General features: G+C 71.7%; 55 protein-coding genes and 2 tRNA genes (2 of these 57 running past the window's edge). 18 read left to right on the forward strand and 39 right to left on the reverse strand.

Annotated features, from left to right (window positions below; all coding sequences use genetic code 11):
• A protein-coding gene (locus H958_RS0101150; protein WP_028057314.1) for an adenylosuccinate synthase crosses the window boundary here: on the forward strand, window positions 1–1,053 show its 3' portion. It extends 288 nt beyond the left edge of the window; the window shows 1,053 of its 1,341 coding nt (coding positions 289–1,341); the start codon falls outside the window, past its left edge; the stop codon is at window positions 1,051–1,053.
• Here H958_RS0101150 and H958_RS0101155 read toward each other — a convergent pair.
• Genes H958_RS0101155 through wecB form a run of 4 tightly spaced genes read right to left on the reverse strand, consistent with a single transcriptional unit; the run spans window position 997 to window position 3,932 of the window.
• A complete protein-coding gene (locus tag H958_RS0101155) occupies window positions 997–1,308 on the reverse strand; it encodes a putative quinol monooxygenase (protein ID WP_028057315.1) in 312 nt (103 codons plus the stop codon). The genes H958_RS0101150 and H958_RS0101155 overlap by 57 nt on opposite strands.
• Entirely contained in the window at window positions 1,305–1,889 is a 585-nt protein-coding gene (locus tag H958_RS47260; protein ID WP_028057316.1) for an RDD family protein, read from the reverse strand. Before H958_RS47260 ends, H958_RS0101155 begins: the two co-directional genes overlap by 4 nt.
• Before the next feature lie 10 nt (window positions 1,890–1,899).
• Complete coding sequence (locus tag H958_RS34110; protein WP_037408798.1) at window positions 1,900–2,886, reverse strand: Gfo/Idh/MocA family protein; 987 nt, start codon at window positions 2,884–2,886, stop codon at window positions 1,900–1,902.
• On the reverse strand, window positions 2,883–3,932 hold the full coding sequence (gene wecB, locus H958_RS0101170) for a non-hydrolyzing UDP-N-acetylglucosamine 2-epimerase (RefSeq protein WP_028057317.1): 1,050 nt from the start codon (window positions 3,930–3,932) through the stop codon (window positions 2,883–2,885). The genes H958_RS34110 and wecB overlap by 4 nt, the downstream gene beginning before the upstream one ends.
• Before the next feature lie 186 nt (window positions 3,933–4,118).
• Here wecB and H958_RS48640 point away from each other — a divergent pair, with 186 nt between their 5' ends.
• A complete protein-coding gene (locus tag H958_RS48640) occupies window positions 4,119–4,241 on the forward strand; it encodes a hypothetical protein (RefSeq protein WP_255325372.1) in 123 nt (40 codons plus the stop codon).
• Here the strand turns inward: H958_RS48640 and H958_RS0101185 are convergent.
• Together H958_RS0101185 and H958_RS42545 are read right to left on the reverse strand one after the other, a co-directional pair.
• Window positions 4,225–5,343, reverse strand: coding sequence for a low temperature requirement protein A (locus H958_RS0101185; RefSeq protein ID WP_028057318.1), 1,119 nt, complete (start codon window positions 5,341–5,343; stop codon window positions 4,225–4,227). The two genes, H958_RS48640 and H958_RS0101185, sit on opposite strands and share 17 nt — an antisense overlap.
• A 40-nt stretch (window positions 5,344–5,383) precedes the next feature.
• Entirely contained in the window at window positions 5,384–10,591 is a 5,208-nt protein-coding gene (locus H958_RS42545) for a N,N-dimethylformamidase beta subunit family domain-containing protein (RefSeq protein WP_196807153.1), read from the reverse strand.
• Between the two features lie 331 nt (window positions 10,592–10,922).
• Between H958_RS42545 and H958_RS34120 the strand changes: the two genes are divergently transcribed.
• Window positions 10,923–12,257: a hypothetical protein gene (locus H958_RS34120; RefSeq protein ID WP_051323664.1), complete on the forward strand. Its 1,335-nt coding sequence runs from the start codon at window positions 10,923–10,925 to the stop codon at window positions 12,255–12,257.
• 376 nt (window positions 12,258–12,633) lie between these two features.
• Here H958_RS34120 and H958_RS0101205 read toward each other — a convergent pair whose 3' ends face one another.
• The 5 genes from H958_RS0101205 to H958_RS48850 form a co-directional block, all read right to left on the reverse strand.
• Window positions 12,634–13,518, reverse strand: coding sequence for a tyrosine-type recombinase/integrase (locus tag H958_RS0101205; RefSeq protein WP_156027584.1), 885 nt, complete (start codon window positions 13,516–13,518; stop codon window positions 12,634–12,636).
• A 76-nt stretch (window positions 13,519–13,594) separates the two neighbouring features.
• Window positions 13,595–13,667, reverse strand: a tRNA-Lys gene (locus H958_RS0101210).
• Window positions 13,668–13,698: 31 nt separating this feature from the next.
• On the reverse strand, window positions 13,699–14,406 hold the full coding sequence (locus tag H958_RS0101215) for a tetratricopeptide repeat protein (protein WP_028057320.1): 708 nt from the start codon (window positions 14,404–14,406) through the stop codon (window positions 13,699–13,701).
• 12 nt (window positions 14,407–14,418) lie between these two features.
• A complete protein-coding gene (gene tatC, locus H958_RS42550; protein WP_028057321.1) occupies window positions 14,419–15,438 on the reverse strand; it encodes a twin-arginine translocase subunit TatC in 1,020 nt (339 codons plus the stop codon).
• Window positions 15,439–15,447: 9 nt separating this feature from the next.
• Complete coding sequence (locus H958_RS48850) at window positions 15,448–15,732, reverse strand: Sec-independent protein translocase subunit TatA/TatB (RefSeq protein WP_081685564.1); 285 nt, start codon at window positions 15,730–15,732, stop codon at window positions 15,448–15,450.
• 134 nt (window positions 15,733–15,866) lie between these two features.
• Here H958_RS48850 and H958_RS0101230 point away from each other — a divergent pair, with 134 nt between their 5' ends.
• Entirely contained in the window at window positions 15,867–16,283 is a 417-nt protein-coding gene (locus tag H958_RS0101230; protein WP_028057322.1) for a hypothetical protein, read from the forward strand.
• A gap of 21 nt (window positions 16,284–16,304) precedes the next feature.
• Here the strand turns inward: H958_RS0101230 and H958_RS0101235 are convergent, their stop codons facing one another.
• From H958_RS0101235 to H958_RS0101290, 12 genes are all read right to left on the reverse strand, one after another.
• Window positions 16,305–17,270 carry a polyprenyl synthetase family protein gene (locus tag H958_RS0101235; RefSeq protein WP_051323665.1) on the reverse strand — a complete coding sequence of 322 codons (966 nt, stop codon included), beginning with the start codon at window positions 17,268–17,270 and terminating at the stop codon, window positions 16,305–16,307.
• 27 nt (window positions 17,271–17,297) lie between these two features.
• On the reverse strand, window positions 17,298–18,008 hold the full coding sequence (locus tag H958_RS34135; protein WP_051323666.1) for a ubiquinone/menaquinone biosynthesis methyltransferase: 711 nt from the start codon (window positions 18,006–18,008) through the stop codon (window positions 17,298–17,300).
• A 6-nt stretch (window positions 18,009–18,014) separates the two neighbouring features.
• On the reverse strand, window positions 18,015–18,776 hold the full coding sequence (locus H958_RS34140) for a c-type cytochrome (protein WP_051323667.1): 762 nt from the start codon (window positions 18,774–18,776) through the stop codon (window positions 18,015–18,017).
• Window positions 18,777–19,577, reverse strand: a complete 801-nt coding sequence (locus tag H958_RS0101250) for a cytochrome b (RefSeq protein ID WP_028057324.1) — start codon at window positions 19,575–19,577, stop codon at window positions 18,777–18,779. It lies immediately after the preceding gene.
• A 5-nt stretch (window positions 19,578–19,582) separates the two neighbouring features.
• Window positions 19,583–20,254, reverse strand: a complete 672-nt coding sequence (locus tag H958_RS0101255; protein WP_028057325.1) for a Rieske 2Fe-2S domain-containing protein — start codon at window positions 20,252–20,254, stop codon at window positions 19,583–19,585.
• A 34-nt stretch (window positions 20,255–20,288) separates the two neighbouring features.
• Complete coding sequence (locus tag H958_RS0101260) at window positions 20,289–20,678, reverse strand: hypothetical protein (protein WP_028057326.1); 390 nt, start codon at window positions 20,676–20,678, stop codon at window positions 20,289–20,291.
• A 118-nt stretch (window positions 20,679–20,796) separates the two neighbouring features.
• Window positions 20,797–22,083, reverse strand: coding sequence for a glutamate-1-semialdehyde 2,1-aminomutase (hemL, locus tag H958_RS0101265; protein WP_028057327.1), 1,287 nt, complete (start codon window positions 22,081–22,083; stop codon window positions 20,797–20,799).
• A gap of 76 nt (window positions 22,084–22,159) precedes the next feature.
• On the reverse strand, window positions 22,160–23,272 hold the full coding sequence (gene ahbA / locus H958_RS0101270; RefSeq protein ID WP_081685487.1) for a siroheme decarboxylase subunit alpha: 1,113 nt from the start codon (window positions 23,270–23,272) through the stop codon (window positions 22,160–22,162).
• The gene (gene hemB, locus H958_RS0101275; protein WP_028057329.1) at window positions 23,269–24,246 is read right to left on the reverse strand and encodes a porphobilinogen synthase; all 978 of its coding nucleotides are present in this window, start codon (window positions 24,244–24,246) and stop codon (window positions 23,269–23,271) included. Before hemB ends, ahbA begins: the two co-directional genes overlap by 4 nt.
• A 59-nt stretch (window positions 24,247–24,305) precedes the next feature.
• Window positions 24,306–25,655, reverse strand: a complete 1,350-nt coding sequence (locus tag H958_RS0101280) for an ABC transporter permease (RefSeq protein WP_028057330.1) — start codon at window positions 25,653–25,655, stop codon at window positions 24,306–24,308.
• On the reverse strand, window positions 25,655–26,317 hold the full coding sequence (locus H958_RS0101285) for an ABC transporter ATP-binding protein (RefSeq protein WP_028057331.1): 663 nt from the start codon (window positions 26,315–26,317) through the stop codon (window positions 25,655–25,657). Before H958_RS0101285 ends, H958_RS0101280 begins: the two co-directional genes overlap by 1 nt.
• Window positions 26,318–26,381: 64 nt before the next feature.
• Complete coding sequence (locus H958_RS0101290; RefSeq protein ID WP_028057332.1) at window positions 26,382–27,719, reverse strand: AI-2E family transporter; 1,338 nt, start codon at window positions 27,717–27,719, stop codon at window positions 26,382–26,384.
• 99 nt (window positions 27,720–27,818) lie between these two features.
• Between H958_RS0101290 and H958_RS0101295 the strand changes: the two genes are divergently transcribed.
• Window positions 27,819–28,616: a TIGR00282 family metallophosphoesterase gene (locus tag H958_RS0101295; protein WP_028057333.1), complete on the forward strand. Its 798-nt coding sequence runs from the start codon at window positions 27,819–27,821 to the stop codon at window positions 28,614–28,616.
• Here the strand turns inward: H958_RS0101295 and H958_RS0101300 are convergent.
• Entirely contained in the window at window positions 28,576–30,051 is a 1,476-nt protein-coding gene (locus H958_RS0101300) for an alkaline phosphatase family protein (RefSeq protein WP_028057334.1), read from the reverse strand. The two genes, H958_RS0101295 and H958_RS0101300, sit on opposite strands and share 41 nt — an antisense overlap.
• Window positions 30,052–30,180: 129 nt before the next feature.
• The gene (locus tag H958_RS0101305; RefSeq protein ID WP_028057335.1) at window positions 30,181–30,765 is read right to left on the reverse strand and encodes a DUF4126 family protein; all 585 of its coding nucleotides are present in this window, start codon (window positions 30,763–30,765) and stop codon (window positions 30,181–30,183) included.
• 30 nt (window positions 30,766–30,795) lie between these two features.
• Between H958_RS0101305 and H958_RS0101310 the strand changes: the two genes are divergently transcribed.
• The 5 genes from H958_RS0101310 to H958_RS0101330 all read left to right on the forward strand — a co-directional run bounded on the left by H958_RS0101310 (window position 30,796) and on the right by H958_RS0101330 (window position 34,601).
• Entirely contained in the window at window positions 30,796–32,127 is a 1,332-nt protein-coding gene (locus H958_RS0101310; RefSeq protein WP_028057336.1) for an aminotransferase-like domain-containing protein, read from the forward strand.
• Window positions 32,128–32,248: 121 nt separating this feature from the next.
• Window positions 32,249–33,190 (forward strand): D-alanine--D-alanine ligase family protein, encoded by a 942-nt coding sequence (locus tag H958_RS34145; protein WP_037408802.1) that lies wholly within the window; start codon window positions 32,249–32,251, stop codon window positions 33,188–33,190.
• Window positions 33,191–33,237: 47 nt separating this feature from the next.
• The gene (locus tag H958_RS0101320) at window positions 33,238–33,609 is read left to right on the forward strand and encodes a helix-turn-helix transcriptional regulator (protein WP_051323772.1); all 372 of its coding nucleotides are present in this window, start codon (window positions 33,238–33,240) and stop codon (window positions 33,607–33,609) included.
• A gap of 9 nt (window positions 33,610–33,618) precedes the next feature.
• On the forward strand, window positions 33,619–34,044 hold the full coding sequence (locus tag H958_RS0101325) for a VOC family protein (protein ID WP_028057338.1): 426 nt from the start codon (window positions 33,619–33,621) through the stop codon (window positions 34,042–34,044).
• Window positions 34,041–34,601, forward strand: coding sequence for a dihydrofolate reductase family protein (locus H958_RS0101330; RefSeq protein ID WP_196807154.1), 561 nt, complete (start codon window positions 34,041–34,043; stop codon window positions 34,599–34,601). Before H958_RS0101325 ends, H958_RS0101330 begins: the two co-directional genes overlap by 4 nt.
• Before the next feature lie 123 nt (window positions 34,602–34,724).
• Here H958_RS0101330 and H958_RS0101335 read toward each other — a convergent pair whose 3' ends face one another.
• On the reverse strand, window positions 34,725–35,207 hold the full coding sequence (locus H958_RS0101335) for a bifunctional nuclease family protein (RefSeq protein WP_231379163.1): 483 nt from the start codon (window positions 35,205–35,207) through the stop codon (window positions 34,725–34,727).
• 216 nt (window positions 35,208–35,423) lie between these two features.
• Here H958_RS0101335 and H958_RS34150 point away from each other — a divergent pair, with 216 nt between their 5' ends.
• Window positions 35,424–36,884, forward strand: coding sequence for a sensor histidine kinase (locus H958_RS34150; protein ID WP_037408995.1), 1,461 nt, complete (start codon window positions 35,424–35,426; stop codon window positions 36,882–36,884).
• Window positions 36,885–36,924: 40 nt separating this feature from the next.
• On the opposite strand, the gene H958_RS0101345 is transcribed toward H958_RS34150, so the two are convergent.
• The 9 genes from H958_RS0101345 to rpmH form a co-directional block, all read right to left on the reverse strand.
• A tRNA-Ile gene (locus tag H958_RS0101345) sits at window positions 36,925–36,998 on the reverse strand.
• 21 nt (window positions 36,999–37,019) lie between these two features.
• Window positions 37,020–37,904 (reverse strand): ParB/RepB/Spo0J family partition protein, encoded by an 885-nt coding sequence (locus H958_RS0101350; RefSeq protein WP_028057341.1) that lies wholly within the window; start codon window positions 37,902–37,904, stop codon window positions 37,020–37,022.
• The gene (locus H958_RS0101355; protein WP_028057342.1) at window positions 37,897–38,652 is read right to left on the reverse strand and encodes a ParA family protein; all 756 of its coding nucleotides are present in this window, start codon (window positions 38,650–38,652) and stop codon (window positions 37,897–37,899) included. Before H958_RS0101355 ends, H958_RS0101350 begins: the two co-directional genes overlap by 8 nt.
• Before the next feature lie 266 nt (window positions 38,653–38,918).
• Window positions 38,919–39,581, reverse strand: a complete 663-nt coding sequence (locus tag H958_RS42555) for a 16S rRNA (guanine(527)-N(7))-methyltransferase RsmG (RefSeq protein ID WP_196807155.1) — start codon at window positions 39,579–39,581, stop codon at window positions 38,919–38,921.
• Between the two features lie 40 nt (window positions 39,582–39,621).
• Window positions 39,622–40,083 (reverse strand): Jag family protein, encoded by a 462-nt coding sequence (locus H958_RS34160; protein ID WP_081685491.1) that lies wholly within the window; start codon window positions 40,081–40,083, stop codon window positions 39,622–39,624.
• On the reverse strand, window positions 40,080–41,018 hold the full coding sequence (locus H958_RS0101370) for a YidC/Oxa1 family membrane protein insertase (RefSeq protein ID WP_028057343.1): 939 nt from the start codon (window positions 41,016–41,018) through the stop codon (window positions 40,080–40,082). The genes H958_RS34160 and H958_RS0101370 overlap by 4 nt, the downstream gene beginning before the upstream one ends.
• A 4-nt stretch (window positions 41,019–41,022) precedes the next feature.
• Window positions 41,023–41,268, reverse strand: coding sequence for a membrane protein insertion efficiency factor YidD (gene yidD, locus H958_RS0101375; protein WP_028057344.1), 246 nt, complete (start codon window positions 41,266–41,268; stop codon window positions 41,023–41,025).
• Window positions 41,265–41,666 (reverse strand): ribonuclease P protein component, encoded by a 402-nt coding sequence (rnpA, locus tag H958_RS0101380; protein ID WP_037408803.1) that lies wholly within the window; start codon window positions 41,664–41,666, stop codon window positions 41,265–41,267. Before rnpA ends, yidD begins: the two co-directional genes overlap by 4 nt.
• 74 nt (window positions 41,667–41,740) lie before the next feature.
• Entirely contained in the window at window positions 41,741–41,875 is a 135-nt protein-coding gene (rpmH, locus tag H958_RS44720) for a 50S ribosomal protein L34 (protein WP_081685567.1), read from the reverse strand.
• 287 nt (window positions 41,876–42,162) lie between these two features.
• Here rpmH and dnaA point away from each other — a divergent pair, with 287 nt between their 5' ends.
• The 6 genes from dnaA (at window position 42,163) to gyrA (ending at window position 51,507) form a co-directional block, all read left to right on the forward strand.
• Window positions 42,163–43,476 carry a chromosomal replication initiator protein DnaA gene (gene dnaA, locus H958_RS0101385; protein WP_028057346.1) on the forward strand — a complete coding sequence of 438 codons (1,314 nt, stop codon included), beginning with the start codon at window positions 42,163–42,165 and terminating at the stop codon, window positions 43,474–43,476.
• A gap of 166 nt (window positions 43,477–43,642) precedes the next feature.
• Entirely contained in the window at window positions 43,643–44,752 is a 1,110-nt protein-coding gene (gene dnaN, locus H958_RS0101390) for a DNA polymerase III subunit beta (RefSeq protein WP_028057347.1), read from the forward strand.
• Window positions 44,753–44,778: 26 nt separating this feature from the next.
• Window positions 44,779–45,969, forward strand: coding sequence for a DNA replication/repair protein RecF (gene recF / locus H958_RS42560; RefSeq protein WP_051323671.1), 1,191 nt, complete (start codon window positions 44,779–44,781; stop codon window positions 45,967–45,969).
• Window positions 45,966–46,262: a DUF721 domain-containing protein gene (locus H958_RS0101400; RefSeq protein WP_028057348.1), complete on the forward strand. Its 297-nt coding sequence runs from the start codon at window positions 45,966–45,968 to the stop codon at window positions 46,260–46,262. Before recF ends, H958_RS0101400 begins: the two co-directional genes overlap by 4 nt.
• 162 nt (window positions 46,263–46,424) lie before the next feature.
• The gene (gene gyrB / locus H958_RS0101405; protein ID WP_028057349.1) at window positions 46,425–48,842 is read left to right on the forward strand and encodes a DNA topoisomerase (ATP-hydrolyzing) subunit B; all 2,418 of its coding nucleotides are present in this window, start codon (window positions 46,425–46,427) and stop codon (window positions 48,840–48,842) included.
• An 82-nt stretch (window positions 48,843–48,924) separates the two neighbouring features.
• Window positions 48,925–51,507: a DNA gyrase subunit A gene (gene gyrA, locus H958_RS34170; RefSeq protein WP_051323672.1), complete on the forward strand. Its 2,583-nt coding sequence runs from the start codon at window positions 48,925–48,927 to the stop codon at window positions 51,505–51,507.
• Window positions 51,508–51,954: 447 nt separating this feature from the next.
• Here the strand turns inward: gyrA and H958_RS0101415 are convergent, their stop codons facing one another.
• The 4 genes from H958_RS0101415 to H958_RS0101430 form a co-directional block, all read right to left on the reverse strand.
• Window positions 51,955–52,449, reverse strand: coding sequence for an HNH endonuclease (locus H958_RS0101415; protein WP_028057350.1), 495 nt, complete (start codon window positions 52,447–52,449; stop codon window positions 51,955–51,957).
• Between the two features lie 143 nt (window positions 52,450–52,592).
• A complete protein-coding gene (gene pheA, locus H958_RS0101420) occupies window positions 52,593–53,432 on the reverse strand; it encodes a prephenate dehydratase (protein WP_028057351.1) in 840 nt (279 codons plus the stop codon).
• The gene (locus H958_RS0101425; RefSeq protein ID WP_231379149.1) at window positions 53,432–53,944 is read right to left on the reverse strand and encodes a DUF4446 family protein; all 513 of its coding nucleotides are present in this window, start codon (window positions 53,942–53,944) and stop codon (window positions 53,432–53,434) included. Before H958_RS0101425 ends, pheA begins: the two co-directional genes overlap by 1 nt.
• A 58-nt stretch (window positions 53,945–54,002) precedes the next feature.
• The gene (locus tag H958_RS0101430; RefSeq protein WP_028057353.1) at window positions 54,003–55,133 is read right to left on the reverse strand and encodes a hypothetical protein; all 1,131 of its coding nucleotides are present in this window, start codon (window positions 55,131–55,133) and stop codon (window positions 54,003–54,005) included.
• Window positions 55,134–55,253: 120 nt separating this feature from the next.
• Between H958_RS0101430 and H958_RS42565 the strand changes: the two genes are divergently transcribed.
• On the forward strand, window positions 55,254–56,787 hold the 5' portion of the coding sequence (locus H958_RS42565) for a serine/threonine-protein kinase (protein WP_051323673.1). 116 nt of this gene lie beyond the right edge of the window; the window shows 1,534 of its 1,650 coding nt (coding positions 1–1,534); its start codon is at window positions 55,254–55,256; its stop codon lies beyond the right edge, outside the window.

Genomic DNA, 56,787 nt, shown 5'->3' on the forward strand with positions numbered 1-56,787 from the left:
CGCATCAGCGCCAACGCGCACCTGATCATGCCGTACCACATGCTGCTCGACCACGCGGGCGAGGCGAAGCTCGGCCGCCTGCAGATCGGCACCACGCGGCGCGGCATCGGCCCCTGCTACGCCGACAAGGCGGCCCGGCTCGGCATCCGCGTGCAGGACCTGCTGGACGAGAAGATCCTCAAGAAGAAGATCGTCGCCGCGATGGAGCCCAAGCGGCTCTCGCTGCGCCCGTACGCGAAGTCCCCGGAGCTCGACCTGCAGTCGATGACCGAGGACTACCTGACCTACGGGCACCGCATCGCCCAGTACGTCGCCGACACCGCGCGGCTCACCTGGGACGTGCTCGACCACGACGGCACCGTCGTGTTCGAGGGCGCGCAGGGGACGCTGCTGGACATCGACCACGGCACGTATCCGTTCGTCACCAGCTCCAACCCGGTCTCCGCGAGCGCCTGCACCGGCACCGGCGTCGGCCCCAAGGACATCGACGAGATCTGGGGCATCGCCAAGGCCTACGCCACGCGCGTCGGCGCCGGCCCGTTCCCCACCGAGCTCGACGACGACCTCGGCGTCACGCTGCGCGAGGCCGGCGGCGAGTACGGCACGACCACCGGCCGCGCCCGCCGCGTCGGCTGGATCGACCTGGTGGCGCTGCGCTACGCGACCCGCATCAACTCGCTCACGCACCTCGCGATCACGAAGCTCGACGTGCTGACCGGCCTCGGCTCGCTGAACGTCTGCACGCACTACCGTGGGGCCGAAGAGGCGCGCTTCGACCACTATCCGTACCACCAGACCGTGATGCACCAGGCGGTCGGCGAGTACGAGCAGCTCCCGGGCTGGGACGAGGACATCAGCGGCGTCCGCGACGAGCGCGACCTGCCGCAGGCCGCGCGCGACTACCTCGCGTTCATCAGCGACTTCATCGGCGTGCCGATCGCGCTGATCGGCGTCGGCCCTGCCCGCGACCAGATCATCTGGACCGACGCGGGCCGCTCAAGCCTCGCGGGGCAGGCCCTGCCCACCGACGGGCAGCAGCTCGACCCGGTCTGAGAAGCCCGCGATCAGCGGCATCGCGAGCTGGATCGTGTCCCGTACGGGCTCCAGCTCGAGCGATGCCGCGTGCGCCTCGCGGCTCGTCCAGACCTCGTAGACCCAGATCGCGTCCGGGTCCTCCGGCGAGCGGTTGATCACGTACAGCTCGCAGCCCGGCATCGCCGAGCCGCCGGAGCCGAGCAGCAGGCCCGCCAGCGCGTCGCCCTGGCCGGGGTGCGCCTGGAGCTTGCCGAACAGCCCGTAGCGGTTCATGCGAGCACCGTGCGCGTGTTGACCACGTAGTCGTGCAGCGCGCGGTTCTCCTCGTCCCACAGCGGCCACAGGTAGTCGACCAGCGCCGCGATCCCGAACGTGACCGAGCCGCCGACGGCGTTGAACAGCAGCCACTTGACCGCGACCTCGCGCAGCATCGCGAAGCCGAACGTGAACGGCTCGCCGCTCGCGCGCACGACGCGGATGCCGGTCGCCATCCGGCCGAGCGTGCGGCCGTTGGTGCGGGCCATCATCGCGGGCGCGTAGACGAGCGCGGCGATGAAGACGCACAGGCAGGCGAACACCAGCCCGACGATCACGGCGCCGACGCCGACGGTGTCGTTGACGAAGAACCCGATGCTGAACGGCGCCGTGATCGCGACGAGCAGGACGAGCGCCAGCACGCAGATGATCAGGCCGTCGATGACGTGCGCGCCGACCCGGCGCCACCAGCCGGCGAGCGTGTACCGCCCCGCCACGGGGCCGCCGACGTGCACCGCCGGCGGCGGCCCTCCCGCGCCCGGCGGGGGCGTGGTCCGGTAGCCGGAAAGCGGGTCGCCGGGTGTGAAGCGGTCGCTCATGAGAGCGAGACTACACGCGGCGTGACGTGTCCAGGCTGTCCTGCAGCGCCTCGAGCACCCGCACCACGCGCAGCCCAGCCTCGCCGTCGGATCGCGGCGTGCGCCCGTCGCGGATGCACTCCACGAAGTGCTCGCACTCGATCCGCAGCGGCTCGCGGTTGCCGATCGCGGGGCTGTGGATGTCGCCCGCTCGGGTGATGTACTCGCCGTAGGAGCGCACGTCCTGATCGAAGCCCTTGTCGTAGACCGTGACCTTGCGCTCGAGCTCCATGTCGTCGAAGGTCGCCATCTTGCGGGAGCCGACCAGCGTGAAGCTGCGCGACTTGTGCGGGTCCAGCCAGGACAGGTGCAGGTGCGCTGCCAGCCCGCTCGGGAACCGCAGGAAGCAGAACACGACGTCCTCGACGGGCTTGCGCATGTAGGACTCGCCACGCGCCTCGACCAGCTCCGGCTCCTCCCCGGCGAGGTGCAGGACGACCGACACATCGTGCGCGCCGAGCGACCACAGCGCGTTCTCGTCCGCCCGCAGCTTCCCCAGGTTCAGGCGATTGGAGTAGATGTAGTGGATGTCGCCGAGATCGCCGGCGGCGGAGATCTCCTCGAGCTTGCTGACACCGGGGTGGTAGACGAGCAGGTGGCCGACCATCAGGATGCGCCCGGCGCGCTCGGCCGCGGCGACGGCGGCCTGCGCCTCGGCGACCGAGTACGCCAGCGGCTTCTCGACGAAGCAGTGCTTGCCGGCGCCCAGCACGCGCTCGGCCAGCGGGCCGTGGGTGGGGACCGGGGTGGCGAGCACGACGGCGTCCAGCTCCGGGTCGTCCAGCAGGTCCTGCAGGTCCGCGGTGAAGCGGGCGCCCGGGAACGCCGGCGCCCAGCGAGCGCGCTGCTGCTCGGAGGCGTCGCAGCACCAGGCCAGCTCGCACCCGGGGATGGCGGCGAAGTTGCGCGCGAGGTTCGGGCCCCAGTAGCCGAGGCCGGCGACGCCGATGCGGATCACGCGACCATCCTTAGCAGGGCATCCACGACGCGCTCCCCGGCGCGGCCGTCGCCGTAGAGCGGCGGGCGGTCCGGCGGCGGCTCGCGCGTGAGCGCGGCGAGCGCGGCCGGCGCGTCGAGGTCCACGAGCGTGTTCCAGCCGGCCTGGACGGTCTCGCGCCACTCGGTCGTGGCGCGCAGGGTGATGCACGGCACGCCGGCGAGGTAGGCCTCCTTCTGCACGCCGCCCGAGTCGGTCAGCACGCGCCGCGCGCCGAGCAGCAGGGCCGCGAACTCGAGGTAGCCGAGCGGCGGCGCCACGATCACGCCGTCGAGCGAGAGGGCGGCCTCCCGCACGCGCGCGCGTGTGCGCGGGTGCAGCGGGAGGACGACCGGCCCCGGCAGCGCGTGCAGGAGCTCGACGAGCGCGGCCAGGCGCTTCGGATCGTCGACGTTGCCGGCGCGGTGGGCGGTGGCGAGCAGGTAGCCGCCGGGCTCCACGCCGAGCCGCGCGAGCGTGGCCTGGTCGGCGCGCGGCGCGAGCAGCTCGAACACGTCGACCATCACGTCGCCCACGACGGCGACCTCGCCGGCGACGCGCTCCGCGCGCAGCGTCTCCGCCGCGGCCTGCGACGAGCACAGCAGCAGCGACGACGCGTGATCGGCGAGGACGCGGTTGAGCTCCTCCGGCATCGTGCGGTCGTACGAGCGCATGCCCGCCTCCACGTGGGCGACCGGGATGCCCGCCTGCGCGCCCGCCAGCGCGCCGGCGAGCGTCGAGTTCGTGTCGCCGTAGACGAGCACGGCGTCCGCTCGCTCGGCGGCGAGCAGCGGCTCGAGCGCGGACAGCATGCGCGCCGTCTGGGACGTGTTGGAGCCGCCGCCGAGCTCCAGCCGGTGCTCGGGCCGCGGCAGCTCGAGCTCGTCGAAGAACACGCGAGAGAGCGCGTCATCGTAGTGCTGTCCGGTGTGGACGAGCACCTCCTCCGCACGCTCGCGCAGCCGGTGCGAGACGGCAGCCGCCTTCACGAACTGGGGGCGATTGCCGATGACCGTGGCTATTCGCACAATTGCGGGTACAACAGGGTCATGGGAGTTCTCCGCGGAATCGTCTCGATCTCGCGCCACATGCTGTGGTATGTGGACTACCAGTGCGGCGGCGAGGCCCGCCCGCGGCAGTAGCCGCGGCGGCTGGCCGTGCAGGGTAGTTGACGCCTCGGAGTGGGCGAGGCCCCAGCTGGGTAATGAACCGACATGCTCCTGATCCTGGCCATCGTCCTCCTGATCATCGCCATCGCCGGCGGCGTGATCGTGCATCCGCTGCTGTTCGCGCTCGCGATCGTCGCGCTGGTCCTCTTCTTCACCGGGCGCCGCTGATCGCCGTCCGCCCCTCGCTCGCGAGTGCGGCCGCCAGCAGCGCGACCAGCGCCACGAGCTGAAGCGCCGCGGCGGCCAGCCCGAGCGGGATCGTCGCGAGTGCGGCGAGCGCCGCCAGCGCGCGCGCCGGCCCGCGTGAGATGCCCAGCGTGCGGCGGAACAGCACGTCGCCGGCCATGAACAGCGCCGCGGCGGCGCCGAGCGTCACCGCCTGCCTTGCCGCGAGCGCGTCGAAGGGGTGGGCGACGACGTTCTTCTCGGCCGCGGCGATGCCGATGATGCCGAGCAGCATCAGCAGGTGCCAGTAGCCGAACGCCTCGACGGCGAGCCGCGGGCGATCCTCCGGCGGCGCGGCGGCCATCGCCTCCTCGGCGCGCGAGTCGTCGCCGGCGCCGAAGTACGCCCACCACAGGCACGCGCTCGCGGCGAGGCCGACCACGGCGACCGCCGCGAGCTCGAGGTCGAGCGGCGCCTGGGCCGCACCGGCGCCGACGGCGATGATCGACTCGCCGATCGCGATCAGGATCACGAGGCCGTGGCGCTCGACGAAGTGCCCGGCGGCGATCGTGAAGCCGCCGCGCAGGAAGCGCGGCGTCAGCCATTCGCACACGAACGCCAGGATCCAGAGCACGTACTGCGCGTCGCCGCCGGCGATCCCGCCCGCCAGGACGAGCAGCGCCGTGGCGAGGTTGAACGGCGCCAGCCCGAGCACGGCGCTGAACGTGGCGGAGTCGCTGGTCCGCGCGAAGAGGCCGAGGTGGACGCCGACGACCAGCAGGTACGCGATGCCGAACGCCGGCCCGCCGTCGCCGAACGCGTGCGGGACGGCCAGCGCGAGGATCAGGTACGCGGCCATCCCGCCGAGCAGCAGGACGCGCCGCTCCGCGCGGTCCGTCTGGACGGCGTTGGTGAGCCAGACGTAGCCGGAGTACATCCACCAGATCACGCCGAGCATGAGGACGACCTGCAGCGCGCCGTCGAGCGTCATGTCGTGCGCCAGCAGCGCGGTCAGCTGCGTGATCGTGAAGACGAAGACGAGGTCGAAGAACAGCTCCAGCGTCGAGACGCGGACGGCCTCCTCCTGCTGCGCGGCGGCGCTCACAGTCCGGACGCTACCGTGCGCCGGTGCGATCGTCTGCGGTCTAGCCGGGCGTGACGGGGGCCGCCATGTCGGTCTGGATCTCCGCCGCCGTGAGGGCGCGGTTGTACAGCCGCACCTCGTCGATCAGCCCCGAGAACCACTCGTTGCCCCAGCTCCCGTTGCCGCCGATCCGCAGCACGCCGGCCGACGCCCGGATCGCGCCCGTCACCGCCTTCGAGCTCGACTGCACGCCGTTGACGTACAGCCGCAGCGTCGCGCCGTCGTAGGTGGCCGCCAGGTCGGTCCAGGCGTTCAGCGGCGTGCCGGTCGTGCCGCTGAATCCCTTGTCGGCGGTCGTGAAGACGTGCGCCGCCGGCCGGCCCGTCCCGTCGCCCGCGTAGAGCGCGTAGATGAGGTCGCTCGGCTGCTCCTTGAGCATCACGGTCCGCCACAGGCTTCCGGTGGCGCTGGGACGGACCCATGCCTCCATCGTCATGCCGGTCGTGAGATCGAGCGAGGCGGCGTCGGGGATCGTGACCCAGTCGTTGATGCCGTCGAAGCTCAGCGCCCCGCCGAACTTCCCCGCCGCCGTGCGCGCCGGACCGTCGACCGCGCCCGCGTTGCCGCGGCCGGAGGCGTCCACGGCGGTCGTCCCGGACGCCTCGTCGAAGCCCCAGGCGCCGACCAGGTTCGACGCGGGCGGCGACACCGTGAGCGTGACGGCGACCGTCTTCGGCGAGCCGGTCGCTCCCGCCGTGGTCGCCGTCACGGTGACCGTCGCGGTGTACGTCCCCGCCGCGAGCCCGCTGGTGCTGGGCGCGACGGTCAGCGTGGCCGGCGCCGTCGCACTCGCCGGCGTGACCGCGAGCCACGCCGCGTCGCCGGAGGCGGTGAGGGCGAGCGTGCCGGAGCCGGTGTTGGAGACCGCGACCGTCTTGGCCGCCGGACTGGCCTGCCCCTGGGTCGCCGTGAACGCGAGGCTCGACGGCGACACCGCCAGCGCGGGCGGCGCCGGCGCGGTCACCGTCAGCGTCACCGGGATCGCCGCGGGCGAGCCGCCGGCACCCGCCGCGGTGACCGTCACGGTCGCGGTGTAGGTGCCGGTGTCCAGTCCGCTGATCGACGAGGTGACGGTCAGCGTGCCGCCGTCCGTCCCCGACGACGGCGTGACGGCCAGCCACGAGGCGTCCGGCGCCGCGGTCCAGCTCATCGTCCCGCCGCCGGTGTTGGCGACGGCGAGCGTCTTGCCCGCCGGCGCGGAGCCGCCCTGCATCGCGCTGAACGAGAGGCTCGCGGGCGTGACCGAGAGCGCGGGCGGCGTGGGCGCGTCCACGGTGAAGGTCACCGGGATCGTCGCCGGCGAGCCACTCACGCCGGGCGCCGTGACCGTGATGTCGGTGGTGTAGGTGCCCGGCCCCAGGCCGGAGATCGCCGGGGTCGCGGTGATCGTGCCGGCGTTCGTCCCGCTGCCGGGCGACACGCTCAGCCACGGCGCGCCGTCCGACGCGGTCCAGTTCAGCGTCCCGCCGCCGGCGTTCGCGACGCTGAGCGTCTTGGCCGCCGGGCTCGCGCCGCCCGCGGTGCCGCGGAACGACAGGCTGGACGGGCTCACGGACAGCGCGGGCGGGCTTGGAGCAGCGCTCTTGAACACGACCGTCGCCATCGTCCACGGCGTGCTCGCGCCGGTCGAGACGCGCGCGGCGGGCGTGTCACCGCGGCCGAAGACGGCGTCCTCGGCGACGAACTCCATGTCCGACGCCGGCGACACGTTGACGCGCTCGGCGTAGCCAGAGTCGGCGGTCAGGGTCCTTCCGAATCCAGAGTCGGCGTAAAAGCCAAGCGCGAGCTCGTTGTCGTCGGTCAGTGCCGCGGTCGGGCCGGACGTGACGTACCCGGAGCTCGTCGACGTGCCGGTCGACGTCTTGGACGCGTCGACGGAGGCGACGCCGGCCGCGGTCGACAGACCGGCGTACTCGAGCGCGGCCCCTCCGACGTCGGCGCTGCCAGTGGCCGTCACGGTGATCGTCGGCTTGGTGCCGCCGCCCGCCGTGACGGGCGCCGTCCACACACTCAGCTGCGTGTCGTCGGACGCCGTGACGCTCGTCGCCTTCGTGTAGGTGTTGCCCGCCGTATCGGTGACGCCCGAGATCGTGGCCCGGCCGGAGCTCCAGACGCCGGCCATGACGACGAGCCGGTCTCCGGCGGTGATCGCCGACGCCGGCGTCAGTTGCAGGGTCGAGCCCGAAGGGCTGCGGCCCGACACGCGTTGAACGAACCGCGGCGCGGCGCTCGGCGTGACGGCGTTCGATGGCGCCGACTCGGGGCCGTCGCCGACCGAGTTGGTCGCCGTGACCGTGAACGTGTAGGACAGGCCGTTCGTCAGGTCGGTCATGACCGCCGAGCTCGCCGGTGGCGCGCCCGTCACCGTCGTCGTCCCCGCCACGACGTCACCGCGATACCCCTTGACCGTGTAGCGCGTGATCGTGCGGCCGCCGTCGCCGGGCGCCGTCCAGCGGATCGTCGCCTGGCCGTTCGTCCCACTCGCCACGAGCCCCGTGGGCGCCTCCGGGATGGTCGGAGCGCTCGGCGTGACCGCATTGGAGGCGTCCGAGAGCGCACTGGTCCCGCTCGCGTTCGCCGCCTGCACCTTGAAGGTGTACGTGACCGACGGGTCGAGCCCCGGCACGGCGACCGACGTCGCGGGCGGACTGCCCTCGACGGTGACCGGGGTCTGTGCAGCGGCGCCGGCGTACGGCGTGACGATGTAGCGCGACGGCGTGCCGCCGATCACCGGCGCCAGGAAGCTGACCCTGGCGGACCCGGGGCCCGGCGTGGCGCTGACCATGCTCACGGGTCCGGGCGGGAGCTTGGGCGAGAACACGACGTCGACCGCGTAGTTCTCGCCGTGGAACGTCGAGACCGGGAACTCGGACGAGCCCCCATAGGTGTACACGCCATTGGCCGCGCCTCCGTTCGCGCTGAGCGCGTGCAGCGGCGGCGCGTCGAGCGTGTTGCCTCCCGTCGGGCTGGGCACGTAGTAGTAGCCCGACGACACGGAGTAGTGCCCCTTCGGCGCGTAGTACGACGCCACATAGGTCGTCCCCGCCGTGATGCTGACGGGCGACGCGAACGTGAGCTGCTGCCAGCCGGAGGCGGTCTCGTTGCTGAACGTCCCCGTCGCCAGCAGCGCGCCACTCGAGGACCACAGGTTGCCGATGTGCGTCCCGGTGTTCAGGGACGACTTGTAGAAGCGGACGCCCGTGATCGTCCCGTCCAGGTCGGACTTGAACCGCACGCCGACCTCGACCGAGCTCGTGTCGCCCTGATCGAGCCGCCACGGCGTCACGTTGGGCCCCGCGAGCGTGCAGGGACAGCCGACGTTGACCGCGACGCCCGCCGGCGGCGATTCGAGGTTGCCGCTGTCGTCGACCGCGCGCGACCTGATCGTCGTCGCCGGCGCGCCGTGGGCGACCCAGGTGTACGACCACGACGCCGTCCCGGTCGCGGGATGCCAGGTGGAGCCGCCGTCGGTCGAGACCTCGACTCCCGCCACGACGCCGCCGCCGGAGTCGGTGGCCGTGCCGCTGATCGTCACCTGCGAGCCGTCGACGACGGCCGCCCCGGGCGCGGGGCCGGTGATCGCCGACGTGGGCGGCGTGGCGTCGGTCGACGCGGACGCCGCCGTCAGGCCGGACATGAGCGTCGTCGCCTGCGCGCCCATGTCCGCGAAGACGTTGACGGTCGCCTGCTGCATCACGGGGTCGGGGGACGCGGCCGACGGCGGACCGTTGCTGTTCCATGCGTTGGTGTCGTCGAGCCCCCACGCCCACTGCACCGTGCCGGCGCCGAAGACCAGCGCGCCGCTCGGGGCGCGGTAGAGCATCAGGTTGTGGGTCTGCGTGGTGCCTGTCTGCGTGAAGCTCCCGAAGTCCGTGAACGACTCCACGCCGCTGACCGTCGTCTCAGAGAGATGGAACGCGCCGCGCGGGCGCGACCCGTTGTCGGCGTCGATGTCCCATTCGTAGCCGAGCGTGTTGCTGCCGGCCCCCAGGGTCCGGGTCTGGCCGGCGCCGAGATTCGCGACGGCCGTGTTTCGCCAGATCCGAAGGTCCTTGTACTGGGCGGGGACCTTGATGTCGGCGGAGCCGGAATTGACGATGAACAGCTGCCCGGTGAGCGCGTTCTCCGGCCGGCCGCCGTCACCCGGCGGGCTGAAGCGCGGGTCGCGCCACGTGCCCGTCCACGCGACCGGGTCGGTGGCGGCGTCGAGGTGCGTGTCCTTGTACGTCGTCAGGGTGCGGTACGGCGTCGAGGTCCCGTCGATCGTGCTGTTCTCCCAGCGGGTCTTCCAGAACACCTCGTTGCCGCTGAAGAAGGCGAGATCGACGCCGGCGTCGCGCGCCGCCTCGACGCTCGCGCGCTCCTGGCCCGACCAGTACTCGTCGTGCCCGCTAGAGACGATCAGGTCGTGCTTGAGCAGCAGTGCGGGATTGGCCGACACGTCGGCTTGGCTCATGTAGCTGACGTCGTAGCCGTTGCGCTCGACGAACCGGATCAGCTGGTACTCCGCGTAGTAGAGGTACGAGCGGCCGTTGTCCTGCGCGAGGGTGCCGTCGAACGGGCGGTTGTACGACACCGAGAAGGCGCCCTTGTACGCGTTGGGGCTTCCCGGCGGGCACGGCGAGGTGCACGAGTAGAGGCTGTTGCCGCCGTAGAGGTTGTACGCCTGCCACGTGGAGTCGGAGGTCCTGAGCACCATCTGCGACGTGCTCGCGTCGTCGCGCACCACGAAGGGGATCTGGCTCGCGCCGCCGGTGCCGTCACGCACCAGCAGGGCGATGTAGACGCCGGAGACGGCGTCGTCCGGCACGGTCCACGACGCCGACACGCTCCAGTTGCCGCAGTCGATCAACCCGGTCGCCGCCGTGGTGAGGCAGGCGGGCTGCGTCTGCGGAAGGGTCGCGGTCGGCCGGATCCCGGAGGCCTGGAGGCGGGCGCCGTCGCCCTGGTAGTAGCCGAGCCGGAAGATGTCGATGTGGTACGCCGTCGCGGACGTCTTGATCTTGAACTTGATCGTCGCGCCCTTGTTCACGCTCATCGACGTCGCATAGCCCTGGATCGACGTGTCCCCGTTGCCGCTCACCTGCCACGCGCTCGGCGGGCTGCCGGGCTTCGCGTTCTCGCACGCGACCGGGTTCGCGCAGGCCGCGTAGCCGGCCGCGGGAAGCGCGGCGAGCACCAGGATCGCCGCCGTGATAGCCGTTGGCAACTGGTGGCATGCACGCCGAAGGGACGCGCCAGGCCACGGAATCGTGCTCATGCTCCACCTCGCCGTCGGCCGCCTGGAACTGTCCCAGACAGCTACGGAGCGATCCTCTCCGGAACCGGGCGTCCTGCCCAGTGGCCATTGGTCGAGGATGTAGAGCGTTGATGCGCCGAGCCCCGAAACGCGTCCTAGACCGCCTGGGCGCGGCGGCGCTCCCCGCTCGGCTGCACCGGTTCCTTTCCCTCACGGTTGTTCACCGCTAAGGTTCCGCCGCGTGGCTCCACCACGCCAGAACGGAACAGGGTCCGACACGTCGACTTGGCACCCAGCCCGGTTGATCCCGACGGCGGGGATCCGGGGACAGGAGGAGCAGGAGAAGCGCGCGACGTCATCGCTCCTTGCGGTGATGCGCGCTGTGCCGGAGTTCGGTCACGCCCTTCTGAAGGAGCTTGGTGCGCCCAGGTCGCCGGCCATCGAGACGTTTGCGGAGGTCCGGTTCAAGGACGGCGCCGGCAAGCTCGTGATCCCGGACGGCGCGGTCGTCTGCCGGCGCGGGCAGAAGACCTGGACGTGTCTGGTTGAGGTCAAGACGGCTGGCGCGCCGCTGAAGGATGAGCAGGTCGGCTGCTATCTAGACATCGCCCGCGACAACGGCTTCGATGGGGTGCTGACGATCTCCAATCAGATCACAGCGTCGTCGTCGGAGTCGCCCGTAGCAGTCGACGGACGCAAGCTGCGACGGACAGCGCTCTGGCACTTCTCCTGGTGGCGGGTCTTGACCGAGGCGATCGTCCAACACCGGTACCGCGGCATCTCTGATCCCGACCAAGCCTGGATTCTCGGCGAGCTGATCGCCTACCTCGACAGCGCCGCGTCCGGCGCCGGGGGCTTCGAGGACATGGGCGACAAGTGGGTTGCTGTTCGTAAGGCGGCCCGCGACGGCACGCTTCGCCAGAACGATCCCGAGGCGAGGGCCGTCGCCGAGCGCTGGGAGGAGTTCACCCAGTACCTGTGCCTCGGCATGTCGCAGGACCTCGGACGTTCGGTGACGTCACCGCGGCCGCGCAAGCAGACGACGGCCGCTCGCCTCGACGAATCGGTCAAGCAACTCGCAGCCGAGGGGTCGCTGACCGCCGTGCTGCGCGTCCCGGACGCCGTCGGTGACCTGCGTATCCGCGCGGATCTCCGCGCCCGCCGCACGCTCGCGAGCGTCACGTTCGACGCGCCGCGTGAGGGGCGAGCCAAGTCGCGCATCACGTGGCTGCTCCGGCAGCTTGCCGATGCGCCCGACGATCTCCGCGTCGAGGCGGCCTTTCCCAGCGCCCGCGAAACGACCAGCGCGCTGCTGTCCGACGCCCGCGAGCAACCGGAGAAGCTGCTGTACGGAGCAGATCCTAAGCGGGAGCCCCGCGCCTTTACGATCACCCTCGCGCGTGCCATGGGGCAGAAGCGGGGCAAGGAGGCGGGGTCGTTCGTCCGTGAGACGCGGGCGCAGACCTTCGACGTCTACCGCGACATCGTGCAGCGGCTTAAGGCCTGGCAGCCCAAGGCACCGAAGCTGCACGGGCCCGGCGCCGATGACGTCCCCGACGCGCCGTCACCGGAGCCTCCGCGATTCGAGGACGCGGATGTACGCGAGGTCGGCGACGCGCCCGACCCGGTCAGTTGACGAAAGCCCTAGATGACGCGGACGACGCCCCCGGCGTACGGCCGGCGGCTCGTGGAGCCAAGGACCGCGGCACCGACGACGCCCTCGCTGGCGGGGGTAGCCGTCGGGGCCGGGCCCGGGGCCCATGACGTCCGCCGCGGCAGTGCTGGGATCGAGCGGTGAGGAGCGGCAACGCGCCAACGCGCGGAAAGGGCTAAAGGTCTGCGTCCGACCTGCCGATAAGACTCTTAGACGGCCCGCCGAGGCGGTTTTCTCGTTCCTGCGGCTCGAGCGCGACGGCCTCGGCCCGCGCCTCGTCCGGCCGCTCGCCGTAGTGGAGGTGCTTCATCGTCGTCGCCGGACGGTCACGATCGATCACCCCGCGCGACCACTTCGCTCAGCGACGACCATCACCGCGCCCGGTCGCCCGAGGTGCCGCAACGACCATCGTGGCCTCGCGAGCCGCGCAGGCAACCTGACCAATTCCCTTACCAGCGCAGTTCGCCATCGTGGCGACGCGCGCGACGTCGGCGTGACCCATCCACTCGTGGACGCGGCGGATGTCGGCCTTCGCGATCATCCGCGTGCCGAACGTGTGCCGCAGGTCGTGGAAGCGCAACCGGCAGGTCGGCGCGCGTGAGTGCGACTCGGCACCGGCGTGCGAGCGCGGAGGCGTCGAGGTAGCCGCCGGCCGTACCCGGGAAGACGAGATCGTCCTCGTCGGTGACCATTCGCGCTCACCGAGTCGTGCGAGCGACTCGGCGACAGCCGGCGCGAGCGAGACGGAGCGGACCTTGCCGCTCTTCGGCGTGGTCAGCTGGCCGCCGGCGTATGACCCGCAGATACGGATCCGATGCGCTGCGAGGTCGACAGCGCGCCCGCGGAGCGCGACGAGCTCGCCGCGGCGGAGGCCGGTGAACGCAGCGGTGAGGTAGATCGCCGCGTCCTGCTCGGAGGCGGCCTCGCGCACCAGCGCGAGGACCTCCTCGGGCGAGAGGACGTCGGTGGCCGTCGAGCGACGGTGGCGTGGCTTCTCGATGTCGGCCATCGGCTTGACCGGCAACCGGTGGAGGTGCCGCGCCCGGGCGAGGAAGCCGTTGATGACCGTTGTGACGTCTTCGAGCCGCAGCGCCCCGAACGCCGGAGCCAGGTGGGCGCGGATGACCGCGCGGTAGTCGCCCAGCGTCGACGGCTTCCGGTCGAGGTCGTGCTCCACGTAGCGGAGGTGCTCGCCGGCGGCGCCGGCGAACGACACGCCGGTGCGGACCATCCCGGGCAGCACGCCGACACAGTTCGGACAGTGCCGCTTCGGCACCCGCCCCGGAAACGACGAAACCGCGCCGGAGCGCGGTTTCGGATGCCCCCGCCAGGAATCGAACCTGGAACCTTCGGATTAAGAGTCCGCTGCTCTGCCAGTTGAGCTACAAGGGCGCTGGGGCGCTAAAGGATAGCGCCGTGGAGATCAGCCGACGGTCGGCGTGGGTGTCGGCTGGGCCTGCTGGATCTGCTGGACCGCAGCCTGCGACTTCGCCTGGTCGAGCTGGGACTTCACGTCCTTCTTCTGGTCCTTGGGGGCGAGGTCGACGGCCTTGCCCGCCGCGAGGTCGCCCTTGCGGCTCTGGCCCGCCTGGTAGGAGAGGAGCGCGAGGTTCTGGAAGGTCTGCTGGGTCGGATCGATCTCGGTCAGGACCTCCTGGGTCCCGACCGCCTTGTCGGGCTGGGAGATCGAGAGGTAGGCCTGGATCATCTGGCGCGCGACGCCCTCGTCGGGCGAGGCCGGCTTGAGCGCGAGGTACTTGTCCCAGGCGGCGCCGGCGGCGGTGAGCTGGCGGCGGCCGGCGGCCGTGTAGTCGCTCTTCGCGGCGTCGAAGTAGTCGCCGACGTTCGCGAGGCGCAGGCGGGCCTGCGTGAGGCCGAGCCAGGCGCTGGGGTCCGATCCGGCCGTCCGCGTCTTCGCGGCGGCGGTCCTGACCTCGGTCTCCAGGCGCTTCTGGCCGGAGTTGTCGTTGCCACCGGAGCTGCTGCCGGTGATCGCATCCACGATGCCGCCGGACAGGCCGCTGGAGCCGACGCTGAAGCCCACGAAGCCGACGAACATGAGCAGCGCGAGGCCGAGGTATACGCCCTTGACGGTACGGCGGCGTCCGGCGCTTCGAAGGTCGAACAGCATTGGCGGTAGGGACTAGTCCTGATCGAGGGTGGCGTACTCGGGCTCTCGCGGCGACTGGTCCTCGTCGCCGGCATCCGCGGACTCCTCTTCCGCGGCGGCCCTGCGCCGTTCGCGCCGGTCCATGAGCCAGGAGATGAGGATAGAGCCTTCGAACAGCACGTACATGGGCACCATCATCAGCGTCATGGTCACCGGGTCCTGGCCGGGCAGGACCATCGCGATGATCGCGATCACGAGGACCGCGTAGCGCCGGTTCTTGGACAGCTGGCGCGTGGTGACGATTCCCACGCGCGTGAGCGCGAGGATGCCCACGGGGATCTGGAACAGCAGCCCCATGGCCGCGAGCAGCATGATCACGAACTTGTAGTACGGCTGCGCCTGGATCAGGACGTCGAACGAGTCCGTGTTGAAGTTCTGCAGGAAGCGGATCGCCGGCGGCAGGACCATGAAGTAGCCGAACACGACGCCGCCGATGAACAGGAACGGGACCCCCAGCATGGCGGGCAGCGCGATCTGCCGTTCGCGCGGGGAGAAGGCCGGCAGGACGAAGGCGTAGATCTGGTAGAGGATCAACGGCAGCGAGAGCAGCAGGCCCGCGTACGCCGAGACCTTCAGGGTCTCCATGAACGGCTCGCCGACGCCGAGGGTGACGGGCCGGCGGGCGCGGACCTCGGGCGCGAGCGCGGCCGCGCGGGCACCCTTGGCGGCGACGTCGTTCAGCGCGCTCTTGGTCGCGGGGTCGTCCTGGTTGAGCGCGAGCCGCCGGTACAGCACCGTCTGGCTGAGGATGTACGCCTTGACGGCCTGGTCGTAGCGGGCCGACTGGACCAGCGGATCCTGGTTCCGGTGGTCGACCGTCTGGTCCAGCGGATGGTTGAGGATCTTCAGGACGGTGTGGTTCTGCCACATGCAGAGCCCGGTCGCCGCCACGAACGCGACCAGGCTGACCACGATCCGGACGCGGAGCTCCGTCAGGTGCTCGACGAGGCTCAGCCGGTCCTCGTGGCCGACGTGACGGAGGGCTGTCGCCATCCTGCGTGCTCAGCGGGGAGTGCGCTCGCGGACGACCTCGCCCTCGAGCGGAGCCTGCTCGCCCTCCGGGCGCCCGAGAGCGCCTTCGACCTTCCGGCGCTCGGCGCGATCCTCCGCGTCGACGTCGACGTCGTCGTCGTCGTCATGTCCGCCCTTGCCGGCGATCGAGTCCTTGAACTCGCGCATGCCGGAGCCCAGCTGCCGACCCAGCCCTGGCAGCCGCTTGGGCCCGAAGATGATGAGCACGATCACCAGCACGATGATCAGCTCAGTGGGACCGATGCTGTTGAACACCGCCAACTCCCGTGGTCGTGGTTGGCCCGCGGTGGACCTAGGGACGAGGGTAGCGGTACGGGACCCGCCCAGGTGGGTCAAGTTCGTCAACACGTGGCCGATCTAAGGAGCGTCAGCCACTCCCGGAAACGACGATGAGCCTTCCCAACGACAACGGTCAGTACGTGCGCCGCGTGGTGCTGCCCTCGGGCCGCTCCATCGAGGTGGTGTACTTCGAGCCCCTTGCGATCGAGGCCGGCGTGAAGCCCACGCCGCTGCTCGACGATCTCCACATCTGCCCCGAGTGCGACCGAGACCTGGTCTACCCGGTGGAATGGCAGGAGGCGTCGGTCACGCATTGGGAGGTGCTCCTGCGCTGCCCCAACTGCGAGTGGAGCGAGCTGGGCGTGTACGACCAGGCGACCGTCGACCGCTTCGACGAGACGCTGGACGATGGCACCGAGGCCCTCGTCCGTGACCTTCGCCGTCTCGTACAGGCGAACATGGAGGAGGAGGCGCAGCGCTTCGCCGCAGCGCTCGCGGCCGACGCGATCCTCCCCGAAGACTTCTAGCGAGCTCGCCGGGCCCCGCGGCTACGAGTACCGGTCGACGACCCCGTCGGCGACCAGCTCGAGCGCGGCCTGCTGGGTCTCCGGCAGCGCCGGCAGGTCGGCCTTCGCCTCGGCGACCATCGCCAGGGCGTCGGCGCGCGCGGCCTCCAGCGCCCCGGTCGCAGCGATCGCGTCGCACGCCGTCTCGGCCTGCTCGGGCGTGCGGACCGCGCGCAGATCGAGTCCGCCCAGCGCCGGACTGCGCTCGCGGGCGATGATCAGCGGCAGCGTGACGGTGCCGTCGAGCAGGTCGGTGCCGCGGTGCTTGCCGGTCCGCTCGGCCGGGCCCGACACGTCGAGCACGTCGTCCAGCAGCTGGAACGCGAGCCCGATGCGACGCCCGAACTCCCCGAGCAGCTCGACGTTCCCGCCGCCGGCGAGCGCGCCGAGCCGGCACGCGGCGTCGAACAGCCGCGCCGTCTTGAGGTCGCAGCGGCGCAGGTAGCGCTCGCGCGTGGTGCCGAGGTTCCACGCGTCCTCGCGCTGCAGCAGCTCGCCCTGGACCAGCGCCGAGGACGCGTCCGAAAGCAGACGCACCGCCTCCGTCGACCCGCCGCCGGCGAGCTCCGCGAATGCGCGTGAGAACAGCAGGTCCCCGGTCGCCGTCGCGACCGCGCGGCCGCCGGCCGCCACCACGGTCGGGCGCCCGCGCCGCAGGACCGCGGCGTCGAGCACGTCGTCGTGGACGAGCGTCGCCGAGTGCACGAGCTCGACCGCGACCGCGGACCGGAGCGCGAGATCCCGGCCCGCCGGGCCGGCCGAGACGAACACCAGCAGCGGCCGCAGGCGCTTGCCGCCGGCGGCGATCGTCGCCCCCGCGTGCTCCCCGAGCACCCGCCCGTGCGACGCCGCGAGCGCCGCCAGCCGCGCCTCGAGCTCGCGCATCAGCGCCGGGACGTGTGCGCCGCCGGCCTCGACGACCGCGGCGACGGCCTCAGCGCTCGCCATCCGCCCGCACCCTGTTGCGACTCGAGCTCACCCGCGAGGAGGTCCTTCGCCGCCGGGCGATGCGACCCGGCCGTGGTGGATGGCGATGATCCCGCCGGCAGTGAGGATCCACCCGACCTGGTCGCAGCCGGCGGCGGCGAGCGCCGCGGCGAGCGGCTCGGGTCCCGGGAAGCGCTTCACGGAGCTCGGCAGGTACGTGTAGGCCTCGTCGAAGCGGCCCAGCAGCGGCACGATGCGATCGAACCAGAGCGAGAAGAAGGTCGACAGCGGCGGCCTGACCGGAGTGGTGATCTCGAGGATCACGACGCGCCCGCCCGGGCGCACCACGCGCGCCATCTCACCCAGCCCGCGCGCGAGGTCGCTGAAGTTACGCGCGCCGAAGCCGACCGTGGCCGCGTCGAAGGCGTCGTCCGGGTACGGCAGCGCGAGCGCGTCCGCCTGCTCCCAGCGCAGGCCGGGCGCCTTCGCGCGCGCCTTCGCCAGCATGCCCTCCGAGAAGTCCGAGCCGACGACGTCGGCGCCGCGGCGGGAGAGCGCGATCGCTAGGTCGCCCGTGCCGGTCGCCACGTCCAGCGCCCGCGAGCCGGGCCCGACCTGCGCCAGGTCGACGGCCCGCTCGCGCCACTGGTGGTGCAGCCCCGCCGTCATGACCGTGTTCATGACGTCGTAGACGCCGGCGATGCGATCGAACATCGCCCGCACGGAGTCGGCGGGAAGCGTGCCGGACCGGGCCGCCACCGCGGGTTACTTCGCCGACTCGGGGTTGCTCGAGCCGGTGCTCTGGACGCCGCGCTCGGGCGTTCCGCTCTTGAGCGACGCGAGGAAGTTCACCAGCGCGGTCTTCTTGTCCGCGGGCATGCCGGCGAAGGACGGCATCGGCGCCGTCGGGTTCTCGAGCGTCCGCCGGATCGCGCCGCGGTCCAGCTTGTCGCCGATGTCCGTCAGGTGCGGACCGGGTCCGTCGTTGCCGTTCTCGCCGATCTTGTGGCAGGCCAGGCAGCCCGACTGCGCCGCGACCTCCTTACCCGCCTCGAACTGCGGCTGGACCGCCATGTCGATCGAGTTCGGCGAGCCCGCCGCCGCGCCCAGGTACGTGAGGTAGCCCATGGCGCAGATGACGAAGATGCCCGTCAGCGTCGCGATCGGACGGCGCTCAGGCCGCCGCTCCGGACCGCGGTCGATGAACGGCAGCGCGATCAGGAGGATCAGGCAGACCGTCGGGATGCCGATCGTCGCGACCGGGACGAGCACGGCCGGCTTGATCACGCGCAGCAGCTCGAAGAGGAAGAAGAAGTACCACTCCGGGCGCGGCACGTAGGTGGTCGTCGTCGGGTCGGCCTTCGGGCCGAGCTCGGCGCCGAGGACGATCGACAACGTGATGATGATCGCCATCACGATCACGGCCATGACCGAGTCCTTGGCGACCGCGTAGGGGAAGAACGGCTTCCCCTTGGTCTTCAGGATCGCGTACTCGCGGAGGTACGTCTCCTTCTCGCGCTGGTTCATCTAGACGCGCTCTTCCACGAGCTTCTCGTCAGGCTCGGCCTTCAGCCACGGCGGCGCGGTCGTGCCCAGCTTGGCGACCAGGTACAGGTGGGCGCCGATCATCGCGGCGATCGCGCCCGGCACGACGAGCATGTGGATGGCGTAGAACCTCGACAAGGTGGTTGCCCCGAACTCCGCCCCTCCTCGAAGGGCGTCCGAGAGGAACGGGCCGACCACCGGGCCGGTGCCGTTGATGTTCGCGGCCACGATCGTCGCCCAGTAGGAGCGCTGGTCGAACGGCAGCAGGTAGCCCGTCAGCGACATCACGAAGGTCAGCACGACGAGCACGACGCCGATGATCCAGTTCAGCTCGCGCGGGTACTTGTACGCGCCGAAGAAGAACGTCCTGCCCATGTGCAGGAAGATCAGGATCACCATCACCGACGAGCCCCACTTGTGCATCCCGCGCACGAACTCCCCGAGGAAGACGTCGTTGGTGATGTGGCGCGCGGACTCGTACGCCTGCGTGGGCGACGGCGTGTAGAACATCGCCAGCACCACGCCGGTGACGGCCTGCGAGAGGAAGGCGAACATCGTCGCCGACCCCAGCGTGTAGAACCAGTTCGTCCCCTTCGGGACCTTGCGGAACAGCAGCCAGCGCAGGCCGCCGGAGAGCGAAGTGCGCTCGTCGACCCAGTCGGCGGCGCTGATCCCGACGTCCTTGACCTGCTCGAGCGGCTTGACCTTCTCGGTCTCGCCCGGACGGGGCGGCGTGTCCTGGAACGACTTCGGGATCGGCGGGAGCGGAAGCTTGAGTTTCATCGTCTCTACTGCTTCGGAGTCGAGAAGCGGCCGGGGTACACGTACTGGCTGAGGCCGTCGAGCCCCTGGCCCGGGTCGCGGTAGCTCGGGAAGCGCTTGAACTCGGAGTTGACCGAGTAGCGCGGCCCGACCTCGACCTGGCCGTTGCGCACGCGGGTGTAGAAGTGGTCGAGCGGGCGCACCGGCGGGCCGCCGGTCACCTCGCCCTTGAAGCCGTAGACGCCGCCGTGGCAGGGGCAGATGAAGCGCGAGGCGGCCTGCGTCCAGCGCACCGGGCAGCCCAGGTGCATGCACCGGTTCGAGATCGCGATGAAGGGCTGGACGCCGGCGTCCTTCGGATCGTCGTCCGCGTTGCGTGCGCGCATGTAGACGGTGGTCTTGCCGACCTCGCCGATGCCCTCGACCGTCGTGATCACGCGCGGGAGGTAGTTGTCGTTCGGGAAGTCGCCGGGCGCGCCGACCGCCTCCCAGCGCACCGGCGGGCGCTCGAACACGGCCGATCCGATCGCGAAGCCGAGCGCCGGCAGCGCGAAGGCGGACGCCGCGACGGCGCCGGCGCCGTGCACGGTCAGCGTCATCAGCCGGCGGCGGGTGACGGTCTCGCCCTCGAACGCGCCGGGGATGCTGCGGTCGGCGGTGTACTTGGACGGAGGCTGCTTTCGGGGGGAGTCAGGCACGAACAGTTGTTCCGGTCGGGAAGGGGGACGAACTCTATCGCCCGTCGCCCAAAGCGGCAGCGCCGGCATCCCAGATGGCGTCGGCGCGCGCCGGTTCTCCTTCGGCGTGTACTTGGGCGGACAGCGAGATCAGATCGGCGAGGCGACCGACGGCGGCGAGGTCGCCGAGCGCCGCGAGACGCTCGAGGCCGAGCGCGTAGAGGCGGTCGCCGGCGAGCAGCGCCAGGTCGGGATCTCCGGGGCGGACGACGCGCCCCTCGGCGTAGTGCTGGAGGTAGCCCTCGCGGATCGCCTCGACGATCAGCGCGAGCCGCGGGCCGGCGGCGTCGCCGTAGGGCGTCGCACCGTCGCCGTCGACCACGGTGGCGGCGAGAAGGCCGCCTTCTTCGCGGAGCGCGGCGGCGAGTTCAGTAAGCGCGCTCATCGCGAAGCTCCCGGCTGATGCGCAGGCCGAGTCCTCACGCGGCTCATGGCGAAGCTCCGGGGGAGTTTCGCCCTCCGGGCGAACACTCCCACCTGATGCGAGGCCGCAGGCCGAGTCATCAGGCGACCTCCGCGAATGCCGCCGCCGCGGCCTCGACGGTGCGGGCGATGTGCTCGGGGGTGTGCGCCGTGGAGGGGAACCAGGCCTCGAACTGCGACGGGGGCGGGTAGACGCCGCGGGCGAGCAGCGCGCGGCACCAGGCGCCGTAGGCCTCGGTGTCGCACGCCACGGCGCCGGCGTAGTCGCGCGGCGGCTCGGGGGCGAAGAAGACCGTGAGCAGCCCCGTGGTGGAGACGACGGACACGGGACGGTCCCCGGCCGCCTCGCGCAGGCCGTCGGCGAGCGCCCGGGTCGTGCCGGAGAGCCGCAGGTAGGCCTGCTCGTCGAGCAGCCCGAGCGCCGCGCGGCCCGCGGCGACGGCGAGCGGGTTCCCGCTCAGCGTCCCGGCCTGGTAGACGTCGCCGGCCGGCGCGATCCGCTCCATCAGCGCCGCGGGGCCGCCGAACGCGGCGGCCGGGAGCCCGCCGCCGATCACCTTGCCCATGACGGTCAGATCGGGCAGCACGCCGGTCAGCTCCTGCGCGCCCCCCGGGGCGACGCGGAAGCCGGTGATCACCTCGTCGAAGATCAGCAGCGCGTCGTAGCCGGTCGCGAGGTCGCGGATGAGCTCGAGGAACCCGGGCGCCGGCGGGATCAGGCCCATGTTCGCGGGGTAGGGCTCGACGAGCACCGCGGCGAGCGCGTGCTCGGCGAACGCGGTGCGGATGGCTTCGGGGTCGTTCCACGGCACGATCACGGTCGCGGCGGCCGCGGACTGCGGCACGCCCGGCGACGCGGGGATCCCGGCGGTCGCGAGGCCAGAGCCCGCTTCGGCGAGCAGCCCGTCGACGTGCCCGTGGTAGGCGCCCGCGAACTTCAGGATCTTCTCGCGCCCGGTGGCCGCGCGGGCCAGCCGGATCGCGCTCATCGACGCCTCGGTGCCCGACGAGGTCATGCGCACCATGTCGACGGCGGGCATCCGGCCGCAGACGAGCTCCGCCAGCTCGACCTCGCCGGCCGTCGGCGCGCCGAAGCTCGTGCCGTGGACGGCCGCCTCGGTCACCGCGGAGACCACCGCGGGGTGCGCGTGGCCGTGGATCAGCGGACCCCACGAGCAGACGTAGTCGACGTACGTGTTGCCGTCGACGTCGGTGATCTCCGCGCCGGAGCCGCGGTCGATGAAGATCGGCTCGCGGCCGATCGCGCGCATGGCCCGGACGGGTGAGTTGACGCCGCCCGGCAGGACGTACAGCGCGCGCCGGTAGAGCTCGGCGGAGCGGGTGTCCGACAGCGACGACGTGCTCACGTCATCCCCCGCACCCGCGGGAGTCTCGCCCTCCGGGCGAACACTCCCACGTGAAGCGAGCCCGCAGGGCGAGCCTTCACGCGTGCTCCTCCTCCCAACGCCGGAAGGCGTCGGTGAAATAGAGCATCCGGACCTTCTTGAACTCGGTGCTCGAGTAGAGCGTGGAGCGCTCGGTGATCCCGGTCGCCTCGGCGATCGAGTCCAGCACCGCGTCGCACTCCTCCTTGGAGCGGCCGTGCGCCATCGTGAAGACCGAGTACGGCCAGTCGGCGTACGTCGGGCGCTGGTAGCAGTGCGAGATCCCGCGGAAGGCGGCCATCCGCTTGCCGGTGTCCAGGATGTCCTCCGGCGGCACGACCCACACGCCCATGCCGTTGGCGGAGAAGCCCGCGCGGCGGTGATAGAGGATCGCCGCGACGCGCCGCAGCCCCCCGCGCTCACGCAGTGACTCGAGCCGCGCGAGCACCTCGCTCACCGGCACGCCCAGCGCCTCGGCGGCGGGCGTGTAGGCGTCCGAGCGGACCGCCATCGGGCCCTGGGTGGCGCGGATCACCGCGATGTCGTCCTCGGAGAGCGCGATCGGGTCGAGCTCCATCGGCTCGACCGCCTCGCCGGCCGCCGACAACGCGTCGGTCCCGCCCTCCATCTCGAGGTCCATGCGGATCTTGAAGAGCTTCAGCGTCGGCAACTGGCGGATCGACTCGGCGCCGGTCTTGGCCGCCATCACGTCGAGCGTGCCCTGCAGGCCGAGCTTGGAGTCCGGCTCGACGGCGAGCGTGAACCACAGGTTGAAGTCGTGGTTGCGCAGGTAGTTGTGCGTGACGCCCGGATGCGAGTTGATGAACTGCGCCGCCCGGTGCGGGTGCTCCGCGTCGACCTTGGCGGCGACGAGCATCGAGGAGTAGCCGAGCGCGCGCGTGTCGAAGATCGGGGTGACCTCTCTGATGATGCGCTTGTCGAGCAGCCGTTGGACGCGTGTCATGACGTCGTCCTCGGAGATCGCCGCCAGCTGCGCGACGTGCGCGAACGGGCGCTCCGTGAGGGCGAAGCTGCCCTGCATCAGGTTCAGCAGCTTCTTGTCGGTCTCGTCCAGCGGGACGGCGGCGCCGTCGCGCCGCGAACGGACCTTTTCGCGTGCTGGGGGTGCCTGCGCGGCGGACGCTCCGACGCGGGCCCCCGTGGGATTCATCGGTTGAGCCACCGGGCGACGTCCTTGGCGTGGTAGGTGATGACGATGTCCGCGCCGGCGCGGCGGATGCCGGTCAGCGCCTCGAGCACGCTCGCGCGTTCGTCCAGCAGCCCCTGGGCCGCCGCGGCCTTGACCATCGCGTACTCGCCGCTGACGTTGTACGCGGCGACCGGCATGCCGGTCTCGTCCTTGACGCGGCGGATGATGTCCAGGTACGGCAGCGCGGGCTTGACCATCACGATGTCGGCGCCCTCGTCGACGTCGAGCTTGGCCTCGCGCACGGCCTCGAGCGCGTTGGCGGGGTCCATCTGGTAGCCCTTGCGGTCGCCCGCCTGCGGCGTCGAGTCCGCCGCCTCCCGGAACGGCCCGTAGAACGCGGACGCGAACTTGGCCGAGTAGGCCATGATCGGCGTCTCGCTCAGGCCGCGCTCGTCCAGCGCGGCACGCAGCGCGCCGACGCGGCCGTCCATCATGTCGCTCGGGGCGACGAAGTCGGCGCCGGCCTCGGCCTGCGAGACCGCGGTGCGCGCGAGCAGATCGAGCGTCTGGTCATTGTCGACGACGCCGTCGTCGCGCAGCACGCCGCAGTGGCCGTGCGAGGTGTACTCGCACAGGCAGAGGTCGGTGATCACCAGCAGATCCGGGTGCGCCGCCTTGATCGCCCGGGTCGCGAGCTGGATCACGCCCTCGTCGTCGTAGGCGCCCGAGCCGAGCTCGTCCTTGCTCGCGGGCAGGCCGAACAGCAGGACGGCGGGGATGCCGAGCGAGGCGGCGATGCCGGCCTCCTCGACGGCGCCGTCGATCGAGAGGTGGTCGATCCCCGGCAGCGAGGGGATCGGCGTCCGCTGCGGACCGCTCGCCACCACGAACATCGGGTAGACGAGGTGCGACACCGAGAGCTCGGTCTCGCGGACGAGGCTGCGCAGGGCGCCGGTCTGGCGCAGCCGGCGCAGGCGGGTCGCAGGGAAGGCCATCAGGGTGGAGCTTAGAGCGCGTTCGAGGGCATCCGGCATAGCCGTGACGGCGGGCAGGCTCAGAAGCGCCGCAAGGTCAGCCGGGCGACCGCTGAGTAGCCGGCGGTCAGCGCGAGCAGGTGCAGCAGCGGCGGCGCCAACGTGCCGCCGCTGATCGCCGCCTCCAGCGCCCGCAGCGCCGGCTTGAACGGGAACGCGCCGGAGACGACGTTCAGCGCGTCGAACAGCCCGGGCGAGACCGAGCCCGACGGGACGAGCGCGAGGAAGGCCAGCGGGAGCGCAAGGAGGAATGCCATCAATGACGCGGCGCGGACCTCACGTGTGACAGCGCCGATCGCGACGCCCAGCGCCGCGAAGCCGAGCGCACCCGCGGCGAGCGCCAGCGCCCACAGCGGCGAGCGGCCCCAGTCGAGCCCGACGAAGGCCGCCAGCCCGGCGGTCATCGCCAGCGTGACGGCGAACGCGCACAGCGCCGCGAGCACGACCTTCTCGGCCAGCAGCGCGGAGCGCGAGACGAGCCCGCGGACGAGCCGCCCGAAGACGTGCTCCTCGCGCTCCAGCGCCAGCAGCCCCGCGGCGAGCAGGAGCGTGACGAACATCAGGCTGATCGCCACCGCGACGGCCACCGCGAAGCTGTCCAGCGGCGTGCGCGAGCCGTTGACGACGGTCTGCCTCACCTGGACGGGCGAGCCGATCGTCGCGAGGATCGGCTCGGACACGTCGAGGTTGTCGCCCGCGAGCTTCGCGAACCGGCTCACCTGCTGCAGCGCGACGCGGCGCGGGTCGCGCTGCGGCAGCCCCGCGATCGTGGCGTCGATGATGGTCTGCGCGCGCCGCAGGCCGAGGATGTCGACCGATCCGAGGAACGGGATCGAGAGCTTCCCGCCCTTGACGACGACGTCGAGATAGCGCGCCGCCTCGGCGAGCACCGCGTCCGAGAGCGCGGCGTTGGCCTCGGCGAGCTGCGAGCGGATCGTCGACTCGACGTAGCGCCGCTTGATCGGGTCCTCGGCGTTGTAGAGCACCTCGACGGTGGGCCGCGCGCCGCCTCCGAGCCCCACCAGCGCGCGCAGCCGGTCCCCGGTGTCGGCGGGGATGACGAGCGCGGCCAGCGCGTCGCCGTCGCGGACCTTCTCGAGCGCCTGCGCGCGCGTCCGCACGCGGATCGGATCGACCGCCGTGAACAGGCGCGACGCGTAGGAGGCGGCGTCGAGCGAGCGGTCGCCGAGCTGGACCTTGGAGTCGCCCGCCGGCACCAGGTTCGCGAACGCCACGCGAGGCTTCGACGGCCCGGCCGACAGCGCCGCGCCGATCAGCACGGCGATCACGACCGGGTAGACGACCAGCAGCGACACCAGCAGCGGCGAGCGGCGCAGGATGCGCAGGTCCTTGAGCAGGAGCCAGCGCATCAGTGGCCGTGCTCATGCAGGAAGGCGACGAAGGCCGCCTCCAGGTCGGCGCCGCCGAAGCCGCGCAACTCGGTGGGCGTGCCGGTGAACAGCAGCTCGCCGTCGGCGAGGACGAGCACGCGGTCGGCGTAGCGCTCCGCCTCGCCGACGTCGTGCGTGGTGTAGACGACGGTGGCGGGCAGCGCGCCGACGAACGCCCACAGGCGCTCGCGCTGACGCGGGTCCAGCGCCGCCGAGGGCTCGTCGAGCAGCAGCACCGGCGGGTCGCCGAGCAGCCCGATCGCGATGTTGAGCCGCTGCCGGTTGCCGCCCGACAGCGTCCCCGCCTCCTCGCCGCCGCCGAGCGCGGTCAGCTCGAGCATCGCCGCGACGGTGGCGTCGACGTCCGCGACCCGCTCCAGCCGCGCGAACAGCCGCAGGTTCTCGGCGACCGTGAGCTTGCCGTAGAGCGCCGGGCGCTGCGGGACCCAGCCGGTCGGGCCGGCCGTCACCTCGCCGCCGTCGGGCGCGAGCGCGCCCGCGAGGATCTGCAGCAGCGTCGTCTTGCCGGCGCCGTTGGGGCCGATCACGGCCAGCCGCTCGCCCGGCGCGGCGGTGAACGACACGCCCCGCAGCGCCTCACGCTCGCCATAGCGCTTGGCGATTGCCGAAACGTGGATCACCGGGAGTCTCGCCCTCCGGGCGATGCTCCCAGCGAAACGAGCGCGCAGCGCGAGGCCTCGCCGCTCATGTAGGCGCCGAGGCGCGGGCGGCCGCCGCGGCGTCGGAGTCGCCCAGCTCGGTTCCGCACGCCGCGCACTCCTGCGCGCCGCGCGGCACGGCCGCCCCGCACTCGGGGCAGTGGTCCTGCGGCGGCGCCGGCGGTGGGGCGGCGGGAAGGTCCCATTTCTGGAACGTCAGGTGGCGGGAGAAGTACACGACGCTCTCGCGCACGATCGACGCGAGCGGCAGCGCGATGAACGCGCCGACGAAGCCGGCCACCTCCCCGCCCAGCAGGAGCGCGAAGATCACCAGCAGCGGGTTGATGCGCAGCGCCTGGCCGAACACCTGCGGCGCGACGATGTGCCCCTCGAGCTGCTGCAGGACGACGAACGCGATGATCAGCCAGACCGCGTCGAGCGGCTGGGCGGACAGCGCCGCCACGATCACCGGCGGGCCCGCGCCGATCGCCGGCCCGACATACGGGATCAGCTCCGCGAAGGCGTAGAACGCGCCGAACGCGAGCGCGTAGGTCTTGCCGTCGGGGAAGATGCCGAGCGAGCCGAGGACGTACAGCACGGCGCCCGCGCTGGTCCCCATGATCAGGCTGAACAGCAACTGGCCCCGCACGTAGCCGAACACCGCGGCCTGGATGCGGGTCGGGAAGTCGTCTCCGGGCGTCCCGTCGCCCGCCGGCACGACCGCACGCACCACCGCCCCGATGCGGTCGCCGTAGAGCAGCATGTACACCGTCAGGACGATTACGAGGATGAGCGCCAGGCTGCCCTCCACGATCGTCTGCACGGCGTCGCGCGTGAAGCTCACGACGTCGCCGGTCCCGCCCGCGATGCGGTCGCCGAGCGTCTGGAGCGCCGTCTGGCCCTCCTCCTGCACGCGGACCTTGATGCCATTGCGGTCCATCCAGTCCTGCAGCTTCGACAGCGAATGGTTCGCGTCGTGGACCCAGCCGGGCACGTTGCGCTGGAACGTCGACGCCTGGTCGGAGACCGGGTTGGCGAGCAGGAAGCCGAGGCCCGTGATGCAGGCGACGAGCGACACCATCACGATCGCGACGGCCGCGCCACGCGGCATCCGCGTGCGCTGCAGGAGCGTGACGATCGGATTGAGCAGCAGCGCGATCAGACCGGCGATCGTGAACAGCAGCACGACCCGGCCGGCGGCGCGGAGGATCAGGTAGGCGCCGACGATCGCCAGCGGCAGCAGGACCATCTGGACCCAGCGCGGGACGACGACCGGCTCGAACCGCGCCGGCGGGACCGGGGGCGGCGGCTCGACCGGCGCGGCCCCCTTCGGCGCCGGCTCGCCGACCTCGAGCACGTGGTCGTCGGTGGTGTCCTGCGCCATCGATTCCGAGTATGTCGGATCGCCCGGGGCGCGGGCCACGGTCGAGTGCGGGCCATGCGAGGCAGGGTCCGGAGGCCTCGCGGGCGGGCGACCGGTAGCGTGCCGCCGATCACGGCGATCCTGTTCATCGGCGACGTGGTCGGGCGAGCGGGGCGCCGCGCGCTGCGCGAGCTGCTGCCCGGGCTGCGCGAGGAGCTCGCGCCCGACTTCGTGGTCGCCAACGGCGAGAACGCGGCGGGCGGCATCGGCATCACGCCGAAGGAGGCCGACGAGCTGCTGCGCGCCGGCGTGGACGCCATCACGCTCGGCAACCACACCTACCGCCACCGGGAGATCTGGTCGTACCTGGAGCAGGAGCGCCGGATCGTCCGCCCGGCGAACTACCTCCCCAACCAGCCCGGAAGGGGGACGACGATCGTCGAGCGCGACGGCGTCACGCTCGGCATCGTGAACCTGTCCGGCGCCGTGCACCTGCAGGCCGGGAGCCCGCCGCTGGTTGCCATCGACGGCGCGCTAAAGGAGGTCGCCCGCGCCGACCAGATCCTCGTCGACATGCACGCCGAGGTGACGAGCGAGAAGGTCGCGCTCGGCTGGTACCTCGACGGCAAGGTGACGGCCGTCGTCGGCACGCACACGCACATCCCCACGGCCGACGCCCGCGTGCTGCCCGGCGGGACCGCCTACATCACCGACGTCGGGATGACCGGCGCGCGCGGCGGCGTGATCGGGATGAAGCGCGAGCAGTCGATCGCCGTGATGCGCACGCACATGCCGATGCGCTACGAGCCCTCCGACGAGGACCCGTGGATCAACGCCGTCCTGATCCGCGCCTCGAAGCCGCGGCGGGCCGACGAGATCAGGCAGATACTCCGAAGTTCTCCAGCACCATCGGCGTGATGTCGCGCAGCGCCCACTGCTCCTTGGAGTCCGCCGCCGGCCCCGTGCCGGCCCACAGCAGCGAGCCGAACGAGTCGTTGGCGTGCAGGGAGCCGTGCGAGCCGCCGCCGACGTGGTGGGCGCCGCCCCAGTCGCGGAACTCATAACCCGGCCGCGCCGAGGCGAGCACCTCGCCTGAGCTGCGGCAGCGCAGCGCCGACCAGACGCGGCTGAGCGCGTCCGGGTAGGTCGCCGAGCGCACGCGGTCGTCCTCGATCGTCAGCCCCAGCAGGTCGATGTCGCCCTCGACGCTCCAATGCTCCCCGCGCGCGTCGGTCAGATCGCCGCGCGGCGCGAAGCGGACCTCCTTGACGCCGCGCGAGCGCTCCCCGCGCACGATCGCCTCGCCGTCCGGGTGGTCGCCCATCCGCATCACGAGGTCCACGCCGTCGAGGGCGAGCAGCGTGCGCTCGATCCGCGGCACGACCTTGCGGCGCTGGTCGCGGTCGAGCACGTAGACCTGCGCGGCGCGCGAGTTCGGGCAGACGGCGATCTCGTCGCCCGGCCGCGGACGCTGCGCGGCTCGCACGCCGAACCCGTCGAACGCCTTGAACAGGTCGATCTCCTGTTCGACCTTCGACTGCGAGTGGTCGCTGCAGATGATGATCGCGTGGTTCTCGAGGAACGCGTCGATCCCGCCTGCCGGCTCCATCATCCGCGCGAGCTGGCGATCGGCGGCGGCGAGGCTGTCGATCTGCGCGAACGGTCCGTACTTGTGCGAGTGCGTGTCGTTGTCGGGCAGCGAGAGCAGCAGGAAGTCGAACAGGTCGTTCTGCACGAGGAACTCCGCCACGCAGCCGCCGTGCTGATCGCGCACGCCGGGCAGGCCGAGTTGCGAGCGGCAAGGCGTCCGCCGCGACGCGAACAGGTCGGCGTAGAAGAGTTCCTTCGGGCCCCAGGTCGGCAGGCCGAAGACGGCGTGCGCGAGCCGCGTCAGCGCCGTGTCGACGGCCGGCTCGTGCCGGTGGCGGCCGCGGTACATGAGGTACGTCGTGCCGGCCGTGCGAACGCCGCCGGTGTCGTCGAGCCGCTCGAACACCGTCTCGACGTCGCGCGAGAGGTGCTCGAGGTTCATGTTGTAGATCGTGTCCGTGAGCGACTGGCGGATGCCGAACGCGCGCGAGGCGCCGAAGCTCGTGCCGTACTCGACGTAGCGCTCCTCCTCGCGATGCCACCAGTTCATCGCGGGGATGTCGTGCTCGCCCGGGCCGGTGCCGGTGGCGATCGAGGCCGCGCACACCGGCGTCACCGACGGGAACGCGGCGACGCAGGAGTCGACCACCTCGCCGCGCTCCATCAGCGCCTGCAGCGTGGGCGCCCGCCCGGTCGCGACCGCCCGCTCGAGCATGGCGGGCTTCATCGCGTCGATGACGGCGAGGACGAGCTTCTTGCTCACCGCGTCACCGTGCCCGGAAGCATCGCCCTCTGGGCGAGTCGTCCCCGGACCGCGTCACCCTGCCCGGGAGAATCGCCCTCTGGGCGATTGCTCCCAGCGACGCCAGCCCTCTGGGCGAGTCGTCGCCGGTCAACGGAGGATCCGCAGGCCCGCGTACTTCTCGCCGGCGCGGCGCCGGCCACCGATCAGCAGCCATGCGAGGGCCCCGACCACGAGGATCGCGAGCGGCGGGAGCAGGATCGAGACGCCGGCGCCGATCAGCGCCGCGCCCTCCGCGAACAGCGGCAGCGCGGACTGCGCCTCGGCGTCCAACCGGGTGCGGACGCGGGCGAACAGCGAGCGGGTGGCGGCGAAGCCCAGACCGGCGGCGACCGCACCGACGATCAAGCCGGGCCACCAGTCGTCGGAGTGGTCGGCGATCGATCCGCTCACCTGCAGCATCCCCAGCACGAGCGCGATGCCGAGCAGCACCGCGACGGCGGAGCGGTTCGACGAGAGGTCCCGGCGGCGTTCGATGAAGCCGAGGACGGCCACCGCGACCAGCATGGCGAGCAGGAAACCGGGCTTCTCCAGGAAAGAGAAGTCCGTTCCGTCGAAGTCGAGGCCCACGTTCTCGGCCGCCAGCGCACCGGCCAGCAGCGTGGGGAGGAACGGGCGGATTCCGATCGCCGCGGCGATCCCCAGTCCCTGGAGCAGATCGAACAGGTAGTCCATGTGCGCGCTAGCGTTCCCGATCGGGCGGCCATGACGATAGACGAGACACCGAAGGGCAGCGCCCACGAGATCGAGCGCTACAGCGGTCTGTTCGCACGCCGTTCACAGGGGATGCGGTCATCCGCGATGCGCGACATGATGGCGATCACCGCGCGGCCCGAGGTGATCTCGCTCGCCACCGGCCTCCCCGACACGACGACGTTCCCGGCCGAGGACTTCGCCGCGCTGATGACGCGCGTGGCGGTCGACTCGACCGCGACGGCGCTGCAGTACGGGCCGACCGAGGGCCAGGACGACGTCCGCCGGGCGATCGTGCAGGTGATGGCCGCCGAGGGCATGGCCGTCGAGGAGGAGGACCTGATCGTCACGACCGGCGGCCAGCAGGTGATCGACCTCGTCTGCCGCACGTTCGTCGATCCGGGCGACGTCGTCGTCGCCGAGGGCCCGACCTACCCCGGAGCGGTGCCGTGCTTCAGCTCCTTCCAGGCCGACGTCGTGCAGGTCGAGATGGACGACGACGGCATGAGCATCGACGTGCTCGCGGAGACGCTGGAGCGCCTGCGGGCCGAGAACCGGCGGCCGAAGTTCATCTACACGATCCCGTCGTTCCAGAACCCGGCCGGCGTGACGATGTCGCTGGAGCGCCGCCGCGCGCTCGTGCGGATCGCCCACGAGCAGGAGCTCGTGATCCTGGAGGACAACCCGTACGGCCTGCTGCGCTACGAGGGCGACCCGCTGCCGACGCTGCGCTCTCTCGACGGCGGCCGCTACGTCGTCTACCTCGGGACCTTCTCGAAGATCCTCTCGGCCGGCCTGCGGCTCGGCTGGGCCGCGGCGCCGCGCCCGATCCTCGAGAAGTTGAACCTCGGCAAGCAGGCGGCCGACCTGTGCTCGTCGGCGCTGACCCAGCACTTCGTCGCCGCCTACTTCGACCAGCGCGACTGGCGCGCGTACCTCGACAAGCTGCGTGCGCTGTACCGGCGGCGCCGCGACGTGATGCTGGAGGCGCTGGAGGAGCACCTCCCCGCCGAGGCGACGTGGACGCGCCCGCGCGGCGGCCTGTTCATCTGGGCAAAGCTGCCCGATTACATCGACACGACCGACCTGCTGGCCCGGGCCCTGCGCGAGAACGTCGCGTTCGTCCCCGGTCGCGCCGCCTACCTCGACGGCCGCGGCGGATCGGAGATGCGCCTGAACTTCTCCGGGGTCAGCGACGACGACATCCGCGAGGGCGTGCGGCGGATCGGCAAGGTCGTCTCCGAGCAGGTCGCGCTCTACGGAACGCTGACCGGCCTCAAGCCGGCGGCCAGGCCGGCGCCCGAGGCACAGGTGCTGCCGCTGCGGCGGCGGGAGGCCTCGTGAGGGGCGACGACTCGCCTTCGGGGCTCGCGTTGCTACGAGCGATCGCCCGTGCCGACAGGGAATCCCTGGGAGCGCCGGAGGGCCCGGAGCCGAGGGCGATTCTCCCGCGCGAGGTGGACCGATGAGGGTCGCCGTCCTGAAGGGCGGCAACTCGCTGGAGCGCTACGTGTCGCTGCGCTCGGGCGCCCGCGTGGAGGACGCGCTGGAGCGGCTCGGGCACGACGTCGTGCCGATCGACGTCGGCGCCGACCTCGTCGAGCGCCTGCAGGCCGACCGCCCCGACGTGGCGTTCGTCGCCCTGCACGGGCGCGGGGGCGAGGACGGCACGGTCCAGGAGCTGCTCGAGCTGGTCGGCGTGCCCTACACGGCGTCCGGTCCAGGTGCGTGCATCCGCTGCATGGACAAGGTCGTCGCCAAGCACGCGCTGCGCGACGCCGGCATCCCGACGCCGGACTTCTACGCCTTCAGCCAGGCCGCGTTCGCGGATCTCGGCGCCGCCAAGGCGCTGCCGGCGATCGAGGAGCGGCTCGAGTTCCCGATCGTCGTCAAGCCGGCGGCCGGCGGGTCGGCGATGGGGATCAAATTCGCGCGCACCGCAGGTGACGTGCCGGGCGCGCTCATCGCCGCCTTCTCCTACGACACCAAGGTGCTGCTGGAGCGCCACATCGCGGGTCGCGACCTCGCGGTCTCGGTGCTCGACGGCCCGGACGGGCCGCGGGCGCTGCCGGTCGTCGAGGCGATTCCCACCGGCGACTCGTACGACTTCGAGGCGCGCTACGAGATCGGCGCCACCCGCTTCGACTGCCCCGCCGAGCTGCCCGCCGAGCTCGCCCGCCGCGCGCAGGAGCTCGCGCTGGGGACCTGGCGCGTGCTCGGCTGCCGCGGCTTCGCCCGCGTGGACCTGATGCTCGAGGGCGAGGAGCTGACCGTGCTCGAGGCCAATGCGATCCCCGGGCTCACGGACACGTCGCTGCTGCCGCTCGCCGCGGACGCCGCCGGCATCGGCTTCGACGAGTTCGTCGCGCGGACCCTGGACCTGGCCGTCGCGCGCACCGCGGCGTAGCCGTGGGCTACGAGGAGAACCGACGGCTGCTGCGGGCGCGCGACGCGATGGACCGCAGCTACGCCGACGCGCTCGACGTCCAGGCGCTCGCCGACGCCGTCCACCTCTCCCGCGCGCACTTCATCCGCAGCTTCCGCGACGCGTTCGGGGAGACGCCGCACCGCTATCTCCAGCGCCGGCGGATCGAGCGGGCGATGGCGTTCCTGCGCGAGACCGGCCGGCCGGTGACGGAGATCTGCTTCGACGTGGGCTTCTCAAGCCTCGGCACGTTCTGCCGCACGTTCCGCGCGATCGTCGGGTGCTCGCCGACCGAGTACCGCGCCCGCTCGGCCCCGCGGCGGATCCCGGGCTGCATGGCGATGGCGCTGGACCGCCCATCGGGCACTTTCGGAGAAGCCCGGAGCGCGCGCCGCGCGTAGCGTGCGCGCATGCTCAGCTCCATCTCGCACACGCCGGTCTACGTCCTCGACCATGACGCGGCGCTCGACTTCTACGTCGGCAAGCTCGGGCTCGAGGTCCGTACCGACGCGCAGCTCGAGTTCATGCGGTTCCTGACCATCAACGTCCCCGGGGATCCGCACCACGAGCTGCTGCTCACCGTCCCCGGCCCTCCGCTGCACGACGACGCCACGGCGCAGGCCCTGCGCGAGCTGATCGGCAAGGGCGCGCTCACCGCGGCCCTGTTCCGCACCGCCGACTGCCGCGGCACGTACGCCCGGCTGCGCGACTTGGGCGTGGAGTTCACCGAGGAGCCGACGGAACGCTTCTACGGCATCGACTGCGCGCTGCGGGACCCGTTCGGCAACTGGATCCGGATCACCCAGCAGGCCGAGATCGTCGTGGTTCCGTCGTGATCACCGTCGTCACGCATCTCACGCTCGACGGCGTCATGCAGGCTCCGGCTGCCGCCGGGGAGGACACGCGCGGCGGCTTCACCCGCGGCGGCTGGGCGGTGCCGTACCAGGACGAGGCATTGATGCGCCTGGTCGGCCCGCAGACCGGCGCGGGCGGCGGGCTGCTGCTCGGCCGCCGGACCTACGAGCACTTCTTCTCGGTCTGGCCCAAGCGCGCCGGCGACGGGAATCCGTTCAGCGAGATCCTGAACCGGACGACCAAATACGTCGTCTCGCGGACGCTCCAGGAGCCGTTGGCGTGGGAGAACTCGGTGCTCATCCGCGAGCCGGTGCGCCCGGAGCCGGACGTCACCGTGCTCGGGAGCGGTGAGCTCGTCCAGTCGCTGCTGGCGCGCGACCTCGTGGACCGCCTCCTGCTCGCGATCCATCCGCTCGTGCTGGGCCAGGGCCGGCGGCTGTTCCCCGACGGCGGGGCGCCCGTCACGCTCGACCTGGTCGAGTCCGAGGCGACGCCGAAGGGCGTCGTGTACGCGCAGTACGTGCGCGCGGGGACCTAGTTGAGGTCGGTAGTTGAGGTCGGATGATGGGGGTGGGGCGGAGGGGCTGCTGGCCTCAATCGCGGGGGGGGGCGGAGGGGCTGCTGGCCTCAATCGCGGGGTGGGGCGGAGGAGCTGCTCGCCTTAATCATCCCCGCCCGCGAAGTCCTCAGGGGACACGCGGTCGAGGAACTCCTTGAACTTGTCGACGACCTCTTCGGTCTCCTCGACCTCATGCTCGAACTCGATCGCGGACTCGGCGATCACGTCCTCGGCGGCGAAGATCGGGGCGCCGGAGCGGACGGCGAGCGCCAGCGCGTCGCTCGGCCGGGAGTCGATCTCGACCTCGCGTCCGTTCACTGACAGGGTGATCGACGCGTAGAAGGTGTTCTCGCGCAGTTCGGTGACCGAGACGCGGGTGCACGACACCTCGAGCTCGCCGAGCATGTCGAACAGGAGGTCGTGCGTCATGGGCCGCGGCGTGGACGCTCCCTGCAGCTTCATCAAGATGGCCGCGGCCTCTGGATGCCCGATCCAGATGGGCAGGAACTTGTTCGTGTCGACGGCCTTGAGCAGCACGATCGGCTGTTTGCCGACCATGTCGAAGCTCACGCCGTAGATGACCATCTCCTGCACTCTGGGGGCGCTCCTCGCTCGCTCGCGTGGGTCCCCAAGTATAGGCGCCGCCCTATCCTCGACCCAGTGGCCTCCGACCGGCCGCTCGACGATGCGCAGGCCGTGCTCGGAGGGCCGGTCATCGGTGCCCGCAGCTCGCGGGGCGGCGATGAGACCGATCCGTCTCTCGGACGTGCGCCCGTCGCGCGGGAGGTGGAAGATGCAGGGGTGGCAACGCCGATCCGTCGCCGGCTGAAGGCCGGCCTCGTGAGCGCGGCGCTCATCGCCGCGGTCTCCGCGGTGATCGCGCTCCTCCAGACGGGCGTGCCCGCCTCCGGCTTGGGCGTGCTCTACCTGCTCGCCGTCGTGCCGCTCGCGCTCGCCTACGGACTGGCGACGGCGGTCCCCGCCTCGCTGGTGAGCATGGCGGTCTTCGACTACTTCTTCCTCGCGCCGCGGGAATCGATCGACCCCGGCAACTCGGACAACTGGATCATCCTCGCGGCCTTCCTGGCCGCCGCGCTCACGGTCTGCGTGCTGGCGGAGCGGTCCAAGCGCGAGGCACGCCTGTCGGCGCGGCTGGCGGACGAGCAGGCGGCGCTGCGGCGCGTCGCGACGCTGGTGGCGCGGGCCGTGCCCTCGCAGGAGCTCTTCGAGGCCGTGACGAGGGAGATCGGCGTGCTGTGCGGCGCCGACATGGCGCGGCTCGAGCGCTACGAGCCCGACGGAACGGTCACGGCGGTCGCGGCGTGGACGCGCGGCGACGCCGCGCGGCTCGCGGTCGGGCGGCGGTTTGCACTCGAGGGCGCGAGCATCGCCCAGCAGGTGCGCGAGACCGGGCAGCCGGCGCGCATCGACAGCTTCGCCGACGCCCACGGCCCGATCGCTCGCGAAGCCCGGTCGGTCGGCATCCGTTCGTCGATCGGCGGCCCGATCGTCGTGGGGCGCCGGGTCTGGGGCGTGATCGCCGCGTCGACGTGGAGCGACGACCCGTTTCCGCCGGGCACCGAAGCGCGGATCGGGGAGTTCACGGAGCTGATCGCCACCGCGATCTCCAACGCGCAGGCCAACGCCGAGCTCGTCGCCTCGCGCACGCGCATCCTGGCGACCGCCGACGACGCGCGGCGCCGGGTGGCGCGCGACCTCCACGACGGCGCCCAGCAGCGCATCGTGCAGACGATCATCATGCTCAAGCTCGCGCAGCGCGATCTGCCCGCCGACCACCCGGCTGCGGCGCTCGTGGACGACGCGCTCGCCCAGGCCGAGGAGAGCAACGCCGACCTGCGCGAGCTCGCCCACGGCGTCCTGCCGTCGGTGCTGACGCACGGCGGGCTTCGGGCCGGCGTCGACTCGCTGGTCTCGCGCGTGAGCATCCCCGTCGACGTCGCGGTCCCGGACGAGCGGCTCCCCGCCGGGATCGAGGCGAGCGCGTACTTCGTCGTCGCGGAGGCGCTGACGAACGTCGTCAAGCACGCCCAGGCCGGGCACGCCGAGATCACCGCACGCGTCGAGGCCGGTGCGCTGCGGCTCGGCGTCCGCGACGACGGCATCGGCGGCGCCGAGCACGCGGGCACGGGGCTGATCGGCCTCGGCGACCGCCTCTCGGCGATCGGCGGCGAGCTCAGCGTGCACAGCCCGCCGGGCGGCGGCACGACGGTGGAGGCGACGTTCCCGCTTCCCGCGGATTGACCCGGGCAGAGAAAAGGCCCCTGTGCGGGGCCTTCGTGAGTGGGCGATCCAGGATTCGAACCTGGGACCTCTTCCTTATCAGAGAAGCGCTCTAACCGACTGAGCTAATCGCCCGCTGCGGCGCGGAATGATAGCTCAGCCGCGCTCGAGGGCTCCCAGCCGCTCGGCCAGCGCCTCCGCCTCATCCAGCGATCCGACCGCGAGCGTGACGGTGAAGCCCTCGCGGCGCGGGGCGATGCGGACGTCGGCGCCGAGGGCGCGGGCCAGGGCGTCCTGCAGGCGCTCGGCCGCGGCCTGCTGGTCGGGATGGACCGTGCGCTTGGGGCTGTGCGGGGCCTCGGGCGGAGCGGCGGCGGCGCGGGCGCGGGCCTCGGTCTCGCGCACCGTCCAGCCCTCCTGCACCGCCGTGCGGGCGAGGCGGCGGCGGTCGGCGTGGTCGGGCGCCGTGAGCAGCGCGCGGCCGTGGCCCTCGCTGAGCCGGCCCTCGGTCAGAAGGTCCAGGACCTCGTCCGGGAGGTCCAGCAGCCGCATCAGGTTCGACACCGCGACGCGGGAGCGGCCGACGCGGCGGCCGACGTCCTCGCGTGTGAGTCCCAGCTCGTCGACCAGCAGCGCGCAGGCGCGCGCCTCCTCGACCGGGTTGAGGTCCTCGCGCGCCATGTTCTCGATCAGCGCCAGCTCGAGCGTCTCCGCGTCCTCGTGCGGCTGGACGACCGCCGGGATCGTCTCCAGGCCCGCAAGCTGGGCCGCGCGCCAGCGGCGCTCTCCGGCGATCAGCTCGTAGCTGCCGCCGGGGACCGGGCGCACGAGCACCGGCTGCAGCACGCCGCGCGCGCGCAGCGAGTCGGCCAGCGCCACGAGGCTGTCCTCGTCGAACGCGCGCCGTGGCTGGCGCGGGTTCGGCGTGATCAGCTCCACCGGCACGCGCCGCAGGTCGGGTGGCAGGTCCGCCCCGGGCGTGCCGGTCGGCGAGAGGATCGCCGCGAGCCCGCGGCCCATCCCCCGGTTGCGCTCAGCCACGGGCGGCCACCTCCTTGGCCAGCTCGAAGTACGCCTCCGAGCCGGCGCAGTGCGGATCGTGGTGGATCACGGGCACGCCGTAGCTCGGTGCCTCGCCGAGCCGCACGTTGCGCGGGATCACGGTGTCGAAGACGAGCGCCGGGAAGTGCTCGCGCACCTCGCGCTCGACGTCCTGCGCGAGCTTCGTGCGTGCGTCGTGCATGGTCAGCAGCATGCCGGCGACCGTCAGGCGCGGGTTCAGCTCGCGCTGGATCAGCGACAGCGTGTCCAGCAGGCCCGCGAGCCCCTCGAGCGCGAAGTACTCGGTCTGGACCGGGACGATCACGCGATCGGCCGCGACCAGCGCGTTGACGGTGAGCGGCCCGAGCGAGGGCGGGCAGTCGAGCAGGATGAACGCGAAGTCCTCGCGCAGCGGCGCGATCGCGTCGCGCAGGCGCATCTCCGACCCCGCCGAGCGCGGAAGCTCCATCGTCGCGCCCGCCAGGTCGGGCGTCGAGACGAGGATCGAGAGATGGTCGATCGCGGTTGGCCGGATCGCTTCGGCCGCCGGCAGCTCGCCGGTCAGGACCTCGTAGACGCCGGCGGAGTCGCGGTCGACCCCGAGGCCGACCGTCGCGTTGCCCTGCGGGTCCACATCGACCACCAGGGTCTCGTAGCCGGCCGCGGCGATGCACGCGGCCACATTGACCGCGGTGGTCGTCTTGCCGACCCCGCCCTTCTGGTTGGCGATCGCGTAGATGGTGCCCATGTCGCCCCCGACGCTAGCGATCCGGGCGGCGGATCCGCGGTTCAGGGCGGCGGCTCGACGACCGGTGATGCGCGCGGGATCCGCATCGCGGGCGGCGATCCACTCCGGCTCGGCTCGTCATCGGCGCGCCGAGGGGCGCCCGGCCCCGCGTCCGCCGCCGGTGGCCGCGCTCACCCGTGGCCAGATTCGCCCCCCAATCGACGAGGATCGCGGGCGGCGGCGGCGGTCCCACGCGGCGGCACCCCAGAGGATTCCGCGGTTACCGGCTACGCCAGCGGGCGCTTCATCGCCATTCCGGGCCGGCGCGGGAACCGCTCCGGGGTGGGCGCGGTCTTGCAGAACACGTGCAGCGTCCGATCCCGCGCCGCCGGATAGGGCTGCACCTCGACCACCTCGACGGGCGCCAAGCCCAGGATCTCGGCGGCCGCGGCGCCGGCCGCCGACTCCTCCGGCGAGACGGCGGCCTTCCAGGCGACGACGTGACCGCCGTCCTCCAGCAGCGGCGCGGCGTACTCGAGCACGACCGGCAGCGCCGCCAGGGCGCGCGCGGTGACGAGGTCGTGGGCGGCGAGCCCCTCCTCCCACTCCTCCGCGCGCGCGTGGACCACGCGTACATTCCGCATTCCGTCGGCGGCCCGCTCGAGGTAGCGGCAGTGGCGGATCGCGCTCTCGACGAGCCGCACGTCCGCGTCGGGGAGCGCGGCGGCGAGCGCGAGCCCCGGCCAGCCGGCGCCGGAGCCGAGGTCGGCGACCCGGCGAGCTGCCGCGACCATCGGGAGCTCCAGCGCAACGAGCGAGTCGGCGACGTGGCGCTCGAGCGCCTGAGCCGGATCACGGACCGTCGTCGACGCCGCCGGGTCCGTGGCCTGCAGCTCGAGGATGCGAGCGAGCGGCTCCGCAGCGCTCTCGGGAGCGCCGAGGCGTTTCACGTGAAACGCGACGTCCTCGTGTTTCACGTGAAACGGTGGGTCAGGAGCCCAGCGGTGCGACGACGAGGTGCCGATCCGGCTCGGTGCCCTCGGAGTACGTCTCGACGTCGTCGCGGTCCTTGAGGTACTCGTGCACGACCTTGCGCTCGGTGGCGCTCATCGCATCCAGGGCGACCGGCCGGCCGGAGCGCACGGCGTCTGCGGCCGCGTCGTCGGCCTGCCGCTGCAGCGCCTGCTCACGCCGGTCGCGGTAGCCGGCGGCGTCGATCACCACGCGAATGCCCGCCGACGGCGGGACGTCGCGCGTGGCCACCTTGAACGCCAGGTGCTGCACAGCGTCGATCGTCGTGCCGTGGCGGCCGATGAACAGGCCGAGGTCATCGCCCTCGAGGATGCCGCGGATGTTGCGGCCCTCCTCGTCGACGACCACGTCGGCGTCGAGACCCAGCGCTTCGCTGACGTGCTCGAGCAGGTCGCGCACCCGATCTGCCGCGTCGCTCATCGGCGCCTCCCTGACCGCTTCTTCTTCCGCCTCGGCGGCGATGGTGGCCGCCCGGGCGGGCGGCCCTTCGGCTCGCCGGCGGCTGCCGGCGTCGCAGCAGGACGCTTGGCGGGCGGCGCCTTCGTCTTCGTGTCTCCGCGTGACTCGCCGCCGCCGGTCAGATCTTTCAAGCTCCCGAACAACGATGGTGGCGACTCGCCCTCCGGTGTCGGCGGGCGCAGCGGGCCGAGACGCTTCTTGATGATCGTCTGCTGCACGATCGTCCACATGTTCGTGGTGATCCAGTACACGAGCAGGCCCGCGGGGAACTGGATCACGAACGTGACGAAGATGAACGGGAGCGCGATGAAGATCATCCGCTGCGTCCGGTCCGTCGTCGTCGACATCAGCAGCGTCGAGAACAGCTGTGTGCCGACGTACAGGACGATCAAGATGATCAGGACGCTGCCCGTCGCCTTGTTCGTCAGGTCGTGGATGAAGAGGAACGACGCGTCGCCGCCGTCACCGCACGGGATCGGAGTCTTGAAGTGCTCCGTCCCCGGCCCGTTGATCTCCGGGCAGATGTCGCGGCGCAGGTCGGTGCGCAGCATGTAGTACAGCGAGATGAAGACCGGGAACTGGGCCACCATCGGCAGGCACGAGGCCAGCGGGTTGACCTTGTTCTCGCGGTAGAAGCGCATGACCTCCTGGTTCATGCGCTCCTTGTCGTTCTTGTACTTCTCCTGGATCTTCTTCAGCTCGGGCTGGAGATGCGCCATGCGCTGCATCGAGTGGAACTGCTTGAAGGTCAGCGGCAGCAGGCAGGCGCGGACGATGATCGTCAGCGCGATGATCGACCAGCCCCACTGGATCCCGATGCTGTCGTGGAAGAACTTCAGGATCGCTTCGAAGAAGTCGATCAGCGGCTGGAGTGGATTGGTCGCGAAGAGCGGCAACGGGCTAATGGATGTGGGCGTGGCGCCGGAAGAGGGTCTGGTCGGTCACGGGGTCATAGCCGCCGTGGCTGAAGGGATTGCAGCGCAGCAGTCGCCACGCGGCGAGGACGGCGCCCCGGAGGATGCCATAGCGCCCGATCGCCTGCACGGCGTATTCGGAGCAGCTGGGGTAGTACTTGCAGCGAGGTCCCAGGAGTGGTGAGAGGACCCGTTGGTAGACGCGGATGACCGCGATCGCCGCCGGCCTCATGCCGGCTCCTCGCGCGCGGGTGTACCTCCGAGCGCGGTGACCAGCTCGGCGAGTGCGCCCTGCATGCCGCTCGCACCCTCGCGTTCGGCGAGGTCGCGAGCGTCGGGACGCGCCACGACGACGTAATCGCTGCTGTTCGGCAGCCGCTCGGCCTCGGCCCAGAACGCCTCCCGCAGCACGCGCTTGACGCGGTTGCGGTCCACGGCGCCGCCGACCCGCCGGGATACCGACAGGCCGAGGCGCGGACCGTCCTCCTCACGATCGGAGGCGTCGTCCTCGCGTGGAAACGCGTAGAGCACGAGATAGCGGTTGCCCTTGGAGCGACCCTGCCGGTAGACACGCTCGAACTCCGCGCTGCGAGAGAGGCGGCGACGGCGAGGAGCGCGGCCCGGAGGCATCAGCGGTTCCGTTCGCAGGATCGGCGCATCGTCCGGGAGCTGCCGGAATCCGTCGAGCGTCCGGACGGGCCCACCTAGACGGTCAGTCGCTTGCGGCCCTTGTCGCGGCGGCGCTTGAGCACGAGCCGGCCGGCCCGGGTGCTCATACGGGCGCGAAACCCGTGTGTACGGGCGCGCTTTCGCTTCTTGGGCTGATAGGTGCGCTTCACGTTTCGGACTCCTTAGCCGCGGGCCGTCGGGTTCGCGGGCTCGGCGCAGCGCCGAGCCGCCGCGCTGCGCGGCGGCTGACAAGGATACAGCGCCCGCGTGCACACCCTGCACACACGCCGTCCACAGGCGTGTTCACAACATTCGTGCGCGATTTGCGAAAGCGCTCCGGAAGGCCCGGATCCGGCCCCTGAGCCCATGCTATGTTCGCCCTTCCGGGCCCTCAGCGGCCCCACCTGAAGCCCACCACCGAGCCCTCGCCCTCGCCGAGGAGACCCTTCCGCGCGCAGTGTCAGACCCCGAGCTAGACCGAATCTGGCACCGGATCCGCGGTGAGCTCCGGCGCGCCGTCAGCGATTCGACCTGGCACATCTGGCTGGAGCGGCTCGACGTCAGCTCGCTTGACGGGACGACGCTCGCGATCGAGGCGCCCGACGACGTCCGCGCATGGGTCCAGGGCCGCTTCCACCGGCTGCTGCAGGCCTGCGCCGAGCGCGTGCTCGGGCCGGGGACGCGCGTGGAGATCCGCGGGCCGCAGGACGTCGAGCCCGAACCGGCGAGGGTCGCGGCCCAGGCCTCGCAGGAGCTCAACCCGCGCATGACGTTCGAGCAGTTCGTGATCGGCGACTCCAACCGCTTCGCCCACGCGGCCGCGCTCGCCGTCGCGGAGATGCCCGGCCTCGCGTACAACCCGCTCTTCATCTGCGGTCCTCCCGGACTCGGCAAGACGCACCTCCTGCACTCGATCGCCAACTACGTCACCGAGCACGGCGGCGGGATGAGCGTCCGGTACACGACGGTGGAGGCGTTCACCGACCACTTCGTCGGCTCGCTGCGCGGCGGGATGGACGCCTTCAAGGCCGCCTACCGCGGCGTCGACGTGCTGCTCGTGGATGACGTCCAGTTCCTCCAGAGCAAGGCGAAGACCGAGCAGGAGTTCTTCCACACGTTCAATGCGCTCCACCAGGCGGGAGCGCAGCTCGTGCTCACCTCCGACCGCCTGCCGCGCGACATGGACGCGCTGGAGGACCGCCTGCGCGAGCGCTTCGAAGCAGGCCTCGTCGTCGACGTCGCGCCGGCCGACCGCGCGACCCGCCTCACGATCCTGCGCAAGCGCGTCGCCCAGGACGACGTCGGGGACGTCGGCGAGGGCGCGCTGGAGCTGATCGCCGACCGCGTCGACACCAACATCCGCGCACTCGAGGGCGCGCTGATCCGCGTCGTGGCCTTCGGCTCGCTCACCGGCCGGTCGGTCGACGCCGAGCTCGCCGGCGAGGTGCTCGCCGGGCTCTACCCCGAGCTCACGCCGCGCTCGCGCACGCTGCGCGAGATCCAGGAGCGCACCTGCGAGGCGTTCGGCATCTCGCTCGAGGAGCTCCTGTCCTCCAGCCGCGCCCAGCCGCTCGCCTGGCCGCGCCAGGTGGCGATGTACCTCTCGCGCGAGCTGACCGACGCCACGCTGCCGGCCATCGGCCGCGCGTTCGGCGGGCGCAACCACACGACGGTCCTGCACGCCTACCGCAGGACCGCGGAGCGCATCGCCTCCGACCGCGACGCCTTCGAGGCGGTCCGCCGCTTGACCGAGACGCTCGGCGGGCGTTGATGGGTCCGGTTCGCCTGACAGACTCGGGCAGTTCATCCACAGCCCGTGCACAGCAGGATTTCGCGCCCCAGCGTCATGCTCGGCGCTTGCGCACAGAATTGACAGCCCCGATGACCACTAGAGAGACCCTTCTTTCGATGTCGACGAGGAGAGAGGCGAGAGCCGAATGAAGATCACGACCCGGCGCGACGCCCTCTTCGGACAGCTGCAGACGGTCACGCGCGCCGCATCCACCCGCAGCGCCGTCCAGGCGCTGTCCGGCGTCCAGCTGCTCGCGCACTCTGGTGCGATCGAGCTGCGCGCCACCGACATGGAGATCGGCCTGCGCGTGCCGCTGGAGGGCGACGTGGTCCGCGAGGGTGCCGTCGTGCTGCCGGCGCGCCTGGTGGTCGACGTCGTGCGCGCGCTCCCGGGAGACGAGGTGTCGCTCGAGCTGCGGCCGGCGGAGCAGGACGTCGAGCTGATCGGCGGCGCCGCGACCTTCCATCTGCGCACGCTGCGCTCGGAGGACTTCCCGCCGTTCCCGGAGCCAGAGGACGAGGGGCGCGTCAACGTCCCCGCCGCCGCCTTCGTCGAGACGGTGCTCAAGGTCGCCCGCTCCGCGTCGCGCGACGAGACGCGCCCGGTGCTCACCGGCATCCTCGTCTCGGCGTCAGGCGACGAGCTGCGGATGGTCGCGACCGACTCCTACCGCCTCTCGGTCAAGGAGACCAAGCTCGACGCGCCGCTCGCCGGCGCCTTCGAGGCCAACGTGCCGGCCCGCGCGCTGCAGGAGCTGACGCGGATCGTCCAGCACGAGAACGCCGAGGAGCTCTCGGTCTCCGTGCGCGCGAACCAGGTCGTGTTCGAGGCCGGCGGCGTCGTGCTGTCCTCGCGGCTGATCGACGGGCAGTTCCCGAACTACCGCCAGCTGTTGCCCGACGCGTACGAGCACGAGCTGCGGCTCGCCGGCGGTGAGGCGACCGAGGTCGTGCGCCGGATCTCCCTGCTGGCGCAGAAGAACGCGCCGCTGCGGCTGGCGTTCACCGAGGGCGAGCTGACGGTGTCGGCGCGCACGCCCGACGTCGGCGAGGCGCGCGAGACGCTGCCGGTCCCGTTCCAGGGCGAGCCGCTGGAGATCGGCTTCAACCCCGAGTTCCTGCGCGACGGCCTGGAGGCGGTCGAGGGCGGCGACGCGATCCTGAAGCTCATCTCACCGCTGCGCCCGGGGCTGATCGAGGCCGGCGACGCGTCGGGCTTCCAGTACCTCCTGATGCCGATCAGACTGAACGTGTAGCGCCCGCCGGGCGCCGTCAGCCCGCCATGATCGCCACCTCGCTCACCGTCCGCGACTTCCGCTCCTACGAGGCGGCGGACGTCCGGCTGGGAGCGGGCCTGACCGTCATCGCGGGCCGCAACGGCGCCGGCAAGACGAACCTGCTGGAAGCGCTCTACTTCGCCTGCACCGGCCGCTCGTGCCGTACGGCGAACGAGCGCGAGTGCGTGCGCTTCGGCGCCGCGCTGACGCGGCTGGAGCTGCGTTGCGAGGACGCGCACGAGCGGCACGTCCTCAGCGTCGGGTTCCAGCCGGGCGAGGCGAAGCGGCTGAAGGTCGACGGCGCGGCGGTCGAGCGGCTGACGGACAGCTCCGCCCGGCCGCTGGTGTCGGTCTTCCTTCCTGACCGGCTGGAGCTCGTGCTCGGCGCGCCGGCCCTGCGCCGGTCGCACCTGGATCAGGTGATCGCCGCGCTGTGGCCCGCCCGCGCCGCGACCCGCCGCGCCTACAGCGCCGCGCTGGCGCAGCGCAACGCGCTGCTGACCGGGATCAAGGCCGGCCGCTCCGGCCGAGCGTCGCTGCCCGCATGGGACGCCGAGCTCGCGCGCCACGGCATCGAGCTGATGCGCGACCGCGCCGCGACGGTCGAGCGGCTCGCGCCGCGCTTCGCCGAGCACGCGGCCGGACTCGGGCTCGAGGGCGAGGTCGAGCTGCGCTACCGGCCGCGCTCGAAGGCCGCCGACGCTGCGGGCCTCGCGGCCGAGCTCGCCGAGCGGATGGATGCCGACGTCGAGCGCGGCTTCACCGGCCACGGCCCGCATCGCGACGACCTCGCGTTCCGGCGCGAGGGCCGCGAGCTGCGCACCTATGGCTCGCGCGGGCAGCAGCGGCTCGGCCTGCTCGCGCTGCTGCTGGCCGAGCGCGAGGAGCTGGCCGCCGAGCGCGGCGCCGCGCCCCTGCTGCTGCTCGACGACGTGATGAGCGAGCTCGATGCCACGCGCCGCGAGCGCCTGACGACGCTGCTGCGCCGCGGCGGCCAGGCGGTGATCACGACGACCGAGCTGGCGCACGTGCCGGGCGCCGAGCAGCCCGACGTGGCGAGGATCGCCATCTCGGCGATCGCTCGCCCTGCGGGCTCGGATCGTGAGGAGGCCCCGCCCGCGGGGCTCCGCCTCCCGCCGCCTGCCAGCACCATCGACCAGGATGTCCTCGTCACCGGCGGGGCGAGAGCGGCGTGAGGCGGCGCGGCCCGCGCCCGGTCTCCTACGCGCTCGACGGGCTCACCTCGGCGCTCGCGCCGGCGACCCTCCTGGCCGAGGTGCAGCGAGCGTGGCCGGAGGCCGCCGGAGACCGCTTCGCGCCGCACTCCGAGCCGGTGAGCGAGCGCGACGGGGTGCTGATCGTCGCCTGCTCGGAGGCTGTCTGGGCGCAGGAGCTCGACCTGATGTCGGAGCTCGTGCTGCAACGATTGAACACCGCGCTCGGCCGGCCCGCGGTGCGGCGGTTGCGGGTTCGCGCGACACGCATCTGATCCCGACTCCGTTTTGTGCCTGTTTGCAGCACTTTCGTCAGGCCGTGAGCGACAGTTTCAGGGCCCCTCCGTGCTAAACTTATGCACACTGAAGGCCACGCCCCGGCCTGCGGACGGAGCCCCGTCCCGCCGGGGCGTTGCTTGTGTGGACGAAAGGCACCCTTGAGCACCGGAGACTCATCCAACGGACAGCAGCGGTCGAATTACGATGCCCAGGACATCACGGTCCTCGAAGGCTTGGAGGCCGTACGCAAGCGCCCGGGCATGTACATCGGCTCCACGGGCGTCCGGGGTCTCCATCACCTCGTCTACGAGGTGGTCGACAACTCCGTCGACGAGGCGTTGGCGGGGTACTGCGACACGGTGTCGGTGACCATTCATCCCGACAACTCGGTGACGGTGATCGACAACGGCCGAGGCATCCCGGTCGCGACGATGGAGAAGGAGGGCAAGTCCGCCCTCGAGGTCGTCCTCACCGTCCTGCACGCCGGCGGCAAGTTCGGCGACGGCGGCGGCTACAAGGTGTCGGGCGGCCTGCACGGCGTCGGCGTCTCGGTCGTCAACGCGCTCTCGGACGAGTTGGACGTCATCGTCCGGCGCGACGGCTTCACCTGGCGCCAGAGCTACGTGCGCGGCGTCCCGCAGGGGGCGATCGAGAAGGGCGAGCCGACGTCGGAGACGGGCACGACGATCACGTTCCGGCCCGACGACGAGGTCTTCGAGACGCTCAACTTCGAGTACGCGACGCTCGAGCAGCGCCTGCGCGAGACGGCGTTCCTCACGCGCGGCCTGCGCATCTCGATCACCGACGAGCGCGCCGAGACCGCGAAGACGCGCGAGTTCCACTACGAGGGCGGCATCGAGGACTTCGTCCGCTTCCTGAACGAGAACAAGGACCCGATCCAGCAGAAGGTGATCTTCTTCGAGGGCGACGCCGACGCCGGGGCCGTCGAGGTGGCGCTGCAGTGGAACGCCTCCTACCAGGAGTCGGTCTTCTCGTTCGCCAACAACATCAACACGCATGAGGGCGGCTCGCACCTCTCGGGCTTCCGCTCGGCGCTCACCGGCACGATCAACCGCTACGCCAAGAGCTCGAAGATCCTCAACGACAAGGACAAGGCGCTCGAGGGCGAGGACATCCGCGAGGGCCTCACCGCGGTCGTCTCGGTCAAGCTGACCGACCCGCAGTTCGAGGGCCAGACGAAGACCAAGCTCGGTAACCCGGGCATGCAGGGCTTCGTCGCCTCCGTGGTCAACGAGAAGCTCGCCGAGTTCCTCGAGGAGAACCCCAAGGAGGCCGACCGGATCGTCCGCAAGGCGGTCGACGCATCCCGGGCTCGCGCCGCGGCGCGCAAGGCGCGCGACGCGACGCGCAAGTCGGCCATGGGCGGCATGGGCCTGCCGGGCAAGCTCGCCGACTGCATGGTCAAGGAGCCGGAGATCGCCGAGCTGTTCATCGTCGAGGGCGACTCCGCCGGCGGCTCGGCCAAGCAGGGGCGCGACCGCTCGACGCAGGCGGTGCTCCCGCTGCGCGGCAAGATCCTCAACGTCGAGAAGGCGCGCATCGACAAGGTGCTGCAGAACACCGAGATCCAGGCACTGATCACGGCCCTCGGCACCGGCGTGCGCGACGAGTTCGACATCGAGAAGCTGCGCTACCACAAGATCATCCTCATGACGGACGCCGACGTGGACGGCGCGCACATCCGCACGCTGATCCTCACGCTGCTGTTCCGCGAGATGCAGGACCTGGTCGAGGCCGGCTACATCTACATCGCCAAGCCGCCGCTGTACAAGGTCACGCAGGGGCGCAACGAGCGCTACATCGAGAAGGACTCCGAGCTCGAGGACATCCTGCTCGGCGACAAGCTCGAGCGCTTCGACGTCCGCGACGGCTCGGGCAACCCCTTCCGGCTCACCGACGTGCGCTGGCAGCGGTTCTCCCGCCTGCTCAAGCAGTACGAGGGCTGGTCGAGCGCACTGCGCGCGGACCACGGCCACGAGGTCGTGCAGTTCCTCGAGGAGTCCCAGATCCTGGACTACCAGATCAAGACCCCCGAGGACCTGCTCGAGATGCTCAAGCGCGACGCGCCCGACACCGAGCCGCACATCACCCAGCTGGTCTCGGCCGACGACGGGCTGATCCGCATCAAGGCGACCGAGCGGCGCTCGAACCTCGCGCGCACGCACCGCCTGCGGCGCTCGATGTTCGAGGCCAACGAGTACCGTCAGCTCTCGCGCGTGCACGCCGAGCTGGTCAAGCTCGCCGGCACGCCGCCGTTCACGCTCAAGCTGGGCGACGAGACCGACGAGGCCGTGTCCTTCGAAGGGCTGCGTCGCGCGGTCCTCTCGGTCGCCGGCAAGGGCGTGAAGCTGCAGCGCTTCAAGGGCCTCGGCGAGATGAACGCCGAGCAGCTGGCCGAGACCACCATGAACCCGACGAGCCGCACCTTGGCGCAGGTCACGATGGATGACGCCGCCGCGGCCGACCGCCTCTTCACGATGCTGATGGGCGACAAGGTCGAGCCACGGCGCGAGTTCATCGAGGAGAACGCCCGGGTCGCCACCCTGGACGTGTAAGGCGATGCAGCCCCTCCGCCCCACCCCGACACCGAAGCGGCACATCCCCTCCGCCCCACTCCGATCATCCGGCCTTTAAGAAATGTCCTCTTCAGACATCATCTCCGGCGGCAACGTCGAGCCCCGCGGGCTCGAGGAGGAGATGCGCTCCTCCTACCTGGACTACGCCATGTCCGTCATCGTCGGGCGCGCGCTGCCCGACGTCCGCGACGGCCTGAAGCCGGTCCACCGCCGCGTGCTGTTCTCGATGAACGAGAACGGCCTGCAGCCGAACCGCCCGTACGTAAAGGCGGCCCGCATCGTCGGCGACGTCATGGGCAAGTACCACCCGCATGGCGACTCGGCGATCTACGACACGCTCGTGCGCATGGCGCAGGACTTCTCGCTGCGCTATCCGCTCGTCGACGGCCAGGGCAACTTCGGCTCGATCGACGGCGATCCGGCGGCCGCCATGCGGTACACCGAGGCGCGGCTGGCGGCGATCGCGCGCGAGATGCTGCGCGACCTGGACTCCGACACGGTCGACTTCGGGCCCAACTACGACGGCCAGGAGCGGGAGCCGCTCGTCCTGCCGGCGCGCTTCCCGAACCTGCTGGTCAGCGGGTCGAGCGGGATCGCCGTCGGCATGGCGACGAACATCCCGCCGCACAATCTCAAGGAGACGATCGCGGCGACGATCGCCTACATCGAGGACCCGGAGATCGACACGCCGGGCCTGATGAAGCACATGCGCGGGCCGGACTTCCCGACCGGCGGCGTGATCCTGGGCCTCTCCGGCATCCGCGACGCCTACGAGACCGGCCGTGGCCGCGTGCGTGTGCGGGCGACCGCCCACATCGAGCAGATCCGCGGCAACCGCGAGGCGATCGTGGTCACCGAGCTGCCGTACCAGGTCCGCAAGGGCGGCGACGGCGGCGTGATCTCGAAGATCGTCGAGCTGGTCAACGAGAAGAAGCTGACCGAGATCTCCGACGTCCAGGACTACACCGACCGCAGCGGCATGCGGATCGTGATCGAGCTCAAGCGCGACGCGAACCCGAAGGTCGTGCTCAACAAGCTCTACAAGCACACGCCGATGCAGTCGACATTCGGCGTGAACATGGTCGCGCTGGTGGACAACGTGCCGCGGCTGCTGCCGCTGCGCTCGGTCATCCACAACTACGTCCAGCACCAGCGCGAGGTCATCGTCCGCCGCTCCAAGCACGAGCTGCGCGCGCTCGAGCGCTCGGTGCACCGGCTCGAGGGCCTGCTCGTCGCGCTCGATCACCTCGACGAGGTCATCGCGCTGATCCGCGGGTCGGCCGATCGCGACACCGCCCGCACCGGGCTGATGGAGCGCTTCGAGCTCACGCACATCCAGGCCCAGGCGATCCTCGACCTGCGCCTCCAGCAGCTGACCGCGCTCGAGGCCGACGCGCTGCGCAAGGAGCACGCGGACAAGATGGAGCGCATCTCCGAGCTGCGCGAGCTGCTCGGCAACGAGGACATGGTGCTCGACCTGATCAAGACCGAGCTCGTCGAGATCTCCGACCGCTACGGCGACGAGCGCCGGACCAAGATCGCGCCGTCCGAGGACGACATCGACATCGAGGACCTGATCGCCGACCAGCAGATGGTCATCTCGATCACGAACTCGGGCTACATCAAGTCGCTCCCGCTCGCCACCTACCGCGCGCAGCGCCGCGGCGGCGTCGGAATCATCGGCATGGAGATGAAGGACGACGACTTCATCGAGCACCTCTTCGTCTCCTCCACGCACGACTACCTGCTGTTCTTCACGAACCGCGGCAAGGTCTACCGGTCGAAGGTCTACGACCTGCCGGAGATGAGCCGGACGTCGCGCGGGCGTTACCTCGGCAACGTGCTGCCGCTGCGCGAGGGCGAGCGGGTCCAGTCGGTGCTCGCGACGCGCGACTTCGCCGAGGCACCGTACCTGGTGTTCGCGACGCGCAACGGCACGGTAAAGAAGACCGCCTTCCAGGCGTACAACACGCCGATCAAGGCCGACGGCATCATCGCGATCAACATCCGCGAGGACGACGAGCTGGTCGCCGTGCGCCGCGTCGACGAGGACGACGAGATCCTGATGGTCTCGCACAACGGCCTCGCGGTGCGGTTCAAGGAGCAGGACGCGCGCGCGATGGGCCGAGACACCAGCGGTGTGCGCGGCATGGACGTCTCGGGCAAGGGCAACTACGTCATCGCCATGGACGTGGCACGTCCCGGCCAGGACCTGCTGGTGGTGACCGAGAACGGCTACGGCAAGCGGACGTCGATCGACGAGTACCGGCTCACGTCGCGCGGCGCCAAGGGCGTCAAGACGATCGCCTTCACGGAGACCAAGGGCCTGCTCTCGGGCGCGCTCGTCGTGCGCGAGCACGACGACCTGGTGTTCATCTCCCAGAACGGCATGGTCCAGCGCACGGGCGTGCGCGGGATCAACCGCTACGGGCGCACGTCGCAGGGCGTGCGGGTGATGAACCTGCGCGAGGGCGACGTCGTGTCCGCGGTGGCCCTGGTGGTCGAGAGCGAGGCCGCGGCGCCGGCCGAGGCGCTCGGCGACGGGCTGCCCGCCGAGCTCGGGGCGCTCATTCCGGAGGACGCGCTCGAGGGCGTCGAAGAGGTCACCCCGGAGACCGGCGAGGACGTCGACGAAGACGCCTAGACGGCTGTTGGTAGAGGTCCGCCTCCGGGTTCGCTAATCTCGGTTGCACCAGAGAAAGGGGGTGGTCCGAAGTTGAGTGACAGTTCTTGTGGGACCCTGGAGGTGCCCGGCCGCTAGACCAGCCGGCGCTGGACTCTGCTGGAAGCGGAATCCACACCGGTGCACCGCCGTCGTCGGTGCCGGAGTTCGTCCCCCCGGCCGATAGAAAGGCTGACGACGGCCGAAAAGTTCAGCAAGTTGTAGGCGAAGCCCCCGGTAGTCGACCGGGGGCTTTCGTCGTTAAGGAGCGCGCCGGGCGGCAAGGCGCGGCGGCAAGGCGCGCGGCCGCGCGATCAACTTCCGGCGCCGACTAGGAGCGGCCATCGGGGACGCCGGCGCGGCGGGAGTTCTCGCCCCCCGGGCGATAACTCCCACCGGAACGGCCCGAGACGAGCCGCTAGGCGAGTCTTAGGCCGCTTCCGGCAGGTACTGGCGCCAGGTCGCCGGGATCGTCGGCGACGCGAGCTGGATGAAGATGTGGGCGCCCGGCGTGCGGGGCTTGGCGCGCGGGTGCATGTTGATCTGATGCGGGAGCTTGTCGGCCTTGCGCCGGTTGCATGGCGCGCAGGACGCGACGATGTTGTCCCACCCGGACCCGCCGCCCTTGGAGCGCGGGATCACGTGGTCGACCGTCAGCGAGGTCCTGGCGCCGCAGTACTGGCACTGCCAGCCGTCGCGGGCGAAGACCGCGCGGCGCGTGATCTTGCGCTTGTGCGTGTCGCGCGGGATGCGGACGTAGGTGACCAGCCGGATCACGACCGGGCGCGGGAGCGAGCCCGTCGCCCAGTGCAGGTCCTGCGTGCCGATCTCGACGACCTCGGCCTTGTCCTTGAGCAGCAGGACCGTGGCACGACGGACCGTGCACACGTTGATCGGCTCGAACGTGGCGTTGAGCACCAGCACACGACCACCACTCCAACGGCTGCTTGAGCCGTCGAACGTAGGTCCGTGCCGCGGGTGATCGTCGAGCGGCACGGACCCCAGTGGGCCTGGGGGCACAGCGGATGCCACGATTCGGGAGTGTAGCGGTCGGTCCCGACCGCTTTTCAGTCAGCGGCCGCGGCGAACGATCCGAGGACTCGAACCACCTCGGCGTGCGTGCGCAGCTCGGCGACGGCGTCGGCGACCGGCGAGGAGGCCAGCGATCCCTCGAGATCGAGGAAGAACATGTAGCGGCCCATTCCCTGGCGCAGCGGCCGCGACTCGATCCGCACGAGGTTCACGCCGCGCTTGGCGAAGCCGTCGAGGCAGTCGACGAGCCAGCCGGGGTTGCCCGAGCCGGCGCCCCAGAACACGAGCGCCGTCTTGGCCGCGCCGGAGGCCGGCGGCGCCGCGGACCCCACCGGCGCGAGCAGGGCGAAGCGCGTGGCGTTGCCCGGCTCGTCCTCGACGCCGGAGGCCAGGACCTCGGCGCCGTAGCGCTCGGCCGCCAGTCGCGGGCCGATCGCCGCGCGCCGCCCGTCGGCCGCCGAGGCGACCTCGCGCACGGCGTCCGCCGTCGACGCCGTCGGGACGATCGCGGCGCCCGGGAGCCGCTCAGCCAGCCAGCGCGCGCACTGCCCCAGCGCCTGCGGATGCGAGAGCACCGTCTCCACCGCGTCCAGCGAGAGTCCCGGCGGCCCGACGAGGTTGTGCACGACGGGCTGGATGTGCTCGCCGATCAGCTCGACGTCCGGCGCTTCGAGCGCCAGTGCGTCGAGCACCGGGTCCACCCCGCCCTCCAGCGCATTCTCGAACGGCACGATCGCCCGCTCGACCTGCCCGCGCTGCACCGCGAGCACGACGTCGCGCAGCGTGCCGAGCGGCACCGCCTCGAGCTCGGGGGCCGCCGCCGCCAGCGCCTCCTCGCTGAACGTGCCGGCAGGACCGAGATACGCGCCGCGCATCAGTCGAGCGTGACGGATCCGACCTCGCCGGCGAGCGCGAGGCGGACGGCCTCGGCCTCCTCGGGCGAGAGCTCGTGCTCGCCGCGCCCGGCGTGGACCTGCTTGCAGTACATGCGCGCCGTGTCGCGGTGCGCGATCGTCGAGATCACGACCCCGTTGTGGCCCGCGTCGAGCAGCGCGATCGTCGTCGACTGGTGCCCGGAGAGCTCGCCGTAGGCGTCGTAGCGGACCAGCGCGCGGTACGCGATCGTGCCGTCGAGCCGGTCCTCGGCCGTGGCCATGCGCTCCTCGAGCCGCGTCACGACCTCCTCGACGTGCTGGTGCAGCGCCTCGAAGGCGAGCTGCAACTCGCTCGCGTGGGCGATCAGGTCGGTGCTCCCGTACTCGCCGAGGACGACCTGCTGCGCGGAACGCATCCGGCGCAGGTTCACGGCCAGCACCACGGCGACGATCAGCGCGACCAGCGCGAGGACTCCCGCCGCGAGAGCGACCAGGTCCGACCCTTCCGTCAAGTCCATCCGACGTCGTCCGAGATCAGCGCTTGCGAGGACGGAGGCCGCAACCCGCTCTCTACCCGCGCTTGAAGAGCGCCGGGTAGGACGACTTGTTGTTGTCGGTCTTCTTCTCGCCCGGGACGGGGGCGACGGTGACGCGGATGTTGGCCGAGGTGTTCAGCGGCGGCGTGCGGTTGAGCTTGAGCTGGGCGGTCGCCTTCGCGCCCTTGGCGATGGAGTCGACCGTCGTGCTGATGGTGATCGGCGAGCTGCTCTCGCTCTCGATCCGCAGCGTCACCTTGACGTTGAACTCGTCGTTGTCGCCCTGGTTCATGAAGGCGACCTGGAACGTCATGCCCGGCTGGTAGGTGATCTGGTTGGGCGTGCCCGGCTGCAGCGTCTGGTTGCCCACCGACGTCGAGCTCACGCCGGTGCCGTGCAGGCCGGGGCCGGTCGGCTGCGGCTTGCCGCCGGAGCTGCCGTTCGACGCGCCGCTCGTGAGCTGCTGATCGAGCTTGGAGGCGATCACCTGCTGCGAGAGCCAGTCGACGTTGGGCAGGAAGGTGGAGCTCGTGATCGGGGCGGCGATGCTGCGCTTGGCCAGCGCCGCCTTGATGAACGGGATCACGCGCGCCTGGTAGAGCACGTCGGACGCGTTGAACGCCGCCATCTGGCCGGCCATCCGCTTGATCGCGGCGTCCGCCTGCTCGCCTGAGTCCCCCAGCGCGGTGCGGATGTTCTCGGCGATCGACTCGAGTCCGTTCTTGCGCAGCTCCAGCGCGATCAGCAGCGACTGCTGCGCCGGCACCATGTCGTCCGGGACGCTCAGCTCCTGGCCCTGCTGGAGCGTCCGCTCGGCCTGGACCCGCAGGCTGTTGATGTTCGTCTGCAGCTCCTGCCCGGACGGCTGGCCCTGGCCGAAGAGCTTGAAGAACTCGCCGCCGGTCTGCTGCGACTCGCCGGCGAGCGCGCTGACTTTGCTGTTGTAGTCCTTGAGCGCGTTCTCGGCCTGGCGACCGCGGCAGCTCGACACGAACAGTCCGAGGAGGACGACGAGCAGCACGAGACCGAGCCCGAGGAGGGCTCGGCGGATGTAGATCGTCTGTGAATCGGTGGCGGCGCCTCCGGCCGGACTGCCGCGCCGCGGCCGCGGCCGCCGGCGTTGAGTCGTCCGAAGGGGCTCGTCGTCCTCGTCGAAGAAGGACACTTTGTCTCCTGCGGACCACCTCCCAAGCGGGCCGGTGGTCCCGTCGGTCCCAAGGTACGGCCCCCTCAGGATGACACGGGGTCCGGAGGGAACCGCCGCGCGACGCCGAACCCGGGCGTGATGGAGACCACGGACGAGCTGCCGGCGGTCGCGCCCGCGCCGCTCGTCCTGGGGCGCTACCGGCTCGGCGAGCGACTCGGGGCCGGCGGCTTCGGGACCGTCTACGCGGCGGTCGACGAGCGCCTGCGCCGCCACGTCGCCGTCAAGGTCATCCCCGGCGCCGATGACTGGGATCGTCCCCGCGGTCAGCGCGAGGCGCTCGCCGCGGCGCGGCTCGACCATCCCGGCGTCGTGGCCGTCTTCGACGCGGGCGAGGACGGCCGCGCGCGCTACCTGATCTCCGAGCTGGTCCATGGCAAGACGCTCGACCGCCTGAGCGCGCAGGGCGTGCTCTCGGATCGCGACGTGCTGCGGATCGGGCTCGCCCTGTGCGGCGCGCTCGAGCACGCGCACGGGCGCGGCGTCGTCCATCGGGACGTCAAGCCGCAGAACGTGATCATCCCGGAGGCGCCGCGCTCGGCGGCCGGCGTCGCCAAGCTCGCCGACTTCGGCGTCGCCCACCTGGCCGGCGACGAGCCGCTGACGCGCACGGGCGACGTCGTCGGGACACTCGCCTACATGGCCCCGGAGCAGGCGGCCGGGCGGCGCGTCGACGAGCGCGCCGATCTCTACAGCCTCGCGCTCGTGCTGTACGAGGCGCTGGCCGGCCGCAATCCGGTTCGCGCCGGGTCCCCCGCGGCGACCGCAAGGCGCGTCGGCACGGTGCTCCCGTCGCTGGCCCGCTCGCGCGGTGACCTGCCGCAGGAGCTGGCGGAGGCGATCGACACGGCCCTGCGGCCCGGCCCCGAGGAGCGCGGGACGCTGGCGGAGCTCGCGCAGGCGCTCGAGGCGGCGCTGTTGGAGGTCTCCGACGAGGGCGGGACCGTCGCGCCGCATCCGCTGGAGCGGCGGGCGCTGCCCTCGTGGGCGGGGCGCCTGGCGGGAGCGGCGCTCGCGGCCGCGCTCGCCGCGCTCGCGGTGCGATACGCGGCGGGAGGCGGCGACGCTGCGGGGCGGCGCGCCGGCTCGATCCCCGCGTGGCCCGCCGCCGCCGCGGTGTTCGCGGCGGTCGCCCTCCTCCCCCGGCTCGGCTGGCTGGCGGCGGCCGCGGCCGCGGCCGCCGTCCTGGCGCGGGATCGTCCCGCCGCCGCGGGCCTCGTGGCGGTCGCCGCGGCGCCGGTGCCGATCCTGCTGCGCCGCCACGGCGCCGCGTGGTCCGTGCCCGCGCTCGCGCCCGCGCTGGGCGCGGTCGGGCTGGCCGTCGCGTTCCCGGCGCTCGCCGGGCGCGCGCGCACGTGGCTCGCCCGCGCCGCGCTCGGCGCGCTCGGCGCGTGGTGGCTGTTGCTCGCCGAGGCGGCGCTCCATCGCACCTTCCTGACCGGCGGCGCCGGCTCGCTCGGCGACGTGCTCGCCAGCGGCGCGCTGCTGTACGCGGCGATCTGGGCGCTCGCCGCCGCGCCGCTGCCATGGCTCGTACGCGGCCGCGCGCTCGTGCCCGACGTCGTGCTCGCCGCCGTGTGGGCCGGCGCGCTGGGGGCCGCGATGGCGGCCGCGG

This window comes from Candidatus Solirubrobacter pratensis (genome assembly GCF_000425945.1).
GTDB classification, from domain to species: Bacteria; Actinomycetota; Thermoleophilia; order Solirubrobacterales; family Solirubrobacteraceae; genus Solirubrobacter; species Solirubrobacter pratensis.

Excerpts from the sequence above, each read along its gene's own strand:
- H958_RS0101155 (WP_028057315.1), bottom strand. The coding sequence starts at position 1,308 with ATGAACCGCTACGGGCTGTTCGGCAAGCTCCAGGCGCACCCCGGCCAG.
- H958_RS47260 (WP_028057316.1), bottom strand. The coding sequence starts at position 1,889 with ATGAGCGACCGCTTCACACCCGGCGACCCGCTTTCCGGCTACCGGACC.
- H958_RS48640 (WP_255325372.1), top strand. The coding sequence starts at position 4,119 with ATGCTCCTGATCCTGGCCATCGTCCTCCTGATCATCGCCATCGCCGGC.
- H958_RS0101215 (WP_028057320.1), bottom strand. The coding sequence starts at position 14,406 with ATGCTGTTCGACCTTCGAAGCGCCGGACGCCGCCGTACCGTCAAGGGC.
- tatC (WP_028057321.1), bottom strand. The coding sequence starts at position 15,438 with ATGGCGACAGCCCTCCGTCACGTCGGCCACGAGGACCGGCTGAGCCTC.
- H958_RS0101230 (WP_028057322.1), top strand. The coding sequence starts at position 15,867 with ATGAGCCTTCCCAACGACAACGGTCAGTACGTGCGCCGCGTGGTGCTG.
- H958_RS0101235 (WP_051323665.1), bottom strand. The coding sequence starts at position 17,270 with ATGGCGAGCGCTGAGGCCGTCGCCGCGGTCGTCGAGGCCGGCGGCGCA.
- H958_RS34140 (WP_051323667.1), bottom strand. The coding sequence starts at position 18,776 with ATGAACCAGCGCGAGAAGGAGACGTACCTCCGCGAGTACGCGATCCTG.
- H958_RS0101250 (WP_028057324.1), bottom strand. The coding sequence starts at position 19,577 with ATGAAACTCAAGCTTCCGCTCCCGCCGATCCCGAAGTCGTTCCAGGAC.
- H958_RS0101260 (WP_028057326.1), bottom strand. The coding sequence starts at position 20,678 with ATGAGCGCGCTTACTGAACTCGCCGCCGCGCTCCGCGAAGAAGGCGGC.
- ahbA (WP_081685487.1), bottom strand. The coding sequence starts at position 23,272 with ATGAATCCCACGGGGGCCCGCGTCGGAGCGTCCGCCGCGCAGGCACCC.
- hemB (WP_028057329.1), bottom strand. The coding sequence starts at position 24,246 with ATGGCCTTCCCTGCGACCCGCCTGCGCCGGCTGCGCCAGACCGGCGCC.
- H958_RS0101280 (WP_028057330.1), bottom strand. The coding sequence starts at position 25,655 with ATGCGCTGGCTCCTGCTCAAGGACCTGCGCATCCTGCGCCGCTCGCCG.
- H958_RS0101290 (WP_028057332.1), bottom strand. The coding sequence starts at position 27,719 with ATGGCGCAGGACACCACCGACGACCACGTGCTCGAGGTCGGCGAGCCG.
- H958_RS0101305 (WP_028057335.1), bottom strand. The coding sequence starts at position 30,765 with ATGGACTACCTGTTCGATCTGCTCCAGGGACTGGGGATCGCCGCGGCG.
- H958_RS0101310 (WP_028057336.1), top strand. The coding sequence starts at position 30,796 with ATGACGATAGACGAGACACCGAAGGGCAGCGCCCACGAGATCGAGCGC.
- H958_RS34145 (WP_037408802.1), top strand. The coding sequence starts at position 32,249 with ATGAGGGTCGCCGTCCTGAAGGGCGGCAACTCGCTGGAGCGCTACGTG.
- H958_RS0101320 (WP_051323772.1), top strand. The coding sequence starts at position 33,238 with ATGGACCGCAGCTACGCCGACGCGCTCGACGTCCAGGCGCTCGCCGAC.
- H958_RS0101325 (WP_028057338.1), top strand. The coding sequence starts at position 33,619 with ATGCTCAGCTCCATCTCGCACACGCCGGTCTACGTCCTCGACCATGAC.
- H958_RS0101335 (WP_231379163.1), bottom strand. The coding sequence starts at position 35,207 with ATGGTCATCTACGGCGTGAGCTTCGACATGGTCGGCAAACAGCCGATC.
- H958_RS0101355 (WP_028057342.1), bottom strand. The coding sequence starts at position 38,652 with ATGGGCACCATCTACGCGATCGCCAACCAGAAGGGCGGGGTCGGCAAG.
- H958_RS34160 (WP_081685491.1), bottom strand. The coding sequence starts at position 40,083 with ATGAGCGACGCGGCAGATCGGGTGCGCGACCTGCTCGAGCACGTCAGC.
- yidD (WP_028057344.1), bottom strand. The coding sequence starts at position 41,268 with ATGAGGCCGGCGGCGATCGCGGTCATCCGCGTCTACCAACGGGTCCTC.
- rnpA (WP_037408803.1), bottom strand. The coding sequence starts at position 41,666 with ATGCCTCCGGGCCGCGCTCCTCGCCGTCGCCGCCTCTCTCGCAGCGCG.
- dnaN (WP_028057347.1), top strand. The coding sequence starts at position 43,643 with ATGAAGATCACGACCCGGCGCGACGCCCTCTTCGGACAGCTGCAGACG.
- recF (WP_051323671.1), top strand. The coding sequence starts at position 44,779 with ATGATCGCCACCTCGCTCACCGTCCGCGACTTCCGCTCCTACGAGGCG.
- gyrA (WP_051323672.1), top strand. The coding sequence starts at position 48,925 with ATGTCCTCTTCAGACATCATCTCCGGCGGCAACGTCGAGCCCCGCGGG.
- pheA (WP_028057351.1), bottom strand. The coding sequence starts at position 53,432 with ATGCGCGGCGCGTATCTCGGTCCTGCCGGCACGTTCAGCGAGGAGGCG.